Here is a 57,671-nt window from a genome sequence, read left to right as displayed (position 1 = left end):
TTTGTCATTCAGTTATATTGAGTTGCCATTTTTATCGAATAAAGAGTGGTTTTTTTCGATATTCTTTGAGTTGAGTATTAAATATGGATTTGTAGTTTTTATCAGTTTATATATTTCTGGGAAAAACTCAGAAGTAAAAAAACAATCCAGTATTATGTTTTATTGCTGATTCATTAAGCTTTAAGATTTTGTTTATTATTTCAGTGTTGGTGGTTTTTAATGCTTCTTGAAATATGTTGAGAGATGTTTGTAATTCTGAGATTCCTTGTATTTTTTCGTCTTCGTACTCGTCTATAAGTATTCCTAGTGTTGAGTTGATTTTTTCAATTGCTCCGGTCTTTACAAGGGTTGAGAATTCATCTTCGGAAAGAAAAATTTCTTCCAGATCTCCCGGTAAACATTCATCAAAGTCTAATCGATTCATTGCTTCCACGGTTACTGGCACTGAAATTGTTTTCACTTCTATGGTTCCTTGTTAAAGTGCGTAACTTCGTTGTATTCGCTTTGCGATCTGCCTGTTTGCTTTCCGTTCGGAAGCGTTTTGTTGCTAGGTACAATTCCGTCAAGGTTCAGATATTTACGTTTTCCGGGAAGTGAGGGGTCGTAAACTCTAAAATAGTTTCCATTCATGTCTTCTACTACTTCTACTCCGTTTTGAGGGTTTTTGTATATTTTCTTACCCTTATCAGTGGTGCTGATTATAGGATTGTTGCCGGCGAATTTTTCCACAGCATTATTTAAATTTGCTTTAGGCCAATTTGCAGAGTATTGAGCAGCTCGAGCTGCGCCTCCTGTCTCAGGTGCTTTTTGATCGCCCTCATTTACTTGTGGTTTTGTTGCAGCATCGTCAGCCCCCACTCCAGGCGTACAATTCTCGCCGCCTGGACAAGTACTCAGACCAAGCGGATCCACCCAACCCGTAGGATTAGGCACGTACTGATAGTTGTTCAACCCACCCGCGAGCTTGATCGGATCCGGCGTCAAAAACCGCCCAGTGCCCGGATTGTAGTAGCGGTGCCGGTTGTAATGTAACCCCGTCTCGGCATCGAAGTACTGACCTTGGAAGCGCAGCGGATTATCAATCTCGCTGACGTCCAGCGCGGCGAGGTTACCGTAGGCGCGGTACTTCGCCGACCACATGATCTCGCCGCTGTAATCTGTGAGTTCTTGCGGCGTGCCGAGGTGATCAAGCTGATAGTAGAACGGCGTAGCTTTGCGTGGACCTTCGCCGTCGAGCATTGCCAGAGGGCGGAAGCTGCCAGGTTCGTAAATGTAGCTGCGGTAGCGGTTTTCCGCGCTTTCAGCGATCAATCGTTCGCCTTGCCACAGAAACTCGGTAGTGTGGCCGTCGACGGTTTTTTCGATACGGCGACCAAAGGCGTCGTATTTGTAGGATGCGGTACTGCCGCCCGGCAGGCTGACGCCGATGAGGCGGTGCTGGCAGTCGTAGCGGTATTCGGTGACGAGTTTCTGGCCGGCACCACGGCGTTCGCGGATCAGGTTGCCGTAGGCATCGTAGTCGTAATGGCGGTCGCCCTGCATCAGCAGGCGGTTGCCTTTGACGTTGGCCAGGTTCGCTGTGCCTTCGTTGTTTTGACCCAGCAGGTTACCGGCCGGATCATGGGCGAAGCTTTCCGGTGTGGCGCCGCGCACGCTGATGAGTCGGTCGAGCGGGTCGTAGTGGTAGCTGCGCTTGCCTTTGCGGCTGTCATCGATACCGGCGAGATTGCCGTTGGCGTCGTAGTTGTATCGACGCTGAAACAGGTTCTTGTCTCGCTGGCCGACTGTGTGGGCTTGCAAGCGACCCTGCTCATCGTACTGGTATTGGCTGAGCAGCAGACCTTGTTGGCGTTGCTGTTCGCGGCCGGCGCTGAACTGGTGAGCGGTCAGACGTGAGCCGTTGAGGTCGATGCTGCTCAGACGCCCGCCGGGCAGGTGACGGTAATCGAGCGTACTGCCATCTGGCAGGCGGCAGTGGCTCAATTGGCCGACGCTGTCGTACTCATATCGCGTCGTGCCCCAGCCCTGGTGCTCGGTGATCAGGCGGTCCTGCACGTCGTATTCGTAGGCGAGCGGCCAATGGCCGTCGTCGACGTTTATCAGGCGGCCCAGTGCGTCGTAGCTGTAGTGAATCTCTTCGCTATGGGGAAGTGTCTTGACCAGCAAACGGCCAGCGGCATCGCGTTGGTATTCGGTAACGAGTTCGCTGCCGTCATCACCGTACTCGGTTTTCTTCAGCAACTGGCCATTAAGATCGTATTCGTAAGCCGTGCGGCGACCGTCGAAACCGGTCTCCTGCTGGATCAGGCCGTTCGAGTAATAGTCGAGTTGATAGCGTTCACCGCGCTCGTTCTCGATCTCGGTGAGGTTGAGTTGCGAGTTGTCGTAGCGATAGCGCAGTTGGCTGCCGTCCGGATTGATGCGGCGGCTGACAAGGTGCAGGTTGTCGGCGTATTCGTAGCGAGTGATGCGGCCGAGTTCGTCACGTTCGGCGGTGACGTTGCCATAGGCGTTGTAGGTGAAGGCACGTGTTGCGCTGTGCTAGGCGGTTGGCCGCATTCCGTTGGTATTGGGTGATGGCGCGGATTCTTCCTTACGAGTGATCTGACGACCCAGTGCGTCGTAGCGATACTTCCGTTGACCTCCGTCCGGCAGACGCTCTTCCGGAAAAAGGGGACGGATCTGTTTCTGAAAAAGCGGCTAGAACAGGGGGATTTTCACTCCCTTTTGAATCAAAAAAGGGGGGCAAGCCGGAAAATAAACCTGTCCCCTTAGTCCCCCTTAGTCTCGTCTGTAAGGTCGGTGACCTGATTACTTCGCCATAGTCGCAATTTCGACTATCCACACACGCGAATGACTCATCTCAACGTTATTCTTTCACCCATTTATCCAAAGGAAGTTTCTCAGTTTTTTTTGCAAACAATTCTTTTGCTTCCCGAAGAGTCATGTGGTTTGGGCCGCTATAAGTGTCAAGGTTGCTAGTTCCATTGTCTTCCCATTTGCATAGGTCGCAAATTTCATAATTACCAAGCACTGAAAGCGTGCGGTATTTACAGCACGGGCAAGGCATCAGAGTTTCAATTTCTCCAGATACCTCGTACTCTCCAATATTCAATTGTTTTAATTTTTTTGATAAGAATACGTTTGTTACGCCTTTATAGCTTGATGTTAGGGCAAGCAAGATAAGTTCGTCATATTTTTTATCATCGATGTCGCTAGGTAGATCGTCCCCGCTAGCAATAAGGCTCTGCAGCTGCTCTGATAGTGTGAAGAATTCAGGATTGCTCTCATCAATACTCCACCAATCGAGGAGATGAGATTCTCGCTCGTCATGGTCAAGCAAAATCAAAATTGCCTTTGAGATTTTTTTTATAGCATCGTGTCGATCAATTTTGGTCATTTTATAAACCCTTAGCCAATTCAATGGCGGATTGGAAGGCGTCGGCGCTTCTACCATCATCTCTATAAAATGTTCTAATTTCTCTGGATTTCAAGTGTCCAACAAATATTCTTCCAGTTGCTGGGTCATGTTTGATTACAAAATTTCCGACATTCGTTTCGTTAAAGCTTCCTGATTCTTTCGAGAATTCTTTCGCCTGTTTTAAGTATTCAGTTTGGCTTATGTTTCCGAATTCTTTTTGATCAATTACATGCTTTTGATAATGAGGTTGCAACTTCCCAGAAGAAAATCCCTTCCAATTGACAGATGCGGCCGCCGTTGGAACCTGCGCATCTCCTTGATTTACTCTGGCTTTGTCCTCAGGCGCCTCAGCGCCTTGGCCAGGGATGCATTTATCTCCGCCAGGACAAGTGTTCAGACCAAGCGGATCTACCCAACCCGTAGGATTAGGCACGTACTGATAGTTGTTCAACCCACCCGCGAGCTTGATCGGATCCGGCGTCAAAAACCGCCCAGTGCCCGGATTGTAGTAGCGGTGCCGGTTGTAATGTAACCCCGTCTCGGCATCGAAGTACTGACCTTGGAAGCGCAGCGGATTATCAATCTCGCTGATGTCCAGCGCGGCGAGGTTACCGTAGGCGCGGTACTTCGCCGACCACATGATCTCGCCGCTGTAATCTGTGAGTTCTTGCGGCGTGCCGAGGTGATCAAGCTGATAGTAGAACGGCGTAGCTTTGCGTGGACCTTCGCCGTCGAGCATTGCCAGAGGGCGGAAGCTGCCAGGTTCGTAAATGTAGCTGCGGTAGCGGTTTTCCGCGCTTTCAGCGATCAATCGTTCGCCTTGCCACAGAAACTCGGTAGTGTGGCCGTCGACGGTTTTTTCGATACGGCGACCAAAGGCGTCGTATTTGTAGGATGCGGTACTGCCGCCCGGCAGGCTGACGCCGATGAGGCGGTGCTGGCAGTCGTAGCGGTATTCGGTGACGAGTTTCTGGCCGGCACCACGGCGTTCGCGGATCAGGTTGCCGTAGGCATCGTAGTCGTAATGGCGGTCGCCCTGCATCAGCAGGCGGTTGCCTTTGACGTTGGCCAGGTTCGCTGTGCCTTCGTTGTTTTGACCCAGCAGGTTACCGGCCGGATCATGGGCGAAGCTTTCCGGTGTGGCGCCGCGCACGCTGATGAGTCGGTCGAGCGGGTCGTAGTGGTAGCTGCGCTTGCCTTTGCGGCTGTCATCGATACCGGCGAGATTGCCGTTGGCGTCGTAGTTGTAGCGACGCTGAAACAGGTTCTTGTCTCGCTGGCCGACTGTGTGGGCTTGCAAGCGACCCTGCTCATCGTACTGGTATTGGCTGAGCAGCAGACCTTGTTGGCGTTGCTGTTCGCGTCCGGCGCTGAACTGGTGAGCGGTCAGGCGAGAGCCATTGAGGTCGATGCTGCTCAGACGTCCGCCGGGCAGGTGACGGTAGTCAAGTTTGCTGCCATCGGGCAGGCGGCAGTGGTTCAGTTGGCCGACGCTGTCATATTCGTAACGTGTGGTGCCCCAGCCTTGGTGTTCAGTGATCAGGCGATCTTGCACATCGTATTCGTAGGCGAGTGGCCAATTGCCGTCGTCGACATTTACCAGACGACCCAGTCCGTCGTAGCTGTAGTGAATCTCTTCGCCATCGGCGAGGATTTTTACCAACAGGCGGCCAGAAGCATCGCGCTGGTATTCGGTAACGAGTTCGCTGCCGTCATCGCCGAATTCGGTTTTCTTGACCAACTGGCTGTTGAGGTCGTACTCGTAGGCAGTGCGACGACCGTCGAAGCCGGTTTCCTGTTGGATCAGGCCGTTGGCGTAGTAGTCGAGGTGATATTGCTCGCCGCGCTCGTTCTCTATTTCGGTAAGCAGCAGTCCCGCATTGTCGTAGCGGTAGCGCAGTTGGCTGCCGTCCGGATTGATGCGACGACTGACAAGATGCAGGTTGTCAGCATATTCGTACTGGGTAATGCGCCCAAGTTCGTCTCGCTCGGCGGTGACGCGACCATACGGGTTATAGGTGAAGGCACGGCTGGCGCCACCGGGTAGGATCACCTGAATCAGACGGTCAACGGCATCCCATTGGTATTGAGTAATGGCGCCCGTTTCATCTTGGCGAGTGATTTGCCGCCCAAGTGCATCGTAACGGTATTTACGTTTCCCACCATCCGGTAACTGCTCTTCAAGCAATTCGCCGAGGTTGTTCCAACCTAACCTATGGCGGCTGCCATCCTGGTTTAGAATCTCTAAAAGACGACCTTGATCATCGTAAGAGTAATACGTTGAATTACCGTCGGGATCAATTTGTTGAGTGATATCACCTTGTTTGTTTCGTATATATTTCCAGATCGCATCGCCACGACGAACTTCGGACACAAAGCCGAATTTGTAGTCGTAAAGTGTAGGTGTGTCCTCTGGCGGAATTACTGCTTCCAATCGACCCGCGTCGTTGTACTGGTATTCCGTGATTGCGCCTAATGGATTCTTTTCGGCAACAAGACGGCCCTTTTCGTCGTAGATGTTGCTGTGTTCCGCTCCACCCGGTTCGACTTTGCTGATGAGTCTGGCGTGATCGTCATGAGTGTAGATTTCCTCACTGCCATCAGCGTTAGTAACAGTGACGCTTCCATTATCGTCCCAAGTATAGCGGGCATCCATCTGTGTAAAGTTTGCCCAATGATGGATGCATCGAGAGGATTTTCCTTCGTTCTCCCATTCCCAGAAGAAGCTCGCACCACCAGCTAGTTGCCTTTCGAGAATTACGTTTTGGTGGTTATAGGAATAAAGCTCACTTTCACCCGCGGCGTTTTTCGCTTCCACGAGGCGACTGTGCTCGTCGTATCGATAAGTGACAAGTGTTTGAATGGTGGCCCAAGCATCTTCCAGGTTGTCTGCAGGGATGAACTGCTGATAATCGACAGATACAATATGCTTGCGATCATAGCGAATTAATAATGCTCGTCCCGCACCGTTATCTACACGTTTGATTCGTCCATGAATATCGCGAGTAATATGAAGCCGATTACGATACCGGTCAGTAATTGCAATAAGTGTTGCGCCTTCGCTGTTGTACCTGAAGTGATAGAACAGCGGGCGCTCGCCTGCCTGGGTCAGAATGAGTTCAGATGGATCATCACCAATAAAGATAGCCGCTTTTGCTAGGCTATTGGTTATTGCTGACCGTTGTTCGCTAGGAAGCGGAAAGTTGGTGATGCGATTTTCATGATCTGTCCAGACAATCCCGTCGTCATTCACTTGGACTCGCTGCGCAAGAGCGTGACTCCACCCGTAACCTAGTCCACAGTCTACTTCTGCTGCGCTAGTACGATATAGGCGGGTCCATTCGAATGGAAACAGTCCATTTAACTGGCCGTCAGTAAGCGTTAGCAGTTCCTCCCCTGTAACCATCGATACTGGGCAGCCGTTAACACAAGTTTCCCTGGTGCAGGCGACGTTTTTATCGTCGTGGTTGGTTGACTGTTTTGATTTGTCATCAACATGCTCTGAACTGCCAACTTTTGCATGGTCTTGTCGGTCCCAGCCAAGTTTGACCTTGCCCTTTTCAAAAGTCCCAGCGATCGCCCTTGTAGCGAGTTTTTTGTAGTGCTCGATCGTTTCCATGAACTTTTTAACAATACTGAATATGGATTTTACAAACCCAGAGACAGCTTCGATAACTCTTGCACCGTAGTTAACCAGGCGCACGCCGAGGTAGGCAATACCTGAGCCCTCTGCAGCGAACGTGAGAACGATCGCCAGAAGAATATCTATTAAAATAGTTACGATGGCGCTGGATATTTGTTCTGCGGTTTTTCCGGATATTACGCTGGGAGGGAGTTGTAGTAGCCAGATTCCTGACGCCTTCAGAATAAGAAAAAGTGCCGCTTGGTCGCTGGCTAGCAACATCAGCTTTTCCATCATCGCTGGTGTTTCTTTCGCTAGTCTCAACAAATCGCTCGCGCTTTCTCCCAATTCCTTTGCGAATTGTTTCGGATCCTTCAGGATCTCAAAGATTCGCTTAATGCCGTCAAATGCTGCCTTGATCGCCTCCCAACTTCCAATGAGCGTTCCCTTCATCTGGGCGAGGTAGGGGGAGGCAAGTGTTTCCTTCGGCCAAAGTGGTCTGTATTTTCTCCATTCTAAGTCGAGCCAGTCTTTTAACTGTGCGGTGAACCCGTCGTAGGAGCTAAATAGCTGATTTAGCTGATTTTTTGTTACTGAGCTTTGTACCCGAACGAAGTATTTTTTTCCTGGTACGCCCTTGTAAACACCTTTTCCATCAGCATCGAGAGTGATAGAAGTTGCTGTGCCGCCTTCTTTGGGAGTGACCTCGACCGTTATATTGCCAACGGGAATGTCGTTGACGGAGACAAACTTACTTTCGATCAGCAGTCTGCCATCCTTGGGGCACTGTGCAACCGTGGATTCGAACTCATCGTCTTTCACACTGACAGTAGCGTTCGCGCTCCCGAGCTTGATGGATCTGCTCAACCCAAAAAATGCTGGTCTATCGAGAAATTGAGGCCCCTTGTCCAGCCATTCCGCATATTTGCTTTCAGTCAGTTCTCGGTAGTCCTTCAAACTGTCCGGGAAGGTAGAGAGTTGTTTATCAACAAAGGCAACGCGATCCATCAGCCTTGCTCCAGAATCAGGTGGTTTAACAGTGCTTCTTTAAGGTTTTTCGGCGCATCCGGGCGGCGCACGAAACGGCTGACTTTCAGCTTCAGGTTGTTCTCAGGCCAAGCGTTGTAAATGTCCGGGCGGTCTTCTTCCAGCCACTGCATAAGGTTGCTGATCAGTGTCGTCGGGTTGTCCTTGGCTAAGCCATCCAGCAAATCCTTCGGCACCTCCCACCACGGCCAATCCTTCACCTTCGGCAACACCCGTGTCCCAACCTCCAGCGTCTGCCCATTAATCAAATACCGCTCAAACACCGGCATTACTTCCCCAGCCTTCTCCCCAATCCCCTTCAGAATCGGGTAGATATGCCGCCCATCCCAGAAGCGGAAAAACACCTCGGTCCCGTCCGGCATCTTCACCTGGGTCAGGCTGCGCAGGTGTTCGAACACCTCGTTCGGTTCGGCGCGTGAGACCGCCAGCCAGCCCCAATCGAGGGCGTCGGTTTCGGCGATCCAGGGCAGGAATGCCGAGTTCGGTTTGAGTTCGGTGACGTAGGGCATCACCGGTTGCCAGGTGGAGTAGGGCGTGCCGCCCCAGATCGGCAGGAGCTGGGCGGTGGGTTCGGTCAGGTACAGGGTTTTCAGCGCGTCGGCATCGCTTGCTGCGCTGACGATCAGGTACAGGCGCTCGCCAGTCTGCAGCGGCTGTTGTGCCAGCCAATCCTTGGGTGTCAGTCGATCAGATGGCACAGGCACCTGCCTTGCATTTTTCGCATTCTTCGCAGAACGGCGCGTTGCGTTTGAGGGTATTGATCTGGGCCGGGGTCAGGACCTGGCCGGCCTTGTCAGCGTCGGCCTGTTTCAGGATGCCGGGCATCAGCGGGGCGGCGCCGGTGCCGCTGCCTGGGCTGCCGCCGGAGTTCATGTTGATCACCGGGCCGCTCATGGTCACGCCGCCGGCGTCGATCTTGATGAAGCTGCCGCCGCCGATCAGGGTCAACTCGGCGCCGGCTTCGAGCACGACTTTCATGCCGCTGCTCAGGTGGATTTCCTGGCCGGCGTCGATGAATTGGCCGGTGCCGATCTTGATGTGCTGGTTCACGCCCACGGTCAGGTGGTCGTTGGCGCGGGCCTCGACTTTGCGGTCGGCGTAGACGGTGTGGTGTTCTTCGGCCTTGAACTCGGTGTAGCTGTTTTGCTCGACGGTGTCGTGGCGTTCGTTGCCGACGCGGATTTTCTGGTCGTGCTCGATGTTTTCGTCCCAGTCGCGCTGGGCGTGCAGGTAGATCTGCTCCTGACCTTTCTTGTCTTCGATGCGCAGTTCGTTGTAACCGCCACCGCCCATCGAGCTCAGGGTCTTGAAGGTGCTGCGGGTCTTGTTCGCCGGCAGCGCGTAGGGGACGGTGTTTTCCTTGTGGTACAGGCAGCCGCTGATCAGCGGTTGATCGGGGTCGCCTTCAAGGAAGGTGACCAGCACTTCCATGCCGATACGCGGGATGGCGATGCCGCCGTACTGGGCGCCGGCCCAAGCGCTGGAGACACGCAGCCAGCAGCTGGTCTTGTCGTCGGCCTGGCCTTCGCGGTCCCAGTGGAATTGCACTTTGACGCGGCCGTACTGGTCGCAGTGGATCTCTTCACCTCTGGGGCCGGTGACCACGGCGCTCTGGCTGCCGAGGATGCGCGGTTTCGGGTGGCGCAACGGTGGTCGGTTGGGTACGTCCCACGGCGTTGCCTGGAAGCGGTTGCGATAGCCCTGGTGGAAGTCATCTTTCAGCGCGGTGGTGTCGCTGGTCACCGACTCTTCCAGCACTTGCGGTTGCTTGCCTTCGTGGAGGACTTCGGTGAGCAGCCACAGGTCGTTCCATTTGGCCTTCGGGTGCTCGGTCAGGGCAAGGAAATGGCCGCTGACCAGCAGCGGTTGATCGCTCTTGCCTTCGGCGAGCTGGAAGTCGCTGCGGTGACGTTCGAGGGCGCGTTTGGCCAAGTGCTTGCCGCGCTCGCGGTCGATGAAGCGGCCCGGGTAGTCGTAGTCTTCGAGATCGGGCAGGGCGTCGCCGCGGTTTTCGCTTTCCAGGGTCAGGCGTGGTTTTTCGAAGTCGTAATCGCGGCGCGTGGTGCGGCTGGTGCGGGTTTCCAGGCGCAGGTCGAAACGCTTGATCACCGGGTTGCTGGCGACCATGCCGGAGTCTTGCTGGTAGGCCACAGGCTGGAGTTTCGGGAACACCGTCTGGTCATCGCCGAACACCAGCTTGTGCGCCGTGGCGCTGTGCTGGAAGTGGTAGTGAATACCTTCCTCCTCGCACAGACGCTGGATGAAATGCAGGTCCGATTCATCGTATTGCACGCAGTAGATGCGCTCGGGATAGATCGAACCGGTCTTGAACTCGTAGGCGTTGCTCTGGATGCCGTGCTCTTCGAGGACCATGCCGATGATTTTCGGCACCGTGAGGTTCTGGAAGATCCGTTGGTTGACGCGGTGCGCCAGGTACGACAATTGCGGGCGCAGGGTCACCGAATAACGGGTCAGGCGCTTGCCGGAATCGCCTTGCGCGGCGCGGTAGATCTGGCCGTGGATGCCGCTGCCATCGGGCGACAGCTGCAGAAAGGCCGGTTTGTGCAGCAGGGTTTCGAGGTCCAGCGACGGCTGCTCACTGACCAGCTCCACCTCGAACACAAAAGGCTGGCTGATGGCTTCCCGGCCGGTCAGGGTGAATACCTGAAAATCGGCGGAGAGCCCTTCGATGGTCAGGGCAAAGTGGGTTTCATTGGCCGGCGCGAACATCCCTTGTTCCTCGTGCTGTACAGCGGCGTTCGTCGACAACCGCAAGGCGGTTCAACGCACGCGAAATTCTGGAGGGGCGTAAACAACATCGACCAGCAGGGCTGGTCGATGCTTGTAACGATCAGCCGTAATTAAACGACTGGAGCACGCCAGTCATCGGAACCCGAAGTACCGGATACTTCGTGGGTCCAGGTGATTTTGCGGTAGGTGAACTGCACTTCTTCCAGGTGGGTGAAGTGCGAGTTGCCTGGATCCTGGCAGTTGTGCATTTTGTTGTTGATGGCGACGATGATCGCGTCTTCCAGTTTGGTGGTGTAGTAGTGCTCTTGAGTACCTTGAGCCGAAGTACGGTACCACTGGATAACGATTTCGCTCATGCGCTCGCCGGAGGTCAGAGCCGCCGCTTGCAGCAGAGGCGAAGCCTTGTCGTAGACCTTGGTGATGATCACTGGCTTGTGCACGCGCTGACCGGTTGGCTGACCGGATTGTGGGTCACGCGGGATGATCACGTCGTGGCTGAAAGCCTGAACCATGACCTGGTCCCTCGTGGCCTTCCTGGTAGGTGTTGCCAACGGAGTCGGCGGTGAAGGCGCCGGCAGTGATCAGGCCTTGTTTTTCGCCGGTAACCGACATGTACGCTGGTGTTGCCATGGGGTGCTCTCCTTGCGGATAAATTTAGGGTGCCCGGGAGGCGAAATCGCCCGGTGGGTGCCTGACTGTTATCAAGGAGCGTGCCAGGTCTGTCGAAGGTCCCGGCAGCCGGGGGTGGAGTGGCTCTGGCGTGCGGTTTGGCCGATGTTTTTTGCTGAATCGAGAGGGAAAGTGCGCAACTTCTTGCGCAGTACTGCGCAAGAAGTTGCGCACTTGGCTGTAAGCCACGCCAGTCAAGGCCTGCAGCGCGATGAATCGCCTTTTTCACCGAACAAGTGCGCAAGAAGTTGCGCAGTAAGGCCAAGGGCCAGCGTCGAGCGTTTCGCCTTGTTGTCGCGACTGCGCTAGAGGCAACATTTGATTCTGTGGCGAGGGAGCTTGCTCCCGCTGGAGTGCGCAGCGCTCCCAAAACGAGGGCCGCTTCGCAGCCCAGCGGGAGCAAGCTCCCTCGCCACAGTCAGAACAGTTTCACGCCCAAAACCTGAGCACACTCCTCAATCGAGCGCCGCTGCGTCTCGGCATACAACCCCAACTCATCAATCGTCGCACGCCCAAGCGCCTGTTCGAATGCCTGACGGTTGGAGTGTTCGCCATAGTGCGTCTGCGCGGCATCCCCAAGATTCGACTGAAAAATCCCCGCCGCACTCACCGGCAGGAAATCTTCGTACACCAAGGGTTCAGCTTTCACGTGACCCTCGCGGAGCAAATCGTCCAGCGATGCCGACATGAGGCTACCCGCTGCCAAGCCTTTTTCGGTAGGGAAGTAGCGAAAATACGCCAGCTCCTGTTCGCGCATGCCGTCGACGCTGTCAGGAAATTCGCCAAAGTGCTGAGTCATCAGCTCGTTATAGCGTGCGGCGTTGCCTTCGTTGGGGAAGTCACCGAGTTCATCGCGCGCGGCATTCAACAGGCGGTCATACAGCGCCCGACCCTTGGGCGTCAGCGCCGCGCCGCGTTGTTCGATCTCGCCGAAGCGCGCGCTGTGGCTGCCACGGGTGTTGTGCTGGTCGGTGAAAGTGATCGGCTCGTCGAGCGCCTTGAAACTGGTTTGGCGCAGCAGGATCGGGCAGTGCCGACGCGGCGGCCCTTCGATTACCGCTTTCGGGGTGATGCCATGCACCGGCATTTGCGCCTGAACCTTGTCGATGTCCAGAGTGCGCGGGGTCAGGTGATTGATGTGCGGGCCTTTGAACGCCACCACGTCGGCGATCAAACGGTGCTGGGCGCTTAGGGTCTGGTACTGCGCGGCGGTGACGGTTGCGCTGTGGTGCCAGCGAAAGGTCTCCAGGGCCTGCAGGACAAATTCCTCCGCTTCAGGCTCATTCAGCCCACCCGCTGACTCAGCCTGCTCGATCAGGTGCAAGACAGTAGGGGTAAAGATCGAACGCTGATTCAGTACCGATTCGGCAAACGCGCGCAGCTCGGGATCTTCGATAAGTTCCAGACGCAGCAACGAAGTGAACACCCGAAACGGACTGACCTGCAGCGCCGCTTCATGCACCGCGCGAAACGCCGTGGAGTGCACCGGCACGCCCGCCGGGGTCAGGTCGTAATAACCCACCGGTTGCATGCCCATCACCGCGAACAAACGGGCGAGGGTCGCCAGCTCTTTGCCGGTACCGACGCGAATCGCGCCGTGGCGCTCCATGTCCAGCCGTTGGATTTCACCGGTGCTGTCGAGCTGCCGTGCGATGTCCGGCTGAGCCGCCAGCACTTCGCGATTGGTCTGTTCCACCAGTTCCATCAGCGCGCCGTACAACGGCACTTCTTCGCGGTACATGTCGGACATCGCTTTGGAGAAGCGTTGGCGGATCAGGTCGGGGCTGACGAAAGGCTGCACGGTCATGAAAAAAATTCCTGCCACGGTCACGTAATAGATGGAGGAAAAGATCGCAGTCTTCGCCGACGGCGGCAAACGAAGAATCCTACGAACTTCATTCTGCCAACGACTGATCCACCAGTTCGATCCAGTGCAAAACCTGGGTGCGCCCGGCGCCGGCCAGATGATTCTGGCAACCGATGTTGGAGGTGACGATCAGGTCCGGGCGATCGCTCTCCAAGGCATTGAGGCGGTTGTCGCGCAGTTGCCGGGCGAGGGTCGGTTGCGTCAGCGAATAGGTGCCGGCCGAACCACAGCACAAATGCCCGTCCGGCACCGCCGTGAGGTTGAAGCCCAGCCGGGTCAACAGTGTCTCCACCGCGCCGCCGAGTTTCAGCGCATGTTGCAAGGTACAGGGGCAATGCACGGCGATCCGGCGTTGGCTGGCGGCGCACAGTTTCTCCAGGGGCTCCCGGGCCAGGATCTGTACCAGATCCAGCGTCCGTTCGCTGATCTGCCACGCCTTGTCGGCGTAGCGCGGATCCTGTGCCAGCAAATGCCCGTAATCCTTGATGAACGCGCCGCAACCGCTGGCCGTCTGCACGATGGCTTCGGCGCCGTTTTCCAGCTGCGGCCACCACGCGTCGATGTTCTGCCGCGCGCGGTCGAGGCCCTTGGCCTGGGCGTCGAGGTGATAGTCCAGCGCGCCGCAGCAACCGGCCTCGGCCACCGGCGTCACGCTGATCCCCAACCGATCGAGCACCCGCGCCGTCGCATTATTGGTGTTCGGCGACAGGCCCGGTTGCACACAACCCTCGAGCAACAACACCCGCCGCGCATGTCGCGGAGCAGGGCGTGAACCGGATGCTGACGAGCGCTGCGGCAATTTGCTTTCGAACATTCGTGGCAGCAGGGGCCTGAAGGTTGTACCAACGCGCAGCAAACCCTTGAACATCCCGGGATTCGGCGCCAGTGCACGCAAGCCCTCGCGTAACAAGCGCTGGGCAGCGGGGCGCGGCACCGCCTGATCGACCACCGCCCGCCCGATATCCAGCAGGTTGTGATAGTCGACACCGGAAGGGCAGGTGGTTTCGCAGTTGCGGCAGGACAGGCAGCGATCCAGATGCAACTGCGTCTGCTCGGTGGCCGGCGCGCCTTCGAGCACTTGCTTGATCAGATAGATGCGCCCGCGCGGCCCGTCAAGTTCATCGCCGAGTAACTGATAGGTCGGGCAGGTGGCGTTGCAAAAACCGCAATGCACGCAGGTACGGAGGATTTTTTCCGCCTCGGCCGCGCGCGGCAGTTGTCGGGACTCTTCGCTGAGGGTGGTTTGCATGGCTAGAACTCCGCGTACATCCGGCCGGGGTTGAACAGCCCTTGTGGGTCGAGTTGCGCCTTGAGTTGCCGGTGATAACGCATCAGCGTGCGCGGCAGCGGCTGGAACGGTGTGTCGCTGGCGCCATGGGTAAAGCAGGTGGCGTGGCCGCCGAGTTCCTGGGCGAGGATCTGAATGTGCTCGTGATCGGACTTCAGCCAGCGTTGCGCGCCGGCCCAGTCGAGCAACTGCTGGCCGGGCAAGTCCTGCGGCCCGAGATTGTTCGGCAGCGACAGGCGCCACAGCGGCAGTCCTTCGTCGAAAAAGCTCAGGCGTTGCTCGTTCAAGTCGCGCCAGAACCTCGAATCCAGCGGCTCGCCGCCGAGCCGTTGATGCGCAGCGGTGACCGAACCTTCGCCGCCCTCAAGGCGCAGATACAGGCTTTGCCCGTCATGGCAGGCGCCGCTGATCGGCAACGGTTGCTGGCCCCACTCGGCCAACCTGGCCAGCGCCCGCGCGCAGTCGATATCGAGGCGGATGCTCAGGCATTGACGCGGTTTCGGCAGGACTTTTAGCGAGACTTCGGTCAGCACCCCAAGACAACCAAAACTGCCGGTCAACAGGCGCGAGAGGTCGTAGCCGGCAACGTTTTTCATCACCTCGCCACCGAAGCGCAGGTGCTCGCCGAGACCGGTGATGACCCGGGTGCCGAGGACAAAATCGCGCACCGAACCTGACCATGGCCGCCGTGGCCCGGACAGCCCGCTGGCGATCATCCCGCCCACCGTGGCGCTGTCGCCGAAGGCCGGCGGCTCGCAGGGCAACATCTGCCCGGCCGCGTCGAGCGCCGCGAGCAGCTCGCGCAACGGCGTACCGGCGCGCACGCTGACTACCAGCTCGGTCGGTTCATAGCGCACGATGCCGCGATGTGCGCGGACGTCGAGCACTTCACCGGCCACTTCGCGGCCGAGAAACGCCTTGCTGTTGCCGCCCTGAATCTTCAGCGGCGTGGCGTTGGCCCGGGCCTGGTTGACCTGATCGAGCAGCGCGCTGCTGGCGTCGAAATCAGCCATCAGAAACGCTCCAGTTCGGGGAATGGCAGTTGTCCGGCATGAATGTGCATCGCGCCGAATTCGGCGCAGCGGTGCAGGGTGGGGATGTTCTTGCCGGGGTTGAGCAGGCCTTGCGGGTCGAACGCGGCTTTGACCTCGTGGAACAGGCTCAGCTCAGCGCTGTTGAACTGCGCGCACATCTGATTGATTTTCTCGCGGCCGACCCCGTGTTCACCGGTGATGCTGCCGCCAACCTGCACGCACAATTCCAGAATCTTCCCGCCTAACGCTTCGGCGCGATGCAGTTCGCCGGGCTGGTTGGCGTCGAACAGAATCAGCGGGTGCATGTTGCCGTCGCCGGCATGAAACACGTTGGCCACGCGCAAGCCGTATTCGGCGCCGAGGCGGGCGATGCCTTGCAACACGCCGGGCAATTCGCGGCGCGGGATGGTGCCGTCCATGCAGTAGTAGTCCGGCGACAAGCGGCCAATCGCCGGAAAGGCGTTTTTGCGCCCGGCCCAGAAGCGCACGCGCTCGGCTTCATCGCGGGCCTGCCGCACTTCGCTGGCGCCGGCCTGGAGCATGACCTCGCGCACCCGCAGGCAATCGTCGTGGACATCGGCTTCGACGCCATCGAGTTCGCACAACAGAATCGCCTCGGCATCAACCGGGTAACCGGCGTGAATGAAGTCTTCAGCGGCGCGGATCGCCAGGTTGTCCATCATTTCCAGGCCGCCGGGAATGATCCCTGCGGCGATGATGTCGGCCACGGCACGGCCAGCCTTTTCCACCGAGTCGAAACTGGCCAGCAAGACCTTGGCGAGCTGCGGTTTGGGCAGCAATTTGACCGTGACTTCGGTGATGATCCCGAGCAATCCTTCGGAGCCGGTAAACAGCGCCAGCAAATCGAAACCCGGCGCATCGAGGGCGTCGCTGCCCAGCGTCAGACGTTCACCCTCGATGGTCAGCACTTCGATTTTCAGCAGGTTGTGCACGGTCAGGCCGTACTTGAGGCAATGCACGCCACCGGCGTTTTCCGCGACGTTGCCGCCGATCGAGCAGGCAATCTGCGACGACGGGTCCGGCGCGTAATACAGGCCGAACGGCGCGGCCGCCTGGGAAATCGCCAGATTGCGCACCCCGGGCTGAACCCGCGCGGTACGGGCCGCCGGGTCGATGTGCAGGATGTTGTTGAAGCGCGCCATCACCAGCAACAGACCTTTTTCCAGCGGCAGCGCACCCCCCGACAATCCGGTGCCGGCACCCCGGGCCACCACCGGCACGTTGTGTTGATGGCAGAGCTTGAGCAGGGTCTGCACCTGATCGAGTCGCCGGGGCAGGGCGACCAGCATCGGCGTGGTGCGATAGGCCGAGAGGCCGTCGCATTCGTAAGGCTTGAGTTCGTCTTCACGCCAGAGCAGGTCGAGATCCGGGAGGGCGCGCTGCAGGGTTTTCAGCAACTCGGCCTTGTTCACCTCCGGTAGCGGGCCGTCGAGGCGTTCGTCGTAGAGAATGTTCATTTCGACCCCATCGGCGGACGTGATTACCTGTGGTGAGGGGATTTATCCCCGATGGCTGCGCAGCAGCCCCAACCCAGAGAATGCGGTGTGTCTGATTCAGCTTAGTGCTGGAACTGGGGCTGCTGCGCAACCCATCGGGGCGGTGCGACGTTTCGCTGAATCCCCTCACCACAATAAATTCCCTCATCACAAGGATAGTGTTGGGACTCATCGCTGATTGCCCAGAAACTCCCGATACAACCGTGCGGTATTCCCCGGTTGTTCGACCATCGGCATGTGTCCGACGCCATCCCACACTTCGACCCGCAGATTGGCGATGCCCTTGCTCCACACCGGCACGCTGCTGACGTCGATCAAGCGGTCCTTGCGGCCCCACAGCAGCAGCGCCGGGCATTTGATCTCGGCCAGTTTCGGCTCCATCGGCGGGCTGGCGCGGAAGTCGCGGAAGATCTCTTCCAGTTCATCACGCTGACGTTCGTATCGCTGGGCGATGGCGTCCAGCACCAGCCCGGGCACCCACGGCGGCGAGGCCATGGTCATCGCATAAAACTGGCGGAACTCTTCCCGGGAGTTGATCAGGAACGGGTTATGCCCACGGGCGAGGTGGCGCTCCATGTCGCTGGCCTGCGGTGCAGTGACGCCGGCCGGGTCGATCAGCGCCACCGAGGCGATCCGCTCCGGGTAAGTTGCTGCCAGCCATGCCGCGATGTAGCCACCCATGGAGTTGCCGATCACGTGGACTTTCTCCACGCCGCACACGTCCAGCAGCTGGATCATGCGCTTGGCCTGCAGCGCAATGTCGTAGCCGCCACCGGCCTTGAACCCGGTTTCCCCATGACCGGCGATGTCCGGAATGATCACCCGGTACTGGCGGACAAAATGCCTGGCAAAGCGCAGCCACAGATTCTTCTCGGCGCTGTAGCCGTGCAGCATCAGGATCGCGCTGGCTGCTTCATAGGGACCACCCTGCCAGGTCGAGACGGTCATTTCGGCAATCGGCACCTCGATTTTGTGCAACTTGTACAACTTGGCCTCGAGCGCCGTGCTCAGGTCGTACAACCAATGGCCGATCGCTGGATAACTCAACCAGCTCCAGGCCACGAAAACCGCGAGAGCGACAAACAGCACAAGCATCGACGTCTTCCTTTTACGTGTTCAGGACAGAATGTGGTCAGCCGGTTTCAGCGTCCGGGTCAACCGGTAGTAGCTGAAACTGAAGCCCGGAAATATCGCGATCACATGACCGCTCTTGCTCTGATACCAACTGTGACAGCCGCCGGACTTCCACACCGTGCGTTCCATCTCACGGTGGATCATTGCAGTGTAGGTACGTTCCGCTGCGGGGCGCACTTCGATGCTGCGCAGGCCTTTTGACTGCAGGGTGTGGATGCAGTCGAGGATGTAATTCATCTGCGCTTCGATGATGAACAGCGCCGAGGTATGTCCGATGCCGGTGTTGGGCCCGGTGACGATAAACAGGTTGGGAAAGTCCGGCAGGCTGGTGCCCAGGTAGGCGCGCGGGTACTGCGCCCAGACATCCTTGAGTTGCACGCCGTGCCTGCCGGTGACCGGGTAGGAGACCACGCCGTCGGTGGCGTCGTAGCCTGTCGACCAGACGATCAGATCGACGTCGATGTGCTGGCCGTCGGTGGTGGTGATCCCGGTTTCATCGAGCGCGGCGATGCCTTGTTCGCGGCTGTGCAACGTGACATTGGGCCGGGTCAGCGCCGGGTAATAGGTGCTGGACAGCAGAATGCGCTTGCAGCCGATGGTGAAGTCCGGGGTGAGTTTTGCGCGCAATACCGGGTCCGGCACCTGTTGCTTGAGAAAACGCAGCGCCTGACGCTGAACCAGGTGAATCGCGGGTTTCGAGTATTTGAAGGCGATCACCCGGGTTTCGAATTGCCAGTAGAGCAGCCAGCGCAGCAGCTTGTACGCCGGTTTGACACCCAGCAGCCAGCGCTGGAAAGGCCCGAACGTGCGATCGGCGCGCGGCAGCACCCAATGTGGCGTGCGCTGGAACACGTGCAATTGCTCGACTTCGGCGGCTATCGCCGGAATCACCTGCGCGGCACTGGCGCCGCTGCCGACGATGGCCACGCGTTTACCGCGGTAGTCGTAGCTGTGATCCCAATTGTTGGTATGAAAAGTCTTGCCCTCAAAGCGATCCTGGCCGGGGAAGGGCGGGATCACCGGTTGGCTCAACGGCCCGGAGGCGTTGATCACGAACTGCGCGTAGAAAATCCCTTTGCTGGTGTGCACCGCCCAGCGCTGTTCGGCGTCGTCCCATTCGATGCGTTCGACGTTGGTTTGCAGCTCCACGCGCTCGCGCAGGCCGAAGCGCTCGATGACGTGTTCGGTATAGCGATGCAATTCGGCCTGGGCGGCGAACATCTGTGTCCAGGGAAATGGCGCAAACGACAACGAGTACAGCGGTGACGGCACATCCACCGCCGCGCCGGGGTAGGTGTTCTGGCACCATGTGCCGCCGAAAAAGTCCCTTCTTTCCAGCAAGCGAAAATCGTCGATTCCGGCCTTGAGCAAGTTGACCGCCGCGCATTGGCCGCCAAATCCGCTGCCGATGATCAACACTCGGTAGGTCTGCATGGGCCTCCTTCTTATAGTCGTTTTTCCGTTTTCGTCCTTTCAGGTATAGCTAAAAATTTGCCCTGTGCGCGACGGCGATGGCGCGGTATTCAGCGGCTGGCCGGTGATAGCTATTTAACGGCTGCCTGTTAGACTTCCAGCACATCCGTCTGACGGTGTGCGCAGGTTCCGTTGAGTGGTCGAGGCCCTTATGCGAAACAAGGGGGGAAAGGGACTTTCATTGGCCAGGAGGCTTTATACATCGCGAACCCTCGGGCTGGTGCTGGGGCTGTTGTGCGTGAGCGCGGCGATGTACCCGCTAGACCCGCCGCTGTGGGTCTGGGCGTTGATGCTGTGCAATGGCCTGCTCTGGCCGCACCTGGCGTTTCAATGGGCCCGTCGTGCCAGCGTTCCTTACCATGCGGAACACCGCAATCTGTTGGTTGATGCCTTTATGGGCGGCTTCTGGGTCGCCGCCATGCAGTTCAATCCGCTGCCCAGTGCCACCACCATTTCGATGATGGCGATGAATAACGTCGCCATCGGCGGATTACGTTTTCTCGCCGCAGGCCTGGCGGCGCAGATCCTCGGTATCGGCGTCGGCCTGGTGGTTTTCGCCCCGGCGTTCATCCCGCAAACCTCGCCTCTGCAGCTTTATGCTTGCCTGCCGTTGCTGATGCTGTACCCGCTGGCGCTGGGCTGGATCTGCTTTCGCCAGGCCTACACGCTGGGCCTGCACAAGCGTGAGCTACTGGCCCTGAGTCGCACCGACAGCCTCACCGGACTGCTCAATCACGGCGCGTGGAAGGATCAACTGGAAATCGCCTTTCAACGTTGCCGCCGGCAGCAGCAGGGCGCAGCGATCGCGTTGATCGACATCGATCACTTCAAGGCGATCAACGACACCTACGGGCATGTGGCGGGTGACATCGTGCTGCGCCAGTTGAGCAAAATGCTCAAGCAGAACCTGCGCGCTGCGGACGTCGCCGGGCGCTATGGCGGCGACGAGTTTTGCGTGATCCTGCCTGACCTGCCGCTGTTCAATGCCGCGCAGGCCATGGAAGCCTTGCGCGAGCGTTTCGCCACCCTGGGTTACGAGCAGAACCCGGCGCTCAAGGTCAGTCTGAGCATTGGTCTGGCGGCTTACGAACCGGCACACGGCGACGCGACCCGTTGGCTCAATGATGCGGATCAGGCGCTGTACGAGGCCAAGGCGAGCGGGCGCAATCGGGTGATCTGCAACAGTGATGATCTGCCGAAGCAGGAACTGCTCGATTCGGTCTGATCTATCACCGCCGTCCCCTGTGGGAGCGGGCTTGCTCGCGAAGGCGTTCTGTCAGCGGCATTGATGTCGGCTGACACTCCGCTGTCGCGAGCAGGCGAAGGCCTACAAGTGTTCGGTGTCGGCCGCAGAGATGTCGCATCCGGTATAGAGCCTTGCGTCGATGTCAGGTACGGTTTGAGTCCCCCCGACGCGAAACAAGGATCGATTCATGACGTTCGCATTCCCCCGCTCGCTGCTGGCCGCCAGCCTCGGCCTGTCCCTCGTCCTCAGCTCCGCCAGCGCCTTCGCCGAACCGCACAAGCAAGTGCTGGCGGATGCCGAGCAGTATCAGCCCGAAGCCCTGAAACTGCTGGAACGGCTGGTCAACATCGACTCCGGTTCCGGTTATGAACCGGGCCTGAAACAAGTCAGCGAGATCGCCATCGATGAGCTGAAGAAGCTCGGCGCCACCATCGAACTGGTGCCCAATACCCCGGAAAAATCCAATCATGTGCTGGCCACCTTCAAAGGCACCGGCAAGGCAAAAATCCTTTTGATGGCGCACATGGACACGGTGTTCAAGGAAGGCTCCGCGGCCGAGCGCCCGTTCCACATCAAGGACGGCCGCGCCTACGGGCCGGGGGTGATGGACGACAAGGGCGGCATCGTCGCCGGGATCTACGCGCTGAAAATTCTGAAGAACCTCGACTTCAAGGATTACGCGCAAATCACCTTTCTGCTCGACGCCAGCGAGGAAACCGGTTCCGACGTCGCCACCGACCTGATCAAAAAAACCGCCAAGGCTCATGACGTGACCCTCAACCTCGAACCGGGGCGTCCGGCCGATGGTCTAGTGGTGTGGCGCAAAGGCAGCGCGACGGCGCTGGTCGAGGTCAAGGGTAAGGCGGCGCATGCCGGGGTCGCGCCGGAACTGGGGCGGAACGCGGCGATGGAAGCGGCGCACCAGATTCTGCAACTGGGCAAACTCGGCGACGAAGCGAAGAAAACCACGATCAACTTCACCGTGCTCCAGGCCGGTGATCGCACCAACGTGATCCCGGATCACGCCACCGCCAAGGCTGACGTGCGTGCGGCGGTGCCGGAAGAGTTCGACCGGATCGAGAAAGACCTGGCGCGAGTGTCGCAGGACAAGCTGATCGCTGAAACCGAAGTCACCACCAGCCTCAAACGCGGACTGCCACCGATGCCGCAAACGGCGGAGTCGGATCGCTTGATGGCCATGGCGCAAGGGATTTACGGCGAGATCGGCCGCAAGCTGACCGAAGAGGGCAGTGGTGGCGCGGCGGATGCCAGCTTGTCCGCCGGGGTGGGTACGCCGACGCTGGACGGTTTCGGGATTGTCGGCGGCAATATCCATACGCCTGAGGAATACGCCGAAGTGGCGAGCGTGGCGCCGCGGATTTATCTGTTGTCGCGGATGATCATGGAGTTGGCCAAGCGCTGACTCCCTCGGATTGGCGGTGCTGCAACTGACGCCTTCGCGAGCAAGCTCGCTCCCACAATGGATCTGCGCCGAACACCACTGCTGTGTTCACTGAAGATCCACTGTGGGAGCGGGCTTGCTCGCGAAGGCGGCGGGTCAGGCTAAATGGGTGTTGAATGTGCCGACGTCATCGCGAGCAGGCTCACTCCTGCATGGGATCTGTGTTCAACACCACTGCTGTGTTCACTGAAGATCCACTGTGGGAGCGGGCTTGCTCGCGAAGGCGGCGGGTCAGGCTAAATGGGTGTTGAATGTGCCGACGTCATCGCGAGCAGGCTCACTCCTGCATGGGATCTGTGTTCAACACCCATGCTGTGCTCACTGAAGATCCACTGTGGGAGCGAGCCTGCTCGCGAAGAGGCCAGTCCTGACCGCAGCTTATTCCTTGACGCTCATGTATTCCTTCGCCCACAGAATGTAATCCTCAGGCTGGGTATAGGTGTGCGTCAGCTCGGTGGCGCTCAGGTCCGAGGCCTGGGTGAAGATCTGGCGTTGTTCGCGCAGGCTGTCGTAGGTCGCCTTGATCGCGGCGAAGTAGGCGCCGTGGCCGTCGATGGTCACGCGCACCCCGAGTTCGGCCAGGCGCTTGTCGTCGCGCAGCGCCGGGTTGCCGTAGGTCACCAGCATCAGCGGGACCGTCAGGTGTTCGGCGATTTGCTCGAGCTGATCGAAGTCCTGCACCCCGACCATGCAGATGCCGTCGGCACCGGCGGCCTGATACTGCTTGGTGCGGCTGATGATTTCCTGATTCGGCAGAATGCCGGCATTGGTGCGGGCGATGATTGCCATTTCCGAATCGACCCGGGCTTCCAGCGCCGCGCGGATCTTGCCGACGCCTTCGGCGACCGAGATCAGGTCGGTGGACTTACGGCCGAATTGCGCCGGCAGCAGGGTGTCTTCGATGGTCAGGGCGGCGACGCCGGCGCGTTCCAGTTCGACGATGGTGCGCATCACGTTGAGGGCGTTGCCGTAACCGTGGTCGGCGTCGGCGATCACTGGCAATTGGGCGACGCGGCCGATGCGGGTGGCCTGTTCGGCGAATTCGCTGAGGGTGATCAGGGCAAAGTCGGGGGCGCCCAGCACCTGCAACGAGGCCACGGAGCCGCCGAGGATCCCCACCTCAAAACCCAGGTCTGCGGCAATGCGCGCGGACATCGGGTCGAACACCGAGGCGGTGTGGTAGCAGGTGTCGGAAGCCAGCAATTGACGGAAGTTACGGCGCAAATCTTGATGGGAAAGCCTGGTCATACGAGTTCCACCAATACAAAGGAATGGAACGGCTTGAGCAAAGGTGTCAACGCCGAAGAATGAAAAGGCTATCACGCGAATGGGTCAAGGTTCATGACGAATTTGCGAGTGAGGCGTTGATGAAGGATCCAGCGGCTGAAAGGTTTCATCGGCAGTCAGCGGATTTTCACTGGCTAAACCGCAGATCAGGCCGCTACCGCCTGTTGCTGTTGCCTGGGCAGCAGCACGGCGCGCACCGAATTGCCCGGTTGCAGTTGCAGGCGCTTGGCGGTGAGGCGATCGACCACCAGGGTATTGCCGACCAGACGACCGGGGGCCACGGTGATGCGGCAGTTCTCCAGGCGCCGGTTGTGGATCAGCCACAACGGTGCCTGATCGTCCGGCGTGCCGAGACTCAGGGTCAGCGCCAGGCTGTCGCGCACGGTACGAATGTTGCCGATCGGTGCTTCGATCACCGGGCCACCGTCGAAGATGTCGATGTAGCCCTTATGCACAAATCCTTCTTCGCGCAGGATCTTCAGCGCGGGCTCGGTATTGGGATGCGCCTGGCCGATGGCCGCCTGTGCCTGTTCGGTGAGCATGCAGGTGTACAACGGCTGGCGCGGCATCAGTTCGGCGATGAACGACTTGTTGCCCAGACCCGACAAGTGGTCAGCATGGCTGAAGTCCATCTGGAAGAAATGCCGGCCCAGACTGTCCCAGAACGGCGAGCAACCGAGTTCATCGGCACTGCCGCGCAGTTCGGCGATCATCTTCTCGCCAAACAGTTGCGGAAACTCGGCCACGAACAGCAGCCGCCCGAGCGACAGCAGCCGTCCATTGTTGCCATGGCGTTGCTCATGCTGAAGGAACAGCGAACACAGTTCCGACTGGCCGGTCAGCTCGTTATTGAGAAACAGCGTGGGGATCTGCCGCGAAATGCCCAGATCCGGTGCCGAACTCACGGTCAGGCCGACTCGGTAGTTGTACCACGGCTCGCGCAAGCCTACCGCGCCGGTCAGGGCGCTGACGCCGATCACCCGCAGGTCGTCATCTTCAAGCACGAACAGATAATCGGCGTCGGCCCGTTCCACTTGTCCGGAAAACGCGCGCTGGGCCCAACGCACCCGGTGGGCGAGGCGATCCTCATTGGCCGGGAGGGTGGTGAACCCCGGGCCGGCCTGTTGCACCAGAGTCATCAGTGCTGGCAGGTCGCTGACTTTGACCGGACGGACGATCATGCGGTAACTCCTTGTACGCGCCGGTTCGGGCACTGTCGTTGGGTGTGCAGCCGGTGGCGGTTCACAGGGCTGTCACCCTGATCGTGCTGCCATCGGTGACCTTCAGTGCGGCACACAGATCCGGCGTCAGCGACAGCGGTTGCTCAGGCTGGTAATCCAGTTCGGCGACGATGGCCCGGAAGCCATGCAGTGCGTCGTTGCTCAGCAGGTAATGGCCGCGGGCGTCGATCTGCGCCTGCTCGCGCACGCTGGCTGTCTTGCTGTGGGCGATAGAACGGATGTTCGCGGTGCGCGCATACAGGGTCGGACCGGCGTCGAACAGGTCGATGTAGCTGTTGGTTTCAAAGCCTTCGCGTTCGAGGATGTCGAACGCTTCCTGGCCGTCCGGGTGAATCCGGCCGATGCACTCCTGTGCTGCCGGAGGCAGCATCGGTACGTAAATCGGGTATTGCGGCATCAGTTCGGCGAGAAACGTGCGGCTTTGCAGACCGCACAGGCGCTCGGCCTCGACGTAGGGCAGGTCGAAGAAGTGTTTGCCCAGTGCGTCCCAGAACGGCGAATGACCGTTCTCATCGCTATAGCCGACGATTTCGGTGATCACCGCATCGGCGAAACGTTGTGCGTGAGCGGCGATGAACAGCAGCCGTGCCCGCGACAGCAATTCGGAAAAGGCGCTGCGCACCAGTGCGTTGTCGATGTGAAACCCGCGCAATAGCGTGTGTCCGCTGAGGTCGTGACACAGTGACAACGCCGGCACCCCGTGCTCGATGTTCAGTTCCCGCGAAGCACTGGTGAAGTGGCGATTGCGCAAGCTGTAGAACGGTTCGTTGAAACCGGCCGTGGCGAGGATCTCCGAGCAACCGACCAGCCGTTGAGTGTCGAGGTCTTCCAGCACGAAGAAGTAGTTCTCCGGGCCTTGCGCCTGAATGTCGTTGTCGAACGAGGCACAGGAGCCGGCGATTTTTTCGCGCAGGCGTTCGCTGTCGTCAGGCAGCGACGTGACGCCGACCAGGCTGTCGCGGGCCAACTGCTGCAATTGCGGCAGGTCGGTTGTCTCGACTGGGCGTAAGACCAGCATGGATGCACTCCTGTATCAAAGGGTCCGGTGATCCCACCGAACCTGACTATCACTGTCGGTTGCCACGCTTTAAAGCGGCGGTCGCCTGATTTGATGTCAGACGCCGCTCTTTTTCTTGTCAGCCATTGCTCGGGTCAGGCAGCGCTGTGCTGGCGCCGAGCTTGTTCAGGAAGAACAGGTACACCAGACCCAGCGCAATCCAGATCAGGCCGAGTTTCTGCGCATCGACGCCCATGTTGTACATGATGGCGGCGACGATGATGAAGCCGATCACCGGGCAGATCAGATGGCGTACGACCTGACCGGATTTCTGCCGACGCCAGTAGTAGTTGATCACTGTCAGGTGCAGCAGCATGAAACCGCTGAGGGCACCGAAGTTGACCAGCGAAGTCAGGGTGTCGACCGAATTGATGAACAGGTAGCAGATCACCAGCGACAGCACTGCCACCAGATAAATGCTCAGGTACGGGGTGTTGTGCTTCGGGTGCACCTTGGCCAGGACTTTCGGCAACTTGCCGTCGCGGGCCATGCCGAACAACAGGCGCGACACTGCGGCTTGCGAGGTGATCGCCACCGCAACGCCCCAGGCCAGCGCGGTCGCCACCCCGGTCAGCGTCGCCAGCCAGCTGCCAGCCGCGATTTCGGCGATTTCATAGAATGCGGTGTCGGCGGACTTGAAACCCATGCCAGCAGCCAGATCGGTGGCGATCCAGGTCTGTACGACGAAAATCACGCCCATCACCACCAGAGTGATCAGCGCTGCGCGGCCGACGCTGCGGCCCGGATCGCCCTTGATTTCTTCGGCGAGGGTCGAGATCGCATCGAAGCCGAGGAATGACAGCACGGCAATCGACACCGCTTGCATCAGCAGGGCGAAATTGAACGTTTCCGGGTGATACAGCGGCGCCAGGGTCAGCTCGCCGTTGCCGCCGCCGTTGTGCAGGGCGTTCCAGGCGTAGAACAGGAAGATTCCCAGTACCACCAGCTGCGCCAGCAGGAAGATGATGTTCATCCGTGCGGTGAAGGTGATCCCGCGCAGGTTGACGAACGTCGCGCTGACCAGAAACGCCAGAATGAAGCCGACCTTCGGAATGTCCGGGTACAGATGGTTCAGGGCCATCGCCGCGTAGACGTACAGCAGCGGTGGAATCAGCAGGTAGTCGAGCAGCATCAGCCAGCCGGCGATGAAACCGACGTGTTGATTTAGGCCGCGTTGTGCGTAGGAATACACCGAGCCTGCGACCGGAAACGCCTTGGCCATGCTGCCGTAGCTCAGCGCGGTAAACAGCATCGCGATCATGCCGATGATGTAGGCCAGCGGCACCATCCCGGGCGCCTCGGCATTCACGTAGCCATACACGCCGAAGGGGGCGATGGGGATCATGAAGATCATCCCGTACACCACCAGGTCGGTCAGTGTCAGGCTACGTTTCAACTCCTGTTTGTAGCCGAACTCTTCTATTTCCATGAAGCGCAACTCCTTGTCAGCCTATCCAGCGTTTTTAGTTGTTATGTCGATCCATCGTTACAGCGTCAGCAGTCTTGCAGCATTCTTTACAGCAGCGGCGCCAGGCGCTCGGCCCACAGCGAAACCGCTTCCGGGCTGCGCAGCAGATCGTTGCGCACCTCGATCAACACCGATTCCAGCCCCCGGGCATCGCCGTGCACCGGAACGGTCATGTCACCCAGCGGATCAACCCGGTACGGCTGGTTGCCCGCGACTTTCAGCGGGTGCTGGCCGAGGCCGTCGATTAACCGTTGCGCATAGGCGCCGGCCTGTCCGAACAGCACGCCGACTTCCAGTGGGCGCGGCTGGCCGTAATACACCGGAGTAAAACTGTGAATCCCGACCACCCGCACCGCCTGGCCTTGTGCGACGCGCTGGTCGATCAGGGTCTGCAGCCGGGCGTGAAACGGTTTGAACAGGGTCTGGCGCCGGTATTCGCGAGTGGCTTCGTCCAGTTCGCGGTTACCGGGCACCTGATAAATCTCGCTCTGCGCCGGAATGCTGTCGGGGGCATGTCGGGGCCGGTTGAGGTCGATCAGCAGCCGTGAATAGTTGGCGCTCAACAGCGTTGCGCCGAGTGTCTCCGACAGCTTTTCAGCCAGTTGCAGTGCGCCGATGTCCCAGGCGATGTGCTCGCGCGCGGCTGCATCGTCCAGGCCCAGATTGTTCAGGGCCTCGGGGATGTAGCGGCTGGCGTGCTCGCACACCAGGATCAACGGATGCGATGAATCTTCGCGGCTCAGGTTGTAGACCGGGCGGGTGTACAACCCCAGCTCGGCGGATTCAGTACAGGCGTGCATAGTGCTCACACAGGTCAGCGGGCGAGAGCTGTTCCGTCAGCGCCAGTTCCTCGGTTTTAAGGGCGTGGTAAGTGTCGAGCAACGGCTTGGGCAGCCATTGATTGAAGGCTGCACTGTCACGCAGGCAATCCAGCGCCTGGGCCAGCGAGGCGGGCAGGGCCACAATGCCCCGGGCCTTGCGTTGCTCGTTGTTGAGTGAATCGGGAATTTCATCGGTGATCGCGTTCAGCGCCAGACGCTGTTCGATGCCCAGCCGTCCGGCAATCAGCAGCGCGGCCATTGCCAGATGCGGCGAGGCGGTGGCGTCCATCGCGCGGAATTCCAGGTTGTACTGCGCCGCCACGGATTTGCCGCCCAGGCTCACGGTCGGACAAATGCGCAGCGCCGCTTCACGGTTCTGCTGCCCCAGACACGCATAGGACGCGCTCCAGTGGTGTGGCTGCAAACGCTCGTACGACACCGGTGTCGGCGCGGTGAACGCACACAGCGCCGGCAGGTAATGCAGGATCCCGGCGGCCCAATGCTGGCCGAGGGTCGACAGACCGTTGCTGGTGCCGGCGTCGTAGAGCAGTGGCAGACCTTGCAGGTCGAGCAGGCTGATGTGCAGGTGCACACCGTTGCACACCGCGTCAGCCTTGGTTTTCGGCGCGAAGCTGACGTCGACGCCCATTTGCCGGGCGATTTCGCGGGTGATTTCGCGCACGTTGACCGCACGATCCGCCGCCGCCACGCCGAGGGTCGGCCGGCAGGTGATTTCGTATTGGTGCTTGCCGTATTCGGGCAGGAACATTTCCGGCTCAACGCCACCCGCGCGCAGCGCGCTGAGCAGCCAGCCGCCGAACTCGGCACCCTGACGCTGGGCTTCGAGGGAAAACGCCAGATGCTCGGCAAAACCGGCATGCAGGTTGAATTCGTGTTCGAACGCCGCGTTGACCTGCAAACCGAGGTCGTCGCGATAGCGCTCGATTTCATCGCGCAGCAGTGTGCGCGGGCAAGCGCTCCACGGCCGGCCATCGGTCTCGCGGATGTCGCCGTGGATAAAGTCCAGCGCCGGTGCTGCGGCGTCCGGGCCATTACCGACCGTCACGCGACTGGCCAGATCGGGAATCAGCCGCAAATCACCATAGGCGCCCCATGGGTTGGTCGAGGCGATGATGTCCTGGGGCGTCAATGCACTGTTGGCCGGCACCCAGCCGCAACCGGCGGCTTGATAATGCTCCAGCTGATCGGTGGGAAACGAGCGGCCACGGGTGATGCCGATCAGGTCGGTGGTGACGATGGTGGTCATCGGCAACGGCGTCAGGCGCTCGCTCATGGACGCATCTCCTGCAAGCGGCCGAGCACGGTTTGTGTGTCAGTGATCCAGCAGTAACCCTTGATCGCGTTCAGGCAGGCATCATGCCGCGCCGGGGTGTAAGTGGCGCAGGCGTCTTCGACCAGCGTCACCAGATAGCCACGGTCGGCGGCATCGCGCACGGCCATGTCGACGCACTGGTCGGTGACGATGCCGGCAATGATCAGGTGGCGGGTTTCGAGGTTGCGCAGTACGTAATCGATGTTGGTCGAGTTGAACACCCCGGACGAGGTTTTCGGCAACACGATTTCGTTTTCCACCGGGGTCAGGTCGTCGATGATCCGCGCCTGGGTGCTGCCCTTGGGCAAGTGCATGTCCGACAGTTTGTGATCCAGCGAGCGGTCGCGACCGTCGGCGGTCAAGCTTTCGATAATCGTGTGCAGCACATTCTGCCGCGCTTCGCGAAAGGCACTGAGCAAGCGGCGCTGGTTGGGCACCACCTGCATGTGCGCGCGGGTCAGGAAATACTCGGCGTCCGGGCCGTTCAGGTGCGGGTCGAACTGCGGTTCGAGCCAGGCACGCTGCATGTCCACCAGCAGCAACGCGGTGTGGTCGGTAACGAACGGCAAATCCCGCGGCGAGCGGTGGGGAAGACTGAACATCCTTATTTATCCTCCAGCAGATGGGTGTTGAAGTCGTTGCGCAGGGCGTCGATGCCTTCCAGGCGATCGGCCAGATCGGGGCTGCGCAGGGTCAGGCAGGCAATCAGCGCCTCGACCTGGGCCAGCGCCGGCACCATGGTGTCGAACGGCGAGGCCGATTCCACCGGAGCACTGATGATCAGGTCAGCCAGTTCACGCAGCGGCGAGGCATAGATGTCGGTGAACAGCACCACCCGCGCGTTGTTGTTCTTCGCCGCCGAGGCCACCCGCAGGGCCTGGGACTGGTAGCGCCGATAGTCGAACAGCAGCACCACGTCCTGGCGTTGCAGATCGAATAGGCGGTCGGGCAGTTGCGCGTTGTCCTCCAGGGCAAAGCAGCCGGGCCGCAGCAAGCGCAGGTGGTTGAGCAGGTAGTTGGCCATCAGGCTGCTGAAGCGCCCGCCGAAGCAGTAGATCTGGTGCCGGGTATCGAGCAGCCAGTCGAGCAGAATGCGCACGTCTTCGGGTTGCGTCAGGGCCTGGGTTTCCACCATCAGGCGTTGGCTGTCGGCCAGATAATGGCCCCAGGCATCATCCTTGTTCAGGTGCGAACGCGGCTGCAACAGGGTGCGCGGCGAACGCAGGCGGTGATCCATGTCGCTGAGCAGGGCATCCTGAAACTCGGCATAACCACCGAATCCGAGCTTCTTCACCAGCCGCACGATAGTCGGATCGCTGACGCCGGCGTGTTCGGCCAGACGCGCCATCGGTCCCAGGCCATTGCGTGGATACTGGTCGAGCAGGGCGCGAATCACTTTGCGCTCAGACGGTGTCAGCTCCAGGCCGGGATCGGTGATCAAGTCTCTGAGAGGGGGCATCCGGGCTCCTGCTGGATGAAGGGGGGTGTTGAATTCGTTTCACAATCCGTTAAAACAGTATTTATGTAACTCAGGTTACATGTCTAGTGAATTTTTAGCGTTGGCGATTCGACGTTTAAATAAGCTCACAACCCTGAGTAACAAGGGCTACACCTGAGTCTGTGCCTCTTGTAGTCCATTGCCTCCAGGCGTGTCAGACATTGCCGCTTTTTCTACTTCAGAGTACTGGGCTGGAGGTTCACGAGATCCCCTGAAGCGACCGGGTTACGGCACAATTGCCACAAGACCGGCGATTTGCCGCCGATTCAGCTGATGTTCATCGAGTGAAACCCTGTGCAGTCCACCCGTTTGACTTTGATTTGCCACGCGCGAACCGTCGCACAGAAATTGTCGCGCTTTCCTACGAACGAGCCTGTTGAAAATTCGCCATTGGCGCTCGGCGCGTTGGCCGCAAAATTCACCGGTGCCAGCCGTTTGTTGTGCGGGCCGGAACTGCGTACGCGTCAGACCGCCGAGTGGTTCGGTGCGGCGCCGCAAGTGGACGAAGCGCTGCGCGATTGCGATTTGGGGCGCTGGCACGGGCAAGCGATCAAGGATCTGCAAGTGCGCGAGGCCGAGGCCTTGCAGGCGTGGATCAATGATCCGCAGGCGGCACCGCATGGTGGCGAGTCGGTAATGCAGTTGAGCGAACGCGTGGCGGCATGGCTGACCAGTCTGCAAGGCGCATCGGGGCACATCGTCGCCGTCACCCATCCGTTTGTGGTGCGTGCGGCACTGATGCAGGTGTTACAGGGCGCGGCGTTCAACGCCGTTGATGTTGAACCGTTGTCCATGGTTGAGCTGCGGTTCAACGGCATCTGGCGGCTACGCTTGCTGGGTATCGATCTTGCGGGAGCACTTTGATGAAACGACTGCTGGTCATCGGCATCGGCGCCGGAAATCCCGACTACATCACGATGCAGGCGGTAAAGGCGCTGAATCAGGTCGACGTGTTCTTTCTGATGGACAAAGGCCCGAGCAAGGACAAACTGATCGATTTGCGTCGCGATATCTGTGCGCGTTACATCACCGATCCTGCGTATCGCTTCGTCGAATCCCACAGCCCAGAGCGCGCGCGCGGCGACGTGGACTACACCCGCGCGGTCGATGATCTGAATCGCGCCAAGCAAGAAACCTTCGAACAACTGATCAATGAAGAATTGGCTGACGAGCAGTGCGGCGGATTCCTCGTGTGGGGCGACCCGGCGCTGTACGACAGCACCGTTCGTATCCTGCAGGCGATTCTCGCGTCGGGCCGCTGTGCTTTCGAGTTTGAAGTGATCCCCGGGATAACCAGCGTTCAGGCGTTGGCGGCGCAGCATAAAGTGCCGTTGAACAGCATTGGCCGGTCAATTGAAATCACCACTGGCCGGCGTCTGGCGGCGGGGCAGGTGAGTGACACGGACAGCCTGGTGGTGATGCTCGATGCGGAAGATTCCTACCACCATGTGGCGGATCAGCAGACCGAGATTTACTGGGGAGCCTACCTGGGCACACCGGATGAAATCCTGATCAGTGGCAAGCTCAAGGATGTGGCGGCCGAGATCGAGCGGGTGCGCAAGGCTGCCCGGGCCAAGCATGGGTGGATCATGGATACCTATCTGTTGCGCAAGCCGTAGGTTTATTGTGGCTGGACTGGCCTCTTCGCGAGAAAGCTCGCTCCCACAGGGGGGCCCATTTCAAATGTGGGAGCGAGCTTGCTCGCGAAGGGGTCATCACAGTCAACTCAAGAAATGGCCTTGACCCCACGCCCAAACCGCTCCCGATACACCGATGGCGGCACCCCGACCACGCTGCGAAACGCCACGCGAAAACTTTCCACCGAGCGATAACCGCAGCGCAGGGCAATTTGCTCGGTGTTGTGCACGCTGCTCTCCAGTAATTCCCGCGCCCGGGCCAGTCGCTCGTGTTGCAGCCACGCTTTGGGCGATTGCCCGCTGGCTTCGGTGAAACGGCGCAAAAAGGTGCGCTCGCTCATCGCCGCTTCGCTGGCCAGATCGCGCACTTCCAGCGGTTGGTGCAAGCGCTCGCGGGCCCACTGCATCACCCGCGACAAGTCGTTGCGCGGCGTCGCGCTGACCGGCGTGGGGATGAACTGTGCCTGACCGCCAGTGCGTTGCGGCGACATCACCAGACGCCGGGCCACTGAATTGGCGACCTGAGTGCCGAAGTCCCGTGCCAGCAGATGCAGGCAGGCATCGATCCCGGCGGCGCTGCCCGCCGAGGTGATCAACTGTCCGGAATCGACGTAAAGCACATCCGGATTGACCGCGATCGCCGGGTAGCGTCGCGCCAGTTCATCGGTGTAGCGCCAGTGGGTGGTCGCACCGTGGCCGTCGAGCAAGCCACTGGCGGCCAGCACAAACACCCCTGAGCAAATTGACAGCAACCGCGCACCCTGGGCGTGGGCCTGTCGCAAGGCGTCGATCAGCGCCGGCGGCACCGGGGCCGCGCGGTCGCGCCAACCGGGAATGATGATGGTGCGCGCCTGCGCCAGCAGCTCCAGGCCGCCGTCGGCCAATACGTGAATCCCGCCCATGGCGCGCATCGGCCCTTGATCGACGGCGACGATGCGGTGCTCGTACCACGGGAAATCGAACTCCGGCCGGGGCAGGCCGAAAATCTCCACGGCGATGCCGAACTCGAAAGTACAGAGGCCATCGTAGGCCAGAATCGCGACCAATCCAGGTGAGTCAGGCATTTGGCGGAAAATTCCCGGTGAGTGTCTTGCCCGCCACTGTAGCGCCAAGTGCCGGCCCGATAAAGTCTGCTCACACCCCAACAGATGAAGGAGCCACACAACATGACCAGCCTGGTTCGCGACATTCCTGCCGCACCGTCGGCCATTGCCCTGATGCATTTCAGCAACCGTCTGACGTTTGAAACCGATTGTTCTGACGTATACAGCAGCCAGGAAGCCGGTGAAGTCGATTTTGTCCTGGTCGATGTGCGCGGGCCTTTGGCGTTCGAGCGCGGTCACGTGCCGGGCGCGATCAACATTCCGACCCGCTTGCTGACCGCCGAAGGCCTGGCGGAGTATTCGACGAGCACGTTGTTCGTGGTCTATTGCGCCGGCCCGCACTGCAACGGCGCCAACAAGGCTGCGGTGAAACTGGCGGCGTTGGGTTACCCGGTCAAGGAGATGATCGGCGGCGTGACCGGCTGGCTGGATGAGGGCTTCAGCTTGAGTGCTACTCAAGCCGCCAAGGCGCCTATTGGATGTGAATGCTGAAAGCTTTTGTAGGAGCTGCCGCAGGCTGCGATCTTTTGACTTTTAAAGAGCAAAAGATCGCAGCCTGCGGCAGCTCCTACAAAGGCCATTTGTGTCGTTTTCAAAGATTTGTCCTACAGCCTTTGCACCATGTCGGCGCACCGTTGATCCCGGTCAACGCGTGCGCCGATTTTCTGTAAGTATTTGTCGCCTAAACACAATTTGCCCTGTGCGCGCCGCCATAGACTGCCGGCCACGTCGGTTTTTGCTGCTCAATGGCCATGACCGAACGCCAATCGAAAGCTGCCAATAAAAGCCTCCGCACACAGGAGTAATAAATGAAGAAGCTAGTGATGTTCGGTGCCCTGGCACTGTCGATGTTGTCCCTGACCGCAGTGGCCGAAGACGCCAAACCGATTCGTCTGGGGATAGAAGCCGCTTACCCGCCATTCTCGATGAAAACCGCTGATGGCAAACTCACCGGGTTCGACGTCGATATCGGCGATGCCCTGTGCAAACAGATGGACGTCAAATGCGTGTGGGTCGAGCAGGAGTTCGACGGCCTGATCCCGGCACTCAAAGTGAAGAAGATCGACGCGATCCTGTCCTCGATGACCATCACTGACGACCGCAAGAAAAACGTCGATTTCACCATCAAGTACTACCACACCCCGGCGCGCTTCGTGATGAAGGAAGGCTCCGGTGTCAAAGACCCGCTGACCGAGCTCAAGGGCAAGAAAGTCGGCGTGCTGCGCGCCAGTACCCACGACCGCTATGCCACCGACATGGCCAAGGACGCCGGGTTTGAAGTGGTGCGCTATGGCTCGCAACAGGAAGCCAACCTCGACATGAAATCCGGCCGTCTCGACGCGATGCTGGCGGACTCGGTCAACCTCAGCGACGGTTTCCTGAAGACCGACGCCGGTAAAGGCTTCGAATTCGTCGGCCCGACCTACGAAGACGCCAAGTACTTCGGCGGCGGTGCCGGGATTGCCGTACGCAAGGGCGATACCGAGCTGGCCGAGAAATTCAACAAGGCCATCACCGAAATCCGCGCCAATGGCGAGTACAAGAAAGTCCAGGACAAGTACTTCGACTTTGACGTGTACGGTCATTAATACGCTGTAGAAAAAAGTGGTCCCGTTTGCGCGGTGGCCACTTTTTTTGTGCTCTGATTCATAGGAGAACCCTGTAGGAGTGAGCCTGCTCGCGATAGCGGTTTAACATTCAGCCGCTTTAGTGCCTGACACACCGCTATCGCGAGCAGGCTCACTCCTACAGGGGATCTGCGTGATCCAGCCATTCAGGAGTTTTCCCATGCAACGCATCGACCATGTCCTGCCCTGGAGCCATCTGGGCAGCGAACGTTCCCTCAGCGTCTTCCGTTACGGCGCGGGCAGCCGCAAGGTGTACATCCAGGCCAGCCTGCACGCCGACGAACTGCCGGGGATGCGCACCGCGTGGGAACTCAAGCAACGCCTCAACGCGCTGGAACAGCAGGGCCGTCTGCAAGGCGTGATCGAGCTGGTACCGGTGGCCAACCCGATTGGCCTCGACCAGCATCTGCAAGGCAGCCACATGGGGCGCTTCGAGTTGGGCAGCGGGAAGAATTTCAACCGCGCGTTTGTTGAACTCAGTGCGCCGGTGGCGGCGCGAATCGGCGAGCAACTGGGCAGCGACGCCGAGGCCAACATCGCGCTGATCCGCCAGACCATGGGCGAGGTGCTCGATGAGTTGCCAGCCCCGGCCTCGCAACTGGAAGCGCTGCACCGCTTGCTGCTGCGCCATGCCTGCGACGCCGACATCACCCTCGATCTGCATTGTGATTTCGACGCGGCGATTCACATTTACGCATTGCCACAACACTGGCCGCGCTGGCAATCGCTGGCGGCGCGACTGAAGGCCGGCGTGGCCTTGTTGTGCGAAGACTCCGGTGGCAGTTCGTTCGATGAATCGTGCTCATCGCCGTGGCTGCGTCTGGCCCGAGCGTTTCCGAGTGCGGCGATTCCCCCGGCGAACCTCGCCACCACCCTTGAACTGGGCAGCATGGGCGACACGCGGGTCGATCAGGCGCAGGCCAATTGTGAAGCGATTCTCGGCTTTCTCGCCGAGCAGGGTTTCATCAGCGGCGAATGGCCGGCGGCGCCGAGCGAATGCTGCGAAGGCATGCCGTTCGAAGGCACCGAATACCTGTTCGCGCCGCACCATGGCGTGGTCAGTTTCCTGCGCAATGCCGGGGAGTGGGTCGAGCAGGGCGATGCGCTGTTCGAAGTGGTGGATCCGTTGAATGACCGCCTCACCACCGTCCGCGCCGGCACCAGCGGCGTGCTGTTTGCGATTGATCGTGGGCGCTACACCCAGCCGGGGATCTGGCAGGCCAAGTTGGCGGGGCGTGAGCCGATTCGGGTGGGCAAGCTGATCAACGACTGACAGATTTCCTTGGATTTTCCGGCCTCATCGCGAGCAGGCTCACTCCTGCATTTGGAATGCGTTGTTCCTGTAGGAGTGAGCCTGCTCGCGATAGCGGTCTCGCCAGCACCACAATCTTCAGAGAGTGTTAGGCTCACCGACGAACCCGACACTCTGTGAAGGAAGGCTCTATGTTGAAGGCGTTTGCCCTGTTAACCCTGCTGGCGTCCAGCGCCGTCCACGCGCAAACCACGCTGCAAAGCGACTTGCCACTGAAATACATCGAACAGGTTCACCCGGACGCGAACACTCGGCCGCTGGTGATTTTTCTGCACGGTTACGGCAGTAACGAAGCCGATCTGATCGGCATGAAGCTTCAGCTGCCGGCGCAGTACAACTACCTTTCGGTGCAGGCGCCGCTGGCGTTGGGCGAAGGGCGTTTCCAGTGGTTTCGCAAAAAAGGCGAAGGCGCCTACAACGGTGAGACCGATGATCTGAAGGCCAGCGGTCAGAAACTGCGGGAGTTTGTCGCGCAGGCGGCGAAGAAATATCACGCCAGCCCGGACAAGGTGTACCTGATCGGCTTCAGCCAGGGCGCGATGATGACCTACGAAGTGGGCCTGCGTCCGCCCGTGGCGGTCGGTGGCATCGCGGCGTTGAGCGGACGCCTGTTGCCGGTATTGAAAACCGAGCTCCAGGCGCAGCAACAACCGTTGCCGCTGAAGATCTTCATCGGCCATGGCACCGCCGATGATCGGGTGCCGTACCGCGACGGCACCGCGGCCAATGCGCTGCTGCAAAAACTTGCCTACAAACCCGAGTTTCACGCTTATCCCGGTGTCGGCCACAGCATCAGTTCTGCCGAGCTGCGGGACTTGAACGCCTGGCTGCAGCAGCTCAATCCGTAAGGATCACTTGTCCTTGAGGATGGTTTTCACCAGCGCATCGTGACCGCTCTTGTCGCTGGCCCGGGAAATCACCTGGACCAGCGCCATGCGCTTGCCGGACGCGGCGAGCAGGGTGGTATTGAGGGTCTGGCCGCCGCCCTGAGTGGCGGTGCTGTCGACCTGACGCACGCCGAGGCTGCTGCTTTTCTGGGTCAGACTTTTTTCGCTGAGCTTGTTGAAGTCCGGCAAGGCCTTGCGCTGGTCATCGATGAAACTCGCCAGGCTGCCATCGAGAAATTCGTTGTCGTTGTCCTTGACGCTGGCGCCGCCGGCGATCTGGTTTTCCGCGGCGATGACCACAGTCTTGGTCGCCTGATTGGTGTACATCGTGCCCTTGGCACCGGTTGGCCCGGCCGGCAGCGGGTCGGCGGTGAAGCCTTTGGGCAGGACGAAGGTGAACTTGCCGTCGAGCATCGATACGTTGTTGGTCGAGGCCTTTTCCTTGGGCTTGGCTGCCTGGGCGTTGAGGGCGCCGAGGCCGGCGACCGCCGCCAGCAACAGGACGACGGCTTTCTTGCTGAGCAATGACATGTGAATCTCCGAGGGATGGTCGCGCCAGGGCGGCGATGATCCCACGGAGCATGCCTGGCATTCCAGCGCGGTTTGTCAGGCTGCCTCAGCCTTGAGGTTGTGGGCTTTTGGCGGGAGTCGGTCGGGCCAGCAACTTGCGGGTGACCCCGAGCATCGCCACCGACACCGCGACACCGGCGATGAATCCGCTGAGGCCCAGGGTTGGCAGGGTCAGCGCCGACACCAGGCAAAACGCCGAAAACGAGTACATGCCGGTCGCCGTCGCCCGCAGCAATGCCGCGGTAAACGCCGGACCACGAGTCTGCTGAGAAAACACCGCCATTACACTTCCGAGCACCGGGAACACCGCGAGCAAGCCGCTCCAGCGCTCGCCCACAGTACTCGCGAGCATGGTCACCAGCAGCGTCAGCGCCGCACCGGCAATCATCCGCCAGAGCAGTTTGTCCGACTTCGGTGTCGGACCGTTCAGCACCGGCTGCACGTCGGGAAACAGGTACGGCGCGGCGAGCAGGGCAATCGCCGCCGCAGCGATCGAGAACGGCAGCGACGGCGGAATCAGCGACAAAACCAGCGCCAGTACCGCCCACACCGACAGTGACGCCGTCAGCGCCAACGGCCAGTTCGCCCGCTGTGCCACCTGCGCGTAGGTAATGCAGAAGGCGATCATGGCGAACATCGCCGACAGCGCCGCCACCGCCGATTGCGCAGCAAACTGAGGCCCCTGTTCGATGGCGAGGAAAAACAGAATCGGCCCGACCACCACCGGCAGCCCCGACAGCCAACCGGCCACGCTCGGTCCCCAGCGCTTGCCGGCGAGGGAAATCAGCAGCAGAAAAGCGGGGATCAGCAGTAATTTGAGGATCAGCACGCGGGAGGCCTCCGGGGATGGAACGGCCAAGGTAACCGATTGCTGCATTGATCGACAATTTTTGTATACAAAATCTGCGAGTGATATCCGCTATGCTCTGAAAATCAGGGTTTACCGGAGTCGATGCCGCGATGAGCAAACCATCAAAGTTGCTGCGTGGGTGCTGTGGCATCGGCTTGTGGGCGTTGTTACTCACGCCGACCTGGGCCAATTGGCAGGACGCCGTGCCCGGCGCGCAAATCATCGGCACCGGCGATTTCAGTGTGTTCGGCTTTGACGTCTACAACGCCCGGTTGTGGAGCGCGGCTCGCCCGTTGTCCACCGAACAGCCCTTCGCTCTGGAGCTGATCTATCGGCGCAAGATCTCCCGCGATGATCTGGTGCAGGCCAGTGTCGATGAAATCAAACGCCTGGCAGGCTCGGGCGTCAGTCCCGCGCAACTGGCCAGGTGGCAAGGGCAAATGGAGCAATCGTTCGTCGATGTGCAGGCTGGCACACGGATTACAGGCGTGTATCTACCAGGGCAGGGCGCACGGTTTTTTGTCGGTCAGCAGTTGCAGCATGAAATCGATGATCCGCAATTTGCCCGGGCATTTTTCGATATCTGGCTGGATCCGCGTACGCGCAATCCCGAACTGCGTGAGCAACTGTTGGGCATGAGCCGATAGAATTTTTGTTCTTCAAGGCGCTGACTGAAACCTCTAAGCTGCGTCTTTCGAACTTGTTTCTGGATGTGTGCGTGAAATTCAGCTTACCCAAAATCGCCACCGCGCCGTTCTGCCCGCCGGAAGTGGCCGGCAGTGTCGCGGTGGATCCGAGCGCCTCGTTCTTCAAACGCGTGCTGCGTTTTGCCGGGCCTGGCTTGCTGGTGTCGATCGGCTACATGGACCCGGGCAACTGGGCGACCGCGATCGAGGCCGGTTCGCGTTTTGGTTACAGCCTGCTGTTCGTGGTGTTGCTCGCAAGTCTGGCGGGAATGGTCGTGCAGTGCCTGTGCTCGCGTCTGGGCATCGCCACCGGTCGCGATCTGGCGCAATTGTCCCGCGAGCGCTACAGCACCCCGACCGCTCGCCTGCAATGGGTGCTGGCGGAAATCTCGATCATCGCCACTGATCTGGCCGAAGTGCTCGGCTGCGCCCTGGCGTTTCACTTGTTGCTTGGCTGTTCGCTGACCTTCGGCATTGCCCTGACCGCCTTCGACACGCTGCTGGTGCTGGCCTTGCAGAACCGTGGCTTCCGTCGGCTGGAGGCGATCATGCTGGTGCTGGTGGCGACCATCGGCGTGTGTTTCTTCGTCGAACTGGTGCTGATCAAACCGTACTGGCCAGATGTGTTCGCCGGTTTCAAACCGTCGCTCTCGGCGATCAGCGATGCCGCGCCGTTGTACCTGGCAATCGGCATCCTCGGCGCCACGGTGATGCCGCACAACCTCTATCTGCACACCTCGATCGTGCAGACGCGGATGATCGGCAAGGACCTGGCCAGCAAGCAGGACGCGGTCAACCTGGCGCGCATCGACACTATCGGCTCGCTGGCGCTGGCGCTGCTGGTCAACGCGGCGATCCTGATTCTGGCGGCGGCTGCGTTTCACCAGTCCGGGCATACCGACGTGGTCGACATTCAGGACGCCTACCACCTGCTCGACCCGCTGGTCGGCGGCGCGCTGGCCAGTGTGCTGTTCGGCGTGGCGTTGCTGGCGTCGGGGCAGAGCTCGACGTTCACCGGGACCATCGCCGGACAGGTGATCATGGAGGGTTATCTAAACCTGCGGATTCCCTGCTGGCAGCGGCGTTTGATCACCCGTGGGCTGGCGCTGATCCCGGCGTTCATCGGCGTGTGGCTGATGGGCGATAACGCGGTGGGCAAATTGCTGGTGCTGAGTCAGGTGGTGTTGAGCCTGCAGCTGCCGTTTGCGCTGTACCCGCTGATTCGCATGACCAGCGACAAGCAACTGATGGGGCCGTTTGTGAACCGGCTGCCGACCCGGGTGCTGGCGTGGGGATTGTTTGTGGTGATCAGTGGCGCGAATGCCTGGTTGATTTTGCAGATGGTGGTGTGACTTTCAAAGCACCCTGTGGCGAGGGGATTTATCCCCGATCCAGTGCGAAGCGCTGGCAAAGATGTGTGTCGAGGCGAAAAATTCTGGGGCTGCTGCGCATCCCATCGGGGATAAATCCCCTCGCCACAAAAGCGGTGAAACCAGACAGCGAGCGGATGTCGTGGATCCGTCCGCCGCCTGTATTGCTCCTTTGGATTAACCGCGTTCCAGCGCCAGCGCCACACCCTGACCGCCGCCGATGCACAGGGTCGCCAGACCTTTCTTCGCATCACGCTTGATCATTTCGTGCAGCAGCGTCACCAGCACGCGGCAGCCCGATGCACCGATCGGGTGACCGAGGGCGATGGCGCCGCCGTTGACGTTGACCTTGTCCAGATCCCATTGCAAATCCTTGGCCACTGCCAGCGATTGTGCAGCGAAGGCTTCGTTGGCTTCGATCAGGTCCAGTTGGCCGATGTTCCAGCCCGCCTTGTCCAGGCAGCGACGGGTGGCCGAGACCGGGCCGATGCCCATGATCGCTGGGTCAACACCGGCGTTGGCGTACGCGGCGATTTTTGCCAGCACCGGCAGGCCCAGGGCCTTGGCCTTTTCGGCGCTCATCAGGATCACTGCAGCGGCGCCATCGTTCAGCGACGAAGCATTACCGGCGGTGACGCTGCCGTCCTTCTTGAACGCCGGACGCAGTTTCGCCAGGGATTCGGCGGTGGTGTCGCCACGTGGTTGTTCGTCGACCTTGAACGCCACCGGATCACCTTTGCGCTGCGGGATCAGAATCGGGGTGATCTCATCGACAAAGCGTCCGGCCTCAATGGCCGCAGCGGCTTTGCGCTGCGAAGCGGCGGCGAAGGCGTCCTGCTGTTCGCGGCTGATCTCATATTTATCGACCAGATTCTCGGCAGTGATGCCCATGTGGTAATCGTTGAACGCATCCCACAGGCCATCGCTGATCATGGTGTCGACGATTTGCGCATGACCCATGCGCAGACCGGTGCGTGCGCCCCGGCATCACGTAGTTGGACAGGCTCATGTTCTCCTGACCGCCGGCGATGATCACCTCGGCGTCGCCGCAACGGATCGCTTGTGCGCCCAGGTGCAGGGCTTTCAGTCCCGAGCCGCAAACCTTGTTCAGGGTCATGGCCGGCACGGCGTGGGGCAGGCCGGCCTTGATCGCGGCCTGACGCGCCGGGTTCTGGCCGGCGCCGGCCGTCAGCACTTGGCCCATGATCACTTCATCGACCTGCGCACCGTCCAGACCGGTCTGTTCCAGTAACTGGCGAATCACCGCAGCGCCCAGATCCACCGCGGACACGCTGGCCAGCGAACCCTGGAAACTGCCGATCGCGGTGCGGGTGGCGGCAACAATTACGACGTCTTGCATTTTCGAATTCCTCACTGGGCAGCGAACTGCATTTCCGGTACGTGATCCGGGACGATCAGTTTACCAGCGGTTTTGGCGACGATTTCCTCGACGCTGACGCCAGGTGCGCGTTCCTTGAGGACAAAAGCGCCATTTTCGATTTCCAGATAGGCGAGGTCGGTCAGCACGCGCTTGATGCAGCCGGCGCCGGTCAGCGGCAGGCTGCACCTGGCCAACAGTTTGGACTCACCGTCCTTGGAGGCGTGGGTCATGATCACGATGATGTTGTCGGCACCGGCCACCAGATCCATCGCGCCGCCCATGCCCTTGACCAGTTTGCCGGGAATCATCCACGAAGCGATGTTGCCTTCGACGTCGACTTCGAACGCGCCGAGCACGGTCAGGTCGACATGCCCGCCGCGAATCATCGCGAAGGATTCGGCGGAGTTGAAGATCGATGCGCCGATGCGCGCGGTCACGGTCTGTTTGCCGGCGTTGATCATGTCGGCATCGATGGTGTCTTCCGTTGGAAACGGGCCCATGCCGAGCAGGCCGTTTTCCGATTGCAGCATGACTTCCATGCCGTCGGGAATGTAGTTGGCGACCAGGGTCGGAATGCCGATGCCGAGGTTCACGTAGTAGCCGTCCTGCATTTCGCGGGCGACGCGCTGAGCCATTTGTTCGCGGGTAAGTGCCATGTTTTTATTCTCCGTCAGCCTGAATTATTTGCGGATGGTGCGCTGTTCGATGCGCTTTTCGAACGTGCCGCAAATGACCCGGTCGACGTAGATGCCGGGGGTATGGATCTGCGACGGATCCAGCTCGCCGGGCTCGACGATTTCTTCGACTTCGACCACGGTGATCTTGCCGGCGGTGGCCGCCAGCGGGTTGAAGTTCTGCGCGGTGTGACGGTAGACGACGTTACCGAAATGGTCGGCTTTCCAGCCTTTGACGATGGCGAAGTCGCCGGTGATGGACTCTTCCATCAGGTACTTGCGCCCGTTGAATTCGCGCACTTCCTTGCCTTCGGCGACCGGGGTGCCGACGCCGGTGGCGGTGAAGAAGGCCGGGATGCCGGCGCCGCCTGCGCGCATTTTCTCGGCGAGGGTGCCTTGCGGGGTCAGGATGACTTCGATGTCGCCCTTGAGCAGTTGCTCTTCGAACAGTTTGTTTTCGCCGACGTAGGAGGCAATCACCTTGCTGATCTGGCGGTCGGTCAGCAGCACACCGAGGCCGAAACCGTCGACGCCACAGTTATTGGAAACCACGGTGAGGTCGCGGGTGCCCTTGCGCTTGATCTCGGCGATCAGGTTTTCCGGAATGCCGCACAGGCCGAAGCCGCCGGCGATCACGGTCATGCCGTCTTCAAGACCCGCCATGGCTTCCTCGTAGGAACTCACGCGCTTGTCGAAACCTGCCATATGCACCTCTTTTATTGTTTGTCGGGCGGCTGGCTAGCCGAATGACTGGAGTGTCGCGCTGGAGAATATATTTGTTAAGTTGATTTTTAAGGTTGATTGATTGATAAAGCTCAACAATTGACTGATTGCAGATACGGAAGCATAGCGCTCATGACCATCAAACAGATCCGCGCCTTCCTCGCCGTGGCCCAGAGCCTGAGCTTCGCTGTGGCCTGCGAGCGCCTGCACCTGTCGCAATCGGCACTGAGCCTGACCATCAAGGCGCTGGAAGAGGGGCTGGGCGGGCGGTTGTTCAGTCGCAACACGCGCAATGTGGCGCTGACCGCCGAGGGCGAATCGCTGCTGCCGTTGGCCCGGCGCCTGATCGCCGACTGGGATAACGCCGAAGACGAAATGCGCCAGCGCTTCAGCCTGCAACGCGGGCGGGTGACGCTGGCGGCGATGCCATCGTTTGCCGGCAACCTGCTGCCGCCGATCCTCAAGACCTTTCGCGCGCGCTATCCGAACGTCAACGTCACGGTCAACGACGTGATCAACGAGCAAGTGCTGGAAATGGTTCGCGACCGCCATGTGGAACTGGGTGTCGCGTTCGAACCGATGCAGAACACCTCGCTGACGTTCACCCCGCTGTACATCGATCGCTTCGTCGCAGTGGTGCCGCAGGATTCAGCGCTGGCCGGGCTTGGCGAAATCGACTGGCAGACCTTGCTGCAGGAACCGTTCATCACCCTGCAACGGCCGTCGACGGTGCGGGTGATGCTCGAAGAGCACTTGCAGGCCCGGGGCATGAAACTGCCGGTGGAATTCGAGAGTCATCAACTGGCAACCGTCGGGCGCATGGTCGCCAGTGGCCTGGGGGTGAGTGCGGTGCCAGCGTTGTGCGCCGAGCAGATGCTGGAGCTGGGCGCGCATTGCCTGACCTTGAATGATTCAGTGGAGCGGGCGATTGGTGTGCTCACGGAGCCGGGCAATGAGCTGTCGGCAGCGGCGCAGGCACTGTTCGATATTCTCAAAGCCGAACATTGATCCTGTGGGAGCGGGCTTGCTCGCGAAGGCGGGGTATCAGTCGAGGAAAGTCTTGGCTGAAAGGACGCTATCGCGAGCAGGCTCGCTCCTACAGGGGATTTCGCGAGTCAGGAAGTCAAGCGTTGCACCAGCAACGGCAGCAGCTGTTCGCATGACGCCTCGATCTTCAGATCCAGCAGATCATCGGCGCGAGTCTTGCCCAGATTGATCGCCAGCAACGGCTTGCCCCGATCGGCGATCACCCGGCACAGACGAAACGCCGAATAGGCCATCAGCGACGAGCCCACCACCAACAATCCCGCGGCATTTTCTGCCGCCGCCATGGCCCGCGCCGCCGTCGGCTGCGCCACGTTCTCACCGAAAAACACCACGTCCGGCTTCATCCGTTCACCGGCGCAATACGGGCATTGTGGCGTCTGAAAACGTGCTTCGAAGGCCGGATCGAGCAGGGTATCGCCGTCCGGCGCCTGCACCGCGTCGACCCCGGCCAGATACGGATTCTGCTCGACCATCCGCTGCTGAATGTCGTCACGCGCGCTGCGCTGGCCGCAATCCAGGCACAACACCCGGTGCAGGCTGCCATGCAGTTCGATCACGTCCTGACTTCCAGCCTGATCGTGCAGGGTGTCGACGTTCTGCGTGATCAAGGCGCTGATCAGACCCCGGCGCTGCAAATCGGCCAGCGCCTGATGCGCGGCATTGGGCCGCGCCTGACGCACCCGCGGCCAGCCAAGCATGGCCCGCGCCCAGTAGCGGCGACGGGATTCCGGAGCGGCGAGAAATTCCTGATACATCATCGGCTGCCGGCCCCGGCGTACACCCTCACTGTCGCGGTAATCCGGGATGCCCGACGGCGTGCTGATGCCCGCGCCGGTCAGCACCACAAAGCCGCCATCGGCCATGGCCTGGTGCAGGGTGTCGAGGTGTTCGCGGGTCGGGCTGTCGAGCATGGTCAGCACTCCGGGGAGGACGATGCCCGCAGGTTAGCATTAACCGTGTGGCGAGGGAGCTCGCTCCCGCTGGACTGCGCAGCAGGCCTGTTTTGGGCTTGCTTTGCAATCTGACGGGAGCAAGCTCCCTAGCCACAGGTGATAGCGCTGATTTATTTGCGCGCCTCCAGTATCAGATTGAACGGCGTCTGCGTCGCCCGGCGAAAATGCTTGAACCCGGCCTCGGTAAACACCTTGCGCAAGCGCATTTCACCGGCCTGCGCACCCAGCCCCAGGCCAACTTCCTGGGACAGCGAATTCGGCGTGCAGATAAAGGTCGAGGCCGCGTAAAACAGGCGTCCGACCGGGTTGATGTTGTCGTCCAGCGCGTCGTTGGCAAACGGCTCGACCAGCAGCACCGTGCCGTCCTTCTTCAATGATTCGAACGCATGCCGTGCGGCGCCGACCGGGTCGCCCATGTCGTGCAGACAGTCGAAGTAGCAGATCAGGTCATAGTCGTCGCCGGGGTAGTTTTTGGCGTTGTTCTGGAAGAACTTCGCCCGGCTGCTGACCCCTCCTTCTTCGGCGCGCTGGGTGGCGACGGTGATTGACGGCGCGTGGTAGTCGAAACCGACGAAGTGTGAGTTGGGATAGGCCTGGGCCATGATCACCGTCGACGCGCCGTGGCCGCAGCCGATGTCGGCGACTTTGGCGCCTTTTTCGAGTTTGGCGACCACGCCGTCCAGCGCCGGCAGCCATTCAGCGATCAAGTGACCTTTGTAGCCGGGGCGAAAGAAGCGTTCGGTGCCGCTGAACATGCACGGATGGTGATCGCCCCAGGGCAGGGCGCCATTGCCGCGCATGGCTTTGACCAGTTTGTCCTTGTCGTGGAAAAACGAGGCCACCACACCGAGTCCGCCGGCGACGTACACCGGCGAGTCTTCCACGGCCAGTGCCAGCGCCTGCTCTTCCGGCAACCGAAACTGGCCATCGTGATGCTCCATATAGCCGGACGCGACATGCGCGCTGAGCCATTCGCGTACCAGACGCGGGTTGCAGGTGGTTTTTTCGGCGAGGGCTTGCGGGGTGACCGGCTGACTGTCGGCCATCGCCCGGTACAGCCCGAGTTCTTCGCCAACGATGACGTTCGCCAGCATCGCGGCGCCGCCCATGTCGTTGACCAGTTTGCCCATGAAGGCGTTGAGTCGTGTTTCGTCCATCACGAGTGCTCCTGATACAGGATCACCGTCCGGTGGCAGAACGTTGTCGAGGCATGGGCCGTTGGGCGGTGGTCACAGAAGTGGGCAGGGCACAGCTGACGTCGTCCTGCAATCCCCCTCGACTGGGTAATGAATCAGTCTAGCCGGGCTGGGGCAAGATGCAGTGTTTGTGCTCCATGCAAATTCCAATGTGGGAGCGGCGGTACGAAGATTCGACTTGCTCGCGAACGCGGTGTGTCAGTCAATGCATCAGGGGCTGATACGCCGCTTTCGCGAGCAAGCCCGCTCCCACAGGTGATTGGTGTGGGGATCAGCGCAGGGGCAATTTCAACTCCGCGCACAGGCCTCCGCCCTCGCGGTTGCTCAGGGTCAGTGATCCGCCGAGGGCCATGGCCAGTTGCTGGGCGATGGCCAGGCCCAGGCCGGTGCCGCCGGTGCTGCGGTTGCGCGAGTTTTCCACCCGGTAGAACGGCTGCATGACCTGTTGCAACTCGGCTTCGGCAATGCCTGGCCCGCGATCGAGGATTTTGATGCAAAGACCGTCGTCGATATCGACCTGCAACTGCGCGGCACCGGCAAATTTCAGTGCGTTGTCGGTCAGGTTCACCAGCACCCGGCGCAGGGCCTGGGGACGGGTATCGATCACCGCCGCGCTCTTGCCGCTCAGCTGCACGTCCTTGCCCATGTCCTGATAGTCGAACACCAGGCTGTCGAGGAACGAGTCGAGATCGGTGCGCCGGCTTTCCTCGGTCGAGCCGTGGATGCTGCGAGCGTACGCCACGCCTTCGCGCACCAGATGCTCCATCTCGCCGAGGTCGTTCCACAGTTTGTCTTTCTCGACCGAGTCGTCCATGAACTCTGCGCGCAATTTCATGCGGGTGATCGGGGTTTGCAGGTCATGGGAAATCGCTGCCAGCAGTTGCATGCGCTCCTTCAGATACGCAGCGATCCGCGCCTGCATCGCGTTGAAGGCCCGTGCGGCGTAGGCCACTTCGGTCGGGCCGTGTTCGTCGAGCATCACCGGGTGCGCGTTGGGGTCGAGGGATTCCACGGCGTTGGCGAGCCGGGCGAGGGGGCGTATGGCAATGCGCACCGCCAGCCAGGTGCAGGCGATCAGCAGCGCCAGTTGCCCGAGCAATACCCCCGGCAGCCACGGCGACAGCGGCGGCATGGCCGGGCGCACATCGATGGTCAGCGGGCTGCCGTCGCTAAGGCGCAAATGGGCCTGGAAGTGTTTTTTCTCCGCGGAAAAACGGCTGAAGGACAGCGGATGGGCGCCGCCGATCGCACTGCTGATCGAGGTCGCGGCTACCGGTACCTCCTCGGCGTCGAGCGGGGCGCCGGGATCGCCGTCGTTCAACCGATAATCGTAGTTGGTGCGAGCCAGTCGTGGCAGCCAGGCAGGGCGTTCCTGCGCCGGCAAGCGGTCGAGGATTGCAACCGACGTCGAAACGTCGTTTTGCATATTGCTGAGCATGGTGCTTCTGGCGCTTTGGAAACGCTCGTAATACTGCGCGCCAAACGACAGGGCCTGGGCCAGGATCAGCCCGACCAGAAAGATCAGCGACAACCGCGAAGCCAGGGTGCGTGGCCAATGCAGCTTGAGGCTCATGCCGAGGCCCCGAGGATTTCCACCGGTAGCGAAAAAACATAACCCTCGCTGCGCACGGTTTTGATGTAGGCCGGCTCACGCGCATCATCAAGCAGGCGCTGGCGCAAACGGCTGACCAGCAGATCAATCGAGCGATCAAACAGATCGGCTTCGCGGCCCTGGGTCAGGTTGAGTAACTGATCACGGCTGAGCACCCGTTGTGGATGATCGAGGAACACCCGCAGCAAGCGGTATTCGGCACCACTGAGGGCGACCAGTGTGCCGTCATTGTCCAGCAGATGCCGGGCCGAGGTGTCCAGTTGCCAACGGCCGAAGGCCAGCAGGCGACCGCTTTCGGTGACCACCAGATTCGGCGGCAGCATGCGTGTGCGCCGCAGCACCGCGTTGATCCGCGCCAGCAGTTCGCGGGCGGCGAACGGCTTGGTCAGGTAATCGTCGGCGCCCATTTCCAGGCCGATGATGCGGTCGGTTTCATCGTTGCGCGCCGTGAGCATCAGCACCGGCGTGGCCTTGTGTTTGCCCACGCGTAGTTCGCGGCACAGCTGTAGGCCATCATCGCCGGGCATCATGATGTCGAGCACAATCAGGTCGACGGTGTTGGCTTCGAGAAAACTGCGCATCTGCCGACCATCGGCGACCACGGTGGTGCGCAGTCCGTTCTTCTTCAGGTAATTGCCGACCAGCTCGCGGATCTCGCGGTCGTCGTCGACGATGAGGATGTGATCGACATGTTCCATCGGTGCAGAACCTCTATCAAAGGGCAATGCCGTGCAGTCTATCGAGCCTGCGACGGCTTGCCTGCCCGGGTTTGTATTGCAGTGTATCTGGCGTAATGGCGGATACATACACATGCAAAAACGCGATTTTTTCAGGGTTTTGTATCGCTGTGTATCTCCGGGCGGTGGGGATACACAGTGATTGATAGCGGCCGTTTCCTGACACAGACGCGATACCTCGCGCGCCTCAAATAGGCTCCATCGAGGCCCACACAGTTTGCCTCGGCTCAACCCATACAAGCCTTGAGGAAACCACCATGACGCACAAAACCGTTGTCGCCGCCTGCCTGTTCGCCGCCCTGAACATCTGCACCCTGTCGGCCCGGGCCGAAGCCGATGTCAGCCCGCACACCTACACCTACGGCACGCACCTGGACATCCAGAAAGTGCTGTCGATGACCGAGGACAACGCGGTGAACTGCGGCATTATCGATGCGCGCATGACGTACCTGGATTCGGCCGGAAAAACCCAGGTGCTGGATTACCGCAAATTTGCCGATGGCTGTAACAACCAGAACTGAGTGCTCAGATGCATCGACAGTCACCGCCCGCGCACATCAATGGCTCAAAGGTCGCGCACCATGAGCCATTGCTCGTTGTCCCACGCGCGAAAGCGCTCCAGCACTGTCCAGCCGCGTTTGGCGTAGTAGTCCTGCTTGCTCTGCGTGTGCAGATAGAAACGCGCGAAGCCGCGCTGTTTCGCCGTCTGGCTGATGCCATCGATCAACCGCTCTGCCAGCCCCTGGCCACGAGCTTGCGGGCTGACAAACACGCACGCCAACCACGGGCCGAGATCCGGACGCAGGGCCAGATCCGCCCGGGCCAGCGCCGCACCGCCGAGTAGACGCTCGCCGTCCAGCGCAATCAGGCATGACCAGTCGCCATTGTTCTGGCCGGCAGCGAACTCGCGTTGCCAATCGGTCAAGGGTTGCTCGGCATATTCGTAGGCGAACTGGCGGTGGATCCACGCGGCGTAAGTGTCGCTGTGCTGCGGGTGATCGACGAGCCATTCAAGACGCAGGGACATGATGGAATCCATTCACGGAAGACGGGAAGGCATAAAAGCCGATTGCCCCATGCAATGGCAATCTCGAAGTGTCTCGAGGCCTTTACAAAAAGCCGCCATTCATCGGCCAGGCCGGGGTTTTCCGGGCTCTTCGGACGATTGGCAGGGACGCCATCGACCCTCGGCGCGATAGTGGATGAGCAGGGCCACTGCCGTCCCTGTCACTGATAAAAAGAACGCGAGGTTGCCATGCCGAAATTCGTGATTGAACGCGAGATTCCAGGGGCCGGAAAGCTGTCGCCGCAAGAACTCCAAGCCGTGTCGCAAACCTCCTGTCAGGTGTTGCGTGAACTCGGGCCACAGGTGCAGTGGCTGCAGAGTTACGTCACCGCCGACAAAATCTATTGCGTCTACATCGCCCCTGACGAAGAGCAGGTGCGCGAGCACGCCAGGCTGGGTGGATTCCCGGCCAACAGCGTGGCGCGGGTGATGACGGTCATCGACCCGACCACGGCCGAATGAAGTCCTTCTACCTGCTGCGGAGACGATTGATGAGTACTCCCATTGATCTGACGGGTCTGAAAGAGCGCCAGAAAGTCGCCTGGGCCAGCGGTGATTACGCTGTGATCGGTACCACCTTGCAGATCGTCGGCGAAAACCTCGCCGAGGCCTGCGACCTGCACTGCGATGAGGAAGTGCTGGATGTCGCCGCCGGCAATGGCAACGCCACACTGGCGGCGGCGCGACGTGGTTGTCAGGTGACCTCGACCGACTATGTGGCGGCGCTGCTGGAGCGTGGACAGGATCGGGCGCGGGCCGAGCATCTTGATGTGATTTTTCAGGTCGCCGATGCCGAATCGTTGCCGTTCGCCGACGAGAGTTACGACGCGGTGCTGTCGACCTTCGGCGTGATGTTTGCCCCGGATCAGGCGACTGCCGCAGCGGAACTGGCGCGGGTCTGCCGAAGGGGCGGGCGCATCGGTCTGGCGAACTGGACGCCGGAAGGTTTCGTCGGCCAGATGTTCAAGGTTCTCGGTCGCCACGTGCCACCCCCCGCCGTGGCCCAACCGCCGTCGAACTGGGGCACTGAAGCGTGGTTGCACAGCCACTTCAATGAGCGCGAATTTCTGCTGCAGGTCACCCGCCGCACCTTCAATTTCCGCTATCGCTCGGCGGCGCATTTCATCGACATTTTCCGTCACTGGTACGGGCCAGTGCACAAGGCCTTCGCGGCATTGCCGCCGGAAAGCGGGCAAGCGCTGGAGAGTGATCTGGCGGACCTGCTGAACCGCTCGAACCGGGTGGGAGAGAAGTCGCTGGTGGTGCCGAGCGAGTATCTGGAGGTGGTCATTACCAAGCGCTGAATGTTCAGAACCATGCAAAACCCCTGTGGGAGCGGGCTTGCTCGCGAATGCGGTGGATCAGTAGACAGAATTATTGACTGGACAGACGCATTCGCGAGCAAGCCCGCTCCTACAGGTTTTAGGTGTGGCGATCAGGCCTATTTCAGGTGCGCCCCATCAACCCACTCCAGCGCCGTACGCCAGATGCAGATCCCCAGAAAGTACGCCGACGCCAGCAACCACAAACCCATCACCAGCGGATTGATCATCGGGTGATTAAGCACCAGCGACAGGCTGCACAGCAGCCAGATTGCCGTCACCGCGATGTTGATCGGCATGAACCGGCGTACCCGAAACGGGTGCAGGAACTTCATGCGGGTCACGGTCAGCAGCGCCAGACCGATGATGGTCAGAAAGGTGATCCACGGCCCCGGATTGATGATGTACAGGCACAGCGCGACCACGTTCCACGCGGCGGGGAAACCGACGAAATAGTTGTCCTTGCTCTTCATGTTGACGTTGCAGAAACAGAACAGCGACGACACCAGAATCAGCGATACGCTCAGCAGCAGGGTGTAGTCGGGCAGGGGAATATAGCGATAGATGAACAGCGCCGGAATGAACACGTAGGTCAGGTAGTCGATCACCAGATCGAGGATCGAGCCGTCGAAACTCGGCAGCACCGACTGCACATTGACCTTACGCGCCAACGCCCCGTCGAGACCGTCGACGATCAATGCCACGCCCAGCCACATCAGGCAGTGAGTCGGCTGGTTTTCCAGCAGGGCGAGGGTCGCCAGAAAGGCTGTGACCACGCCGGTCGCGGTAAAACCATGGGCGCCCCATGCTTTGAGCCTGGCGATGTGTACGGTCGATATCACAGGGGCGTTCTCCAGAAAAATGAAGCATGCCGGGTATCACCCTTGGGCAAAGGGCGCCGGCAAACCGGGTCGGGGTTGCAGCTATCGACCGGTTTGGCCGGGATAAGGTTCACCACCTTTGAATCTTAGCTGCCCGCACAAAAAATACCTCGGCGAAATCTGCCAGCGTCAGCCAGACGGTGCTGGCGCGCCGGCGTCGGCGGTCTATTGTTGCCTGACGCATTTATTGCCAATGGCTGAGGACGAGATCATGAACACCAGCGATTTGCTCGAACAACTGCTCCGGGGCCAGGCCTCGGCGGGACAACAAGGTGCTGGTTCGGCCGGCGGTGGGCTGGGTGGGTTGGGCGGTTTGCTTGGCGGTCTGTTGGGTGGCGGCGCGAGTACAGGCGCCAGTGGCGCGCAGTCCGGTGGGCTGGGCGGTTTGGGTGGTTTGCTGGGTGGTTTACTTGGCGGCGGTGGCGGCGGTGGATTGGGCGGCGCGCTGGGTGGGGCACTCGGTGGCGGCGGAACACAAAGTCGTTCCGGCGGCACCAATTATGCGGCGCTGGCCTCATTGGGAATGATGGCGTTCCAGGCGTATCAGGCCTGGCAACGCAGTCAGGCCTCGGCGGCGCCACAACAGATTCCGCCAACCGCAAATCTGCTGGCCGGGCCCGAAGTCGAGGAGCACGGGCATGCTGTGCTGCGGGCGCTGATCGCGGCAGCCAAGGCTGATGGTGAGATCGATGACCGGGAACGGCAGATGATCGATGAAGAGATTGGCAAACACACCGACGATCCAGAATTGCAGCAATGGTTTAACGCTGAAGTTGCCAAACCGCTGGATGCGAACGAAGTAGCCGAGGCGGCCAACGGCGACCCGGCGACGGCCGCCGAAATGTACCTGGTCAGCGTGATCCTGGTGGACGATCAGCAAGACGCCGAACGCAACTACCTGGATGAACTGGCTGCCGCGCTGCAGATCGCCCCGCAATTGCAGGTGCACCTGGAGGCTCAGGCCAAAGGTCAGGCCTGAAGCACCGTCAAAAATCGCGGTATCGAGCAGCCCTTGCCGGGACCGCGATGCTCCGTCCGTCAGGGCGATTTTCATGTTGATTGAATTTTTCTCCGTAGCGGTTGCTCTGCTGATGTAGAGGCGTGAAACAACGCCCTGACCGGCCAACCGAACGAGAACACTGACATGACTGCCCTGACCCCTCTGCAGGCGCCGAGCGCGCAGCAACAGCCCATCACTGCCGACGGCGATCTGCGGCGTATTTATGAGGCACTGCTGCTTGAGGATGCGCCTGAAACCCTCGCGCAGGATTTTCTCGCCGAGCAGTTGCAGCGCGCCACGCTGTTGCCCGAAGAACCTCCTCAGGATCCGTCGGAGTGGCAAGGCTGGGTCGCCGAGCACTGCACAGAAGTTGCCCGGCAGTACGCCGATTACCTGCAACAGCGCCAGGCCGGCGGACCGCGCCAGTTCTTCCGCAACAAGGCTCACGCGTTGTACTTTCTGCAAGCCGTGGCGCCGACCAAACTGGTCGATGGCGCGTGGCTGTACGGTTTGTTGGCGCAGTGGCGCGACCCGCGTTTCGACGGGTTGCTGTGTACCTATCTGGAAGAACTGGGCGACGGCAATCCAGCGCAAAACCACGTGGTGATCTACCGCAAACTGCTCGCTGAGCATGGTTTGCAGGACGCCAGCGCCATCGCCGATGAACGCTACCTGCAAGGTGCCCTGCAACTGGCACTCGGCGCCTGTGGCGAAAGCTTTCTGCCGGAGGTGATCGGCTACAACCTCGGCTACGAACAACTGCCGCTGCACTTGCTGATCAGCGCCTATGAACTCAGCGAGTTGGGCATTGATCCTTACTACTTCACCCTGCATGTGACCATCGACAACGCCAGCACCGGGCATGCGCAAAAGGCCGTGCAGTCGGTACTTGACTTGCTGCCGCTGGAAGCCGATCGCGGCGAATTTCTGCGCCGGGTATCGCTGGGCTATCGACTAAATGACTTGGGGCAGGGCAGTCGCGCGATCATCGAGGGTTTTGACCTGGAGCAGGAAGTGCTGGCGATGCTTGAGCGCAAACGCCCGTTCGGTCAGCACATGCACTCCGACTACTGCCGTTTCGAAGGCAAAACCGTCAATCAGTGGCTGGCCAATCCCGAACAGCTACCGGGTTTCCTGCAGGCAATGCAGGACAAAGGCTGGATCAAACGCAATGAAGATCCGCAAGCCAGCCGTTTCTGGCAGTTGATCGACGGCGACGGTGCGGCGATGTTCGGCGTGTTCAGTCCCTATGAAAAGCAACTGCTGCACGACTGGATTGCCGGCGACTGGACGCCATCCGACCAACGCAAAGCACCACGGCGCAGCCGTCAGGTTGCCACCCCGGACGCCGCCGTGCCCGAACACGATCCCGATGTGCAGCGGCTGATGTCTGCCCTGCAAGGTCAGGACGGACACGCACAAATGGCGACGCTGATCCCATGGTTGTCACCGGCCCGGCATGCCCACCCGGCGGGGCTGCTGGCGACACGTCGCTTCATCGAACTCAAATCCAGTCTGCGCTAAGGAAATCTCCATGAATCAGGAAGAACAACTGTCCGCCAACGACCTGACGCTGCTGCAACTCGGCCGGCGCTTGCAGGCCGACGGCTACCGTTTCATCACGCCAACGCCCTTGACCCATCAGCGGGTCAATCAGCGCGACGAAGGGCAGATCGCCGATACCCTGCGCGACGTCTTCGGCTGGTCGCGTCCGTTCGAACCGGGGCTGTTGTCCGCTGACGAACAGCGGCAATTGCAGGAGGCGCAAGTGATTGACGTCTACGACGGCCGCTTGAAAAGCCGGGTGCGCTGGTCGAGTCTTGATGACTTGTTGTTCGTGCATTCGGGCTTCCCAACCGATGCCGCCGATTCGGTGTTTTTCGGCCCGGACACCTATCGTTTCGCGCAACTGATTCACGCGCATCTGCAACAGAGCTTCGCGCCGATTCAGCGTGCGGTGGACATTGGCTGCGGCGCCGGCGTCGGCGCCATCCTGATTGCCCGCGCACGGCGTGAAGCGCAGGTGCTGGCGGTGGACATCAATCCTGCCGCGCTGCGTCTGACCGCGATCAACGCGGCATTGGCCGAGGTCGCGAATGTCGAGGTGCAGGCCAGTGATGTGCTGCAGGGCACCGAAGGCAACTTCGACCTGATCGTCGCCAACCCGCCGTACATGGCCGATCCGGCCGGGCGTGCTTATCGGCATGGCGGTGGCTCGCTCGGCGCCGGCCTGTCGCTGCGTATCGTCGAGCAAGCGCTCAATCGGCTGGCCCCCGGTGGTTCGTTGCTGCTCTACACCGGCGTGGCCATGGTCGATGGCCGCGATCCTTTTTTCGATACGGTGGTGCCGCGCCTGGATTCGACGCGATTCGGCTGGACCTATCGCGAGCTGGATCCCGACGTATTCGGTGAAGAGTTGTTGAACCCCGGTTACCAGCGCGTGGACCGGATCGCCGTGGTCGCGCTGACCGTGACCCGCATTGGCTGACACAAGGCAGGTGCGCCATGACCAGGAACCTCGACGACTACAACCGCATGCGCGATTTCTCGGCGACGTCGGAGCCCGCTGCCGTCAAGCGCCGTGGCCGCAGCAAGGCCACTGAACATGCGCTGCAGTTTTGCATCCAGAAGCACGACGCTTCGCACCTGCATTACGACTTTCGCCTCGAACTCGATGGTGCACTGAAGAGCTGGGCGGTGCCCAAGGGGCCGTCGCTCGACCCCAAGGTCAAGCGCCTGGCGGTGCACGTCGAAGATCATCCGCTGGATTACGCGACCTTCGAGGGCAGCATTCCCGAAGGGCATTACGGCGCCGGTGATGTAATCGTCTGGGATCGCGGCGTGTGGATTCCGCAGGAGGATCCGGCCAAGGCTTACGCCAAGGGCAAACTCAAGTTCGAGCTGCAGGGCGAAAAGCTCTCCGGGATCTGGAATCTGGTGCGCACGCACATGCCGGGCAAGAAGGAAAACTGGTTTCTGATCAAACATCAGGACAGTGCGGCGCGCCCGCAGGACGACTACGATGTGCTCAGCGCCGAGCCGGACAGCGTGCTCAGCGAGCGCACCCTGATCAGCAAACCCAAGCTCGCCGCCGAGCAAGCCAGGCCCGTGAAAAAGGCCCCGGCGAAACCGCGCAAAGCGGCATCCGGGACGCTCACCGGAGCGCGCAAGGCCAAACTGCCGGCGCAGCTCAAACCGGAACTGGCGACCCTGGTCGACAGCGCACCCGAAGGGCAGTGGAGCTACGAGATCAAGTTCGACGGCTACCGGATCATGGCGCGCATCGATCACGATCAGGTGCAACTGTTCACCCGTAACGGCCACGACTGGACGCACAAACTGCCGCAACAGGCGCAAGCCCTGGCCGAGTTGGGGCTGGAATCGGCGTGGCTGGACGGCGAAGTGGTGGTCACCAATGAACACGGTGTGCCGGACTTTCAGGCGCTGCAAAACGCCTTCGAAGCCGGGCGCAGCGCCAGCATCATGTACTACCTGTTCGACATGCCCTACCTCAACGGCGTTGACCTGCGCGAAGTGCCGGTCGAGGAGCGCCGCGCGGCGTTGTCCACGGTACTCGGCGGGCATGAGCAGCCGTTGCTGCGCTTCTCCGAAGCTTTCGATGAAACGGCGGACGCACTGCTCAACAGCGCCTGTCAGATGCAGATGGAGGGGCTGATCGGCAAACGCCTCGGCTCGCCCTACGTGTCGCGGCGCAGCAGTGACTGGATCAAGCTCAAGTGCAAGCATCGGCAGGAATTCGTGGTCGTCGGCTACACCGATCCGAAAGGCGCGCGCAGTGC

General features: G+C 60.2%; 48 protein-coding genes and 3 pseudogenes (1 of these 51 running past the window's edge). 18 read left to right on the top strand and 33 right to left on the bottom strand.

Annotated elements, in window-relative coordinates; all coding sequences use genetic code 11:
• Positions 1-127: 127 nt before the first annotated feature.
• From E3Z29_RS20445 to E3Z29_RS20385, 13 genes and pseudogenes are all read right to left on the bottom strand, one after another.
• The gene (locus tag E3Z29_RS20445; RefSeq protein ID WP_045122541.1) at positions 128-460 is read right to left on the bottom strand and encodes a hypothetical protein; all 333 of its coding nucleotides are present in this window, start codon (positions 458-460) and stop codon (positions 128-130) included.
• A 2-nt stretch (positions 461-462) separates the two neighbouring features.
• Positions 463-2,664, bottom strand: a pseudogene (locus E3Z29_RS20440) (RHS repeat-associated core domain-containing protein); the annotation flags it as partial.
• A 205-nt stretch (positions 2,665-2,869) separates the two neighbouring features.
• Positions 2,870-3,400 (bottom strand): CPCC family cysteine-rich protein, encoded by a 531-nt coding sequence (locus E3Z29_RS20435; protein WP_158547269.1) that lies wholly within the window; start codon positions 3,398-3,400, stop codon positions 2,870-2,872.
• Position 3,401: 1 nt separating this feature from the next.
• Entirely contained in the window at positions 3,402-8,051 is a 4,650-nt protein-coding gene (locus E3Z29_RS20430; RefSeq protein ID WP_256662024.1) for an RHS repeat-associated core domain-containing protein, read from the bottom strand.
• A complete protein-coding gene (locus E3Z29_RS20425; protein WP_134786771.1) occupies positions 8,051-8,788 on the bottom strand; it encodes a DUF4123 domain-containing protein in 738 nt (245 codons plus the stop codon). The genes E3Z29_RS20430 and E3Z29_RS20425 overlap by 1 nt, the downstream gene beginning before the upstream one ends.
• Positions 8,778-10,820 (bottom strand): type VI secretion system tip protein TssI/VgrG, encoded by a 2,043-nt coding sequence (gene tssI / locus E3Z29_RS20420; protein WP_134786770.1) that lies wholly within the window; start codon positions 10,818-10,820, stop codon positions 8,778-8,780. Before tssI ends, E3Z29_RS20425 begins: the two co-directional genes overlap by 11 nt.
• A gap of 131 nt (positions 10,821-10,951) precedes the next feature.
• A pseudogene (locus tag E3Z29_RS20415) lies at positions 10,952-11,471 on the bottom strand (Hcp family type VI secretion system effector).
• 457 nt (positions 11,472-11,928) lie between these two features.
• Positions 11,929-13,317, bottom strand: coding sequence for a VOC family protein (locus E3Z29_RS20410; RefSeq protein ID WP_134786769.1), 1,389 nt, complete (start codon positions 13,315-13,317; stop codon positions 11,929-11,931).
• 88 nt (positions 13,318-13,405) lie between these two features.
• Positions 13,406-14,626 (bottom strand): glycolate oxidase subunit GlcF, encoded by a 1,221-nt coding sequence (gene glcF, locus E3Z29_RS20405; RefSeq protein WP_134786768.1) that lies wholly within the window; start codon positions 14,624-14,626, stop codon positions 13,406-13,408.
• A 2-nt stretch (positions 14,627-14,628) separates the two neighbouring features.
• Positions 14,629-15,678 carry a glycolate oxidase subunit GlcE gene (glcE, locus tag E3Z29_RS20400; protein ID WP_134786767.1) on the bottom strand — a complete coding sequence of 350 codons (1,050 nt, stop codon included), beginning with the start codon at positions 15,676-15,678 and terminating at the stop codon, positions 14,629-14,631.
• The gene (glcD, locus tag E3Z29_RS20395; RefSeq protein ID WP_134786766.1) at positions 15,678-17,177 is read right to left on the bottom strand and encodes a glycolate oxidase subunit GlcD; all 1,500 of its coding nucleotides are present in this window, start codon (positions 17,175-17,177) and stop codon (positions 15,678-15,680) included. The genes glcE and glcD overlap by 1 nt, the downstream gene beginning before the upstream one ends.
• A gap of 207 nt (positions 17,178-17,384) precedes the next feature.
• Entirely contained in the window at positions 17,385-18,311 is a 927-nt protein-coding gene (locus tag E3Z29_RS20390; RefSeq protein WP_096796512.1) for an alpha/beta fold hydrolase, read from the bottom strand.
• Positions 18,312-18,332: 21 nt separating this feature from the next.
• Complete coding sequence (locus tag E3Z29_RS20385; protein WP_134786765.1) at positions 18,333-19,784, bottom strand: NAD(P)/FAD-dependent oxidoreductase; 1,452 nt, start codon at positions 19,782-19,784, stop codon at positions 18,333-18,335.
• Positions 19,785-19,974: 190 nt separating this feature from the next.
• Between E3Z29_RS20385 and E3Z29_RS20380 the strand changes: the two genes are divergently transcribed.
• On the top strand, positions 19,975-21,048 hold the full coding sequence (locus tag E3Z29_RS20380) for a diguanylate cyclase (protein ID WP_134786764.1): 1,074 nt from the start codon (positions 19,975-19,977) through the stop codon (positions 21,046-21,048).
• A 208-nt stretch (positions 21,049-21,256) separates the two neighbouring features.
• Positions 21,257-22,492, top strand: coding sequence for a M20/M25/M40 family metallo-hydrolase (locus tag E3Z29_RS20375; RefSeq protein ID WP_134786763.1), 1,236 nt, complete (start codon positions 21,257-21,259; stop codon positions 22,490-22,492).
• A gap of 417 nt (positions 22,493-22,909) precedes the next feature.
• Here the strand turns inward: E3Z29_RS20375 and E3Z29_RS20370 are convergent, their stop codons facing one another.
• The 8 genes from E3Z29_RS20370 to E3Z29_RS20335 form a co-directional block, all read right to left on the bottom strand.
• Positions 22,910-23,779 (bottom strand): oxaloacetate decarboxylase, encoded by an 870-nt coding sequence (locus E3Z29_RS20370; protein WP_007968750.1) that lies wholly within the window; start codon positions 23,777-23,779, stop codon positions 22,910-22,912.
• A gap of 185 nt (positions 23,780-23,964) precedes the next feature.
• Positions 23,965-24,999: an arginine N-succinyltransferase gene (gene astA, locus E3Z29_RS20365; protein WP_134786762.1), complete on the bottom strand. Its 1,035-nt coding sequence runs from the start codon at positions 24,997-24,999 to the stop codon at positions 23,965-23,967.
• A 61-nt stretch (positions 25,000-25,060) separates the two neighbouring features.
• Positions 25,061-26,077 (bottom strand): arginine N-succinyltransferase, encoded by a 1,017-nt coding sequence (locus E3Z29_RS20360; RefSeq protein ID WP_134786761.1) that lies wholly within the window; start codon positions 26,075-26,077, stop codon positions 25,061-25,063.
• Between the two features lie 118 nt (positions 26,078-26,195).
• Positions 26,196-27,545 (bottom strand): APC family permease, encoded by a 1,350-nt coding sequence (locus E3Z29_RS20355; RefSeq protein ID WP_134786760.1) that lies wholly within the window; start codon positions 27,543-27,545, stop codon positions 26,196-26,198.
• Positions 27,546-27,631: 86 nt separating this feature from the next.
• On the bottom strand, positions 27,632-28,384 hold the full coding sequence (locus tag E3Z29_RS20350) for an N-formylglutamate amidohydrolase (protein ID WP_134786759.1): 753 nt from the start codon (positions 28,382-28,384) through the stop codon (positions 27,632-27,634).
• Positions 28,368-29,699: a glutamine synthetase gene (locus tag E3Z29_RS20345; protein WP_134786758.1), complete on the bottom strand. Its 1,332-nt coding sequence runs from the start codon at positions 29,697-29,699 to the stop codon at positions 28,368-28,370. The genes E3Z29_RS20350 and E3Z29_RS20345 overlap by 17 nt, the downstream gene beginning before the upstream one ends.
• Entirely contained in the window at positions 29,696-30,340 is a 645-nt protein-coding gene (locus E3Z29_RS20340; RefSeq protein WP_007968761.1) for an isochorismatase family cysteine hydrolase, read from the bottom strand. Before E3Z29_RS20340 ends, E3Z29_RS20345 begins: the two co-directional genes overlap by 4 nt.
• A 2-nt stretch (positions 30,341-30,342) precedes the next feature.
• Positions 30,343-31,197, bottom strand: a complete 855-nt coding sequence (locus E3Z29_RS20335) for a MurR/RpiR family transcriptional regulator (RefSeq protein ID WP_007968763.1) — start codon at positions 31,195-31,197, stop codon at positions 30,343-30,345.
• Between the two features lie 333 nt (positions 31,198-31,530).
• Between E3Z29_RS20335 and E3Z29_RS20330 the strand changes: the two genes are divergently transcribed.
• A complete protein-coding gene (locus E3Z29_RS20330) occupies positions 31,531-32,100 on the top strand; it encodes a histidine phosphatase family protein (RefSeq protein WP_134786757.1) in 570 nt (189 codons plus the stop codon).
• The gene (cobF, locus tag E3Z29_RS20325) at positions 32,100-32,855 is read left to right on the top strand and encodes a precorrin-6A synthase (deacetylating) (RefSeq protein WP_134786756.1); all 756 of its coding nucleotides are present in this window, start codon (positions 32,100-32,102) and stop codon (positions 32,853-32,855) included. The genes E3Z29_RS20330 and cobF overlap by 1 nt, the downstream gene beginning before the upstream one ends.
• A 107-nt stretch (positions 32,856-32,962) precedes the next feature.
• Here cobF and ftrA read toward each other — a convergent pair whose 3' ends face one another.
• Positions 32,963-33,937: a transcriptional regulator FtrA gene (gene ftrA / locus E3Z29_RS20320; RefSeq protein WP_134786755.1), complete on the bottom strand. Its 975-nt coding sequence runs from the start codon at positions 33,935-33,937 to the stop codon at positions 32,963-32,965.
• A gap of 102 nt (positions 33,938-34,039) precedes the next feature.
• Between ftrA and E3Z29_RS20315 the strand changes: the two genes are divergently transcribed.
• The 4 genes from E3Z29_RS20315 to E3Z29_RS20295 all read left to right on the top strand — a co-directional run bounded on the left by E3Z29_RS20315 (position 34,040) and on the right by E3Z29_RS20295 (position 37,764).
• Positions 34,040-34,468 carry a rhodanese-like domain-containing protein gene (locus E3Z29_RS20315; RefSeq protein ID WP_134786754.1) on the top strand — a complete coding sequence of 143 codons (429 nt, stop codon included), beginning with the start codon at positions 34,040-34,042 and terminating at the stop codon, positions 34,466-34,468.
• A 317-nt stretch (positions 34,469-34,785) separates the two neighbouring features.
• Positions 34,786-35,565: an ABC transporter substrate-binding protein gene (locus tag E3Z29_RS20310; RefSeq protein ID WP_003226194.1), complete on the top strand. Its 780-nt coding sequence runs from the start codon at positions 34,786-34,788 to the stop codon at positions 35,563-35,565.
• Positions 35,566-35,764: 199 nt separating this feature from the next.
• Entirely contained in the window at positions 35,765-36,877 is a 1,113-nt protein-coding gene (locus tag E3Z29_RS20300) for a M14 family metallopeptidase (protein WP_134786753.1), read from the top strand.
• 170 nt (positions 36,878-37,047) lie between these two features.
• Entirely contained in the window at positions 37,048-37,764 is a 717-nt protein-coding gene (locus E3Z29_RS20295; RefSeq protein ID WP_134786752.1) for an alpha/beta hydrolase, read from the top strand.
• 3 nt (positions 37,765-37,767) lie between these two features.
• On the opposite strand, the gene E3Z29_RS20290 is transcribed toward E3Z29_RS20295, so the two are convergent.
• Positions 37,768-38,334 (bottom strand): hypothetical protein, encoded by a 567-nt coding sequence (locus E3Z29_RS20290; RefSeq protein WP_134786751.1) that lies wholly within the window; start codon positions 38,332-38,334, stop codon positions 37,768-37,770.
• 85 nt (positions 38,335-38,419) lie between these two features.
• Positions 38,420-39,202, bottom strand: coding sequence for a hypothetical protein (locus E3Z29_RS20285; RefSeq protein WP_134786750.1), 783 nt, complete (start codon positions 39,200-39,202; stop codon positions 38,420-38,422).
• A 131-nt stretch (positions 39,203-39,333) separates the two neighbouring features.
• On the opposite strand from E3Z29_RS20285, the gene E3Z29_RS20280 reads away from it, so the two are divergent.
• The gene (locus E3Z29_RS20280; protein WP_027611650.1) at positions 39,334-39,870 is read left to right on the top strand and encodes a chalcone isomerase family protein; all 537 of its coding nucleotides are present in this window, start codon (positions 39,334-39,336) and stop codon (positions 39,868-39,870) included.
• Between the two features lie 71 nt (positions 39,871-39,941).
• Positions 39,942-41,261: an Nramp family divalent metal transporter gene (locus E3Z29_RS20275; protein ID WP_123588535.1), complete on the top strand. Its 1,320-nt coding sequence runs from the start codon at positions 39,942-39,944 to the stop codon at positions 41,259-41,261.
• A gap of 195 nt (positions 41,262-41,456) precedes the next feature.
• On the opposite strand, the pseudogene E3Z29_RS20270 reads toward E3Z29_RS20275, so the two are convergent.
• From E3Z29_RS20270 to E3Z29_RS20260, 3 genes and pseudogenes are all read right to left on the bottom strand, one after another.
• A pseudogene (locus E3Z29_RS20270) lies at positions 41,457-42,639 on the bottom strand (acetyl-CoA C-acetyltransferase).
• 11 nt (positions 42,640-42,650) lie between these two features.
• Entirely contained in the window at positions 42,651-43,316 is a 666-nt protein-coding gene (locus E3Z29_RS20265; protein ID WP_027611653.1) for a CoA transferase subunit B, read from the bottom strand.
• 24 nt (positions 43,317-43,340) lie between these two features.
• Positions 43,341-44,039 (bottom strand): CoA transferase subunit A, encoded by a 699-nt coding sequence (locus tag E3Z29_RS20260; protein ID WP_134786749.1) that lies wholly within the window; start codon positions 44,037-44,039, stop codon positions 43,341-43,343.
• Between the two features lie 150 nt (positions 44,040-44,189).
• Between E3Z29_RS20260 and E3Z29_RS20255 the strand changes: the two genes are divergently transcribed.
• Positions 44,190-45,065 carry a LysR family transcriptional regulator gene (locus E3Z29_RS20255; RefSeq protein ID WP_134786748.1) on the top strand — a complete coding sequence of 292 codons (876 nt, stop codon included), beginning with the start codon at positions 44,190-44,192 and terminating at the stop codon, positions 45,063-45,065.
• Between the two features lie 107 nt (positions 45,066-45,172).
• Here the strand turns inward: E3Z29_RS20255 and E3Z29_RS20250 are convergent, their stop codons facing one another.
• The 4 genes from E3Z29_RS20250 to E3Z29_RS20235 all read right to left on the bottom strand — a co-directional run bounded on the left by E3Z29_RS20250 (position 45,173) and on the right by E3Z29_RS20235 (position 49,563).
• Complete coding sequence (locus tag E3Z29_RS20250; RefSeq protein ID WP_027611655.1) at positions 45,173-46,015, bottom strand: NAD-dependent protein deacetylase; 843 nt, start codon at positions 46,013-46,015, stop codon at positions 45,173-45,175.
• Positions 46,016-46,167: 152 nt separating this feature from the next.
• Positions 46,168-47,214 carry a class I SAM-dependent methyltransferase gene (locus E3Z29_RS20245; RefSeq protein WP_134786747.1) on the bottom strand — a complete coding sequence of 349 codons (1,047 nt, stop codon included), beginning with the start codon at positions 47,212-47,214 and terminating at the stop codon, positions 46,168-46,170.
• 310 nt (positions 47,215-47,524) lie between these two features.
• Positions 47,525-48,826: an ATP-binding protein gene (locus tag E3Z29_RS20240; RefSeq protein WP_134786746.1), complete on the bottom strand. Its 1,302-nt coding sequence runs from the start codon at positions 48,824-48,826 to the stop codon at positions 47,525-47,527.
• On the bottom strand, positions 48,823-49,563 hold the full coding sequence (locus E3Z29_RS20235; protein WP_027611658.1) for a response regulator: 741 nt from the start codon (positions 49,561-49,563) through the stop codon (positions 48,823-48,825). Before E3Z29_RS20235 ends, E3Z29_RS20240 begins: the two co-directional genes overlap by 4 nt.
• A 296-nt stretch (positions 49,564-49,859) precedes the next feature.
• On the opposite strand from E3Z29_RS20235, the gene E3Z29_RS20230 reads away from it, so the two are divergent.
• Entirely contained in the window at positions 49,860-50,123 is a 264-nt protein-coding gene (locus E3Z29_RS20230) for a DUF2790 domain-containing protein (RefSeq protein ID WP_027611659.1), read from the top strand.
• A gap of 44 nt (positions 50,124-50,167) precedes the next feature.
• Here E3Z29_RS20230 and E3Z29_RS20225 read toward each other — a convergent pair whose 3' ends face one another.
• Positions 50,168-50,629: a GNAT family N-acetyltransferase gene (locus E3Z29_RS20225; RefSeq protein WP_134786745.1), complete on the bottom strand. Its 462-nt coding sequence runs from the start codon at positions 50,627-50,629 to the stop codon at positions 50,168-50,170.
• Positions 50,630-50,857: 228 nt separating this feature from the next.
• Here E3Z29_RS20225 and E3Z29_RS20220 point away from each other — a divergent pair, with 228 nt between their 5' ends.
• Both E3Z29_RS20220 and E3Z29_RS20215 read left to right on the top strand, forming a co-directional pair.
• The gene (locus E3Z29_RS20220; protein WP_007962415.1) at positions 50,858-51,130 is read left to right on the top strand and encodes a DUF4242 domain-containing protein; all 273 of its coding nucleotides are present in this window, start codon (positions 50,858-50,860) and stop codon (positions 51,128-51,130) included.
• Positions 51,131-51,159: 29 nt separating this feature from the next.
• Complete coding sequence (locus E3Z29_RS20215; protein ID WP_098964516.1) at positions 51,160-51,972, top strand: class I SAM-dependent methyltransferase; 813 nt, start codon at positions 51,160-51,162, stop codon at positions 51,970-51,972.
• Between the two features lie 137 nt (positions 51,973-52,109).
• Here the strand turns inward: E3Z29_RS20215 and pcsA are convergent, their stop codons facing one another.
• Entirely contained in the window at positions 52,110-52,832 is a 723-nt protein-coding gene (pcsA, locus tag E3Z29_RS20210; protein ID WP_098964514.1) for a phosphatidylcholine synthase, read from the bottom strand.
• Positions 52,833-53,082: 250 nt separating this feature from the next.
• Between pcsA and E3Z29_RS20205 the strand changes: the two genes are divergently transcribed.
• The 4 genes from E3Z29_RS20205 to ligD form a co-directional block, all read left to right on the top strand.
• Positions 53,083-53,850 (top strand): tellurite resistance TerB family protein, encoded by a 768-nt coding sequence (locus E3Z29_RS20205; protein ID WP_134786744.1) that lies wholly within the window; start codon positions 53,083-53,085, stop codon positions 53,848-53,850.
• A 165-nt stretch (positions 53,851-54,015) separates the two neighbouring features.
• The gene (locus E3Z29_RS20200; RefSeq protein ID WP_134786743.1) at positions 54,016-55,395 is read left to right on the top strand and encodes an iron-containing redox enzyme family protein; all 1,380 of its coding nucleotides are present in this window, start codon (positions 54,016-54,018) and stop codon (positions 55,393-55,395) included.
• 10 nt (positions 55,396-55,405) lie between these two features.
• Entirely contained in the window at positions 55,406-56,359 is a 954-nt protein-coding gene (locus E3Z29_RS20195) for a class I SAM-dependent methyltransferase (protein ID WP_098964510.1), read from the top strand.
• A gap of 17 nt (positions 56,360-56,376) precedes the next feature.
• Positions 56,377-57,671 carry the start of a DNA ligase D gene (ligD, locus tag E3Z29_RS20190; protein ID WP_134786742.1) on the top strand. 1,324 nt of this gene lie beyond the right edge of the window, so the window shows 1,295 of its 2,619 coding nt (coding positions 1-1,295); its start codon is at positions 56,377-56,379; the stop codon falls past the right edge of the window.

It is taken from the genome of Pseudomonas sp. S150 (assembly GCF_004526365.1).
Lineage (GTDB): Bacteria > Pseudomonadota > Gammaproteobacteria > Pseudomonadales > Pseudomonadaceae > Aquipseudomonas > Aquipseudomonas putida_A.
Note: the sequence above shows the minus strand (reverse complement) of the source record. Positions and strands in the feature narration are given on the sequence as shown.

Bases quoted from the DNA above. Each gene is read 5' to 3' on its own strand.
- E3Z29_RS20225 (WP_134786745.1), bottom strand. From the start codon at position 50,629: ATGTCCCTGCGTCTTGAATGGCTCGTCGATCACCCGCAGCACAGCGAC.
- E3Z29_RS20235 (WP_027611658.1), bottom strand. From the start codon at position 49,563: ATGGAACATGTCGATCACATCCTCATCGTCGACGACGACCGCGAGATC.
- E3Z29_RS20385 (WP_134786765.1), bottom strand. From the start codon at position 19,784: ATGCAGACCTACCGAGTGTTGATCATCGGCAGCGGATTTGGCGGCCAA.
- E3Z29_RS20250 (WP_027611655.1), bottom strand. From the start codon at position 46,015: ATGCTCGACAGCCCGACCCGCGAACACCTCGACACCCTGCACCAGGCC.
- E3Z29_RS20280 (WP_027611650.1), top strand. From the start codon at position 39,334: ATGAGCAAACCATCAAAGTTGCTGCGTGGGTGCTGTGGCATCGGCTTG.
- E3Z29_RS20430 (WP_256662024.1), bottom strand. From the start codon at position 8,051: ATGGATCGCGTTGCCTTTGTTGATAAACAACTCTCTACCTTCCCGGAC.
- glcE (WP_134786767.1), bottom strand. From the start codon at position 15,678: ATGGCTGATTTCGACGCCAGCAGCGCGCTGCTCGATCAGGTCAACCAG.
- E3Z29_RS20240 (WP_134786746.1), bottom strand. From the start codon at position 48,826: ATGAGCCTCAAGCTGCATTGGCCACGCACCCTGGCTTCGCGGTTGTCG.
- cobF (WP_134786756.1), top strand. From the start codon at position 32,100: ATGAAACGACTGCTGGTCATCGGCATCGGCGCCGGAAATCCCGACTAC.
- E3Z29_RS20230 (WP_027611659.1), top strand. From the start codon at position 49,860: ATGACGCACAAAACCGTTGTCGCCGCCTGCCTGTTCGCCGCCCTGAAC.
- E3Z29_RS20265 (WP_027611653.1), bottom strand. From the start codon at position 43,316: ATGGCACTTACCCGCGAACAAATGGCTCAGCGCGTCGCCCGCGAAATG.
- E3Z29_RS20435 (WP_158547269.1), bottom strand. From the start codon at position 3,400: ATGACCAAAATTGATCGACACGATGCTATAAAAAAAATCTCAAAGGCA.
- E3Z29_RS20290 (WP_134786751.1), bottom strand. From the start codon at position 38,334: ATGTCATTGCTCAGCAAGAAAGCCGTCGTCCTGTTGCTGGCGGCGGTC.
- ftrA (WP_134786755.1), bottom strand. From the start codon at position 33,937: ATGCCTGACTCACCTGGATTGGTCGCGATTCTGGCCTACGATGGCCTC.
- E3Z29_RS20215 (WP_098964516.1), top strand. From the start codon at position 51,160: ATGAGTACTCCCATTGATCTGACGGGTCTGAAAGAGCGCCAGAAAGTC.
- E3Z29_RS20345 (WP_134786758.1), bottom strand. From the start codon at position 29,699: ATGAGCGAGCGCCTGACGCCGTTGCCGATGACCACCATCGTCACCACC.
- glcF (WP_134786768.1), bottom strand. From the start codon at position 14,626: ATGCAAACCACCCTCAGCGAAGAGTCCCGACAACTGCCGCGCGCGGCC.
- E3Z29_RS20200 (WP_134786743.1), top strand. From the start codon at position 54,016: ATGACTGCCCTGACCCCTCTGCAGGCGCCGAGCGCGCAGCAACAGCCC.
- E3Z29_RS20335 (WP_007968763.1), bottom strand. From the start codon at position 31,197: ATGCCCCCTCTCAGAGACTTGATCACCGATCCCGGCCTGGAGCTGACA.
- E3Z29_RS20370 (WP_007968750.1), bottom strand. From the start codon at position 23,779: ATGACCAGGCTTTCCCATCAAGATTTGCGCCGTAACTTCCGTCAATTG.
- E3Z29_RS20375 (WP_134786763.1), top strand. From the start codon at position 21,257: ATGACGTTCGCATTCCCCCGCTCGCTGCTGGCCGCCAGCCTCGGCCTG.
- E3Z29_RS20360 (WP_134786761.1), bottom strand. From the start codon at position 26,077: ATGCTGGTCTTACGCCCAGTCGAGACAACCGACCTGCCGCAATTGCAG.
- E3Z29_RS20390 (WP_096796512.1), bottom strand. From the start codon at position 18,311: ATGCTTGTGCTGTTTGTCGCTCTCGCGGTTTTCGTGGCCTGGAGCTGG.
- E3Z29_RS20295 (WP_134786752.1), top strand. From the start codon at position 37,048: ATGTTGAAGGCGTTTGCCCTGTTAACCCTGCTGGCGTCCAGCGCCGTC.
- E3Z29_RS20220 (WP_007962415.1), top strand. From the start codon at position 50,858: ATGCCGAAATTCGTGATTGAACGCGAGATTCCAGGGGCCGGAAAGCTG.
- E3Z29_RS20315 (WP_134786754.1), top strand. From the start codon at position 34,040: ATGACCAGCCTGGTTCGCGACATTCCTGCCGCACCGTCGGCCATTGCC.
- E3Z29_RS20310 (WP_003226194.1), top strand. From the start codon at position 34,786: ATGAAGAAGCTAGTGATGTTCGGTGCCCTGGCACTGTCGATGTTGTCC.
- E3Z29_RS20245 (WP_134786747.1), bottom strand. From the start codon at position 47,214: ATGGACGAAACACGACTCAACGCCTTCATGGGCAAACTGGTCAACGAC.
- tssI (WP_134786770.1), bottom strand. From the start codon at position 10,820: ATGTTCGCGCCGGCCAATGAAACCCACTTTGCCCTGACCATCGAAGGG.
- E3Z29_RS20255 (WP_134786748.1), top strand. From the start codon at position 44,190: ATGACCATCAAACAGATCCGCGCCTTCCTCGCCGTGGCCCAGAGCCTG.
- glcD (WP_134786766.1), bottom strand. From the start codon at position 17,177: ATGAACATTCTCTACGACGAACGCCTCGACGGCCCGCTACCGGAGGTG.
- E3Z29_RS20260 (WP_134786749.1), bottom strand. From the start codon at position 44,039: ATGGCAGGTTTCGACAAGCGCGTGAGTTCCTACGAGGAAGCCATGGCG.
- E3Z29_RS20195 (WP_098964510.1), top strand. From the start codon at position 55,406: ATGAATCAGGAAGAACAACTGTCCGCCAACGACCTGACGCTGCTGCAA.
- E3Z29_RS20380 (WP_134786764.1), top strand. From the start codon at position 19,975: ATGCGAAACAAGGGGGGAAAGGGACTTTCATTGGCCAGGAGGCTTTAT.
- E3Z29_RS20205 (WP_134786744.1), top strand. From the start codon at position 53,083: ATGAACACCAGCGATTTGCTCGAACAACTGCTCCGGGGCCAGGCCTCG.
- E3Z29_RS20410 (WP_134786769.1), bottom strand. From the start codon at position 13,317: ATGACCGTGCAGCCTTTCGTCAGCCCCGACCTGATCCGCCAACGCTTC.
- E3Z29_RS20300 (WP_134786753.1), top strand. From the start codon at position 35,765: ATGCAACGCATCGACCATGTCCTGCCCTGGAGCCATCTGGGCAGCGAA.
- E3Z29_RS20350 (WP_134786759.1), bottom strand. From the start codon at position 28,384: ATGCACGCCTGTACTGAATCCGCCGAGCTGGGGTTGTACACCCGCCCG.
- E3Z29_RS20355 (WP_134786760.1), bottom strand. From the start codon at position 27,545: ATGGAAATAGAAGAGTTCGGCTACAAACAGGAGTTGAAACGTAGCCTG.
- astA (WP_134786762.1), bottom strand. From the start codon at position 24,999: ATGATCGTCCGTCCGGTCAAAGTCAGCGACCTGCCAGCACTGATGACT.
- E3Z29_RS20340 (WP_007968761.1), bottom strand. From the start codon at position 30,340: ATGTTCAGTCTTCCCCACCGCTCGCCGCGGGATTTGCCGTTCGTTACC.